This window comes from Clavibacter nebraskensis NCPPB 2581 (genome assembly GCF_000355695.1).
Taxonomy (GTDB): Bacteria; Actinomycetota; Actinomycetes; order Actinomycetales; family Microbacteriaceae; genus Clavibacter; species Clavibacter nebraskensis.
Window position 1 is genome coordinate 1,753,081 of sequence record NC_020891.1, and the last position, 56,518, is coordinate 1,809,598.

Genomic DNA, 56,518 nt, shown 5'->3' on the forward strand with positions numbered 1-56,518 from the left:
GTGGAGCGGATGGTGTCCTGGAAGAGGTAGCCCGCGATGCCGATCGGGATGGTGCCGATGATGACCAGCCAGCCCATGCGCACGTCCGGGTCGCCCTTCGACATGCCGCCGCGGAGCGAGCGGGACCACGCCGCGAGGACCTTGCCGATGCGCTTCCGGAAGAACACCACGACCGCGAGCTCGGTGCCGAGCTGCGTGATGGCGGTGAACGTGGCGCCCGGGTCGCCGCCCATGAAGAGCCCGGCGATGCGGAGGTGCGCGCTCGAGGAGATGGGCAGGAATTCGGTCAGACCCTGGACGAGGCCCAGGATGATCGCCTCGAGATAGCTCAAGCGTGCGCTCCACGTGTCGGGGGGCCCACCTGGGGCTCGGATCTAGTAGTTCAGGAGGAGGTCGCGGAGGACCTGCCTCCCGAAGACTAGTGCGTCGAGCGGGACCCGCTCGTCGACGCCGTGGAACATCGACGGGAAGTCCATGGAGGCCGGGAGCTTGAGCGGCGCGAAGCCGTAGCCGGTGATCCCGAGGAGGCTGAGCGCCTTGTTGTCGGTGCCGCCGGAGAGCATGTACGGCAGCACCTCGGCCTCGGGGTCGTGGGCGCCGAGCGTGGCGACCATGGCGTCGACCAGCGGTCCCTGGAACGGGTTCTCGAGGCCGACATCCTGATGCACGATGCGCACCTCGACGCCGTCGCCCGCGAGCTCGGCGACCCGCGCGAGCACCGCGTCCTCCTCGCCCGGGAGGACGCGGATGTCGATGAGCGCCTCGGCCGTGTCGGGGATCACGTTGTGCTTGTAGCCGGCGTGCAGGAGGGTCGGGTTGGTGGTGGTGCGCAGCGTCGCGGCGATGAACTTCGACGCCGTGCCCGTGGCGATCGCGAGGTCGTCCGGCGTCACCTGCTTCGGGTCGGCCCCGACGATGCGGGCGATCTCGTCGAGCAGCTGGCGCGTGGTGTCGGTGAGGTGGACGGGCCACTCCTCCATGCCGATGCGGGCCACCGCGCCCGCGAGCCGGGTGACGGCGTTGTCGCGGTTGACCTGCGAGCCGTGGCCGGCGGTGCCGGTGGCGACCAGGCGGATCCAGATGAGGGCCTTCTCGCCCGTCTGCAGCAAGTAGGCGCGCTTCCCGGCGAGGTCGATGGAGTAGCCGCCGACCTCGCTGATGGCCTCGGTGGCGCCCTCGAACCAGTCGGGGCGGTTCTCGACGACGTAGGCGGAGCCGAGCACGCCGCCCGCCTCCTCGTCGGAGAAGAAGCCCATGATGAGGTCGCGCTCGGGCGCGCGGCCGGAGGTGATGATCTCCTGCAGCGCGGTGATCATCATCGCATCCATGTTCTTCATGTCCACGGCGCCGCGGCCCCAGAGCATGCCGTCCTTGATGACGCCGCCGAACGGGTCCACCGACCAGTTGGCCGGGTCGGCGGGCACGACGTCGAGGTGGCCGTGGACGACGAGGGCGGGCTTGTCGCGGTTGCGGCCGGGGATGCGCGCGAGGACGCTCGTGCGGCCTGGCGCGGCGTCGATGAGCTCCGGCGTGAGGCCCAGGTCCACGAGGCACTGCTCGACGTACTCGGCCGCCTCCGTCTCCCCCTCCGACCGGCCCTCGCCGTGGTTGGTCGTGTCGAACCGGATGAGGTCGCGGGCGATCCGGGCGGTCGCGTCGAGGTCGTCGGGGAGCGTGTCGGTCATGGGTCCACGCTATCGAGGCCGGACGCGGGCGTCCTGCCGCCGGGTGGTCGGAGAGCGTCCCGGGCCGTGCTAATGTCGTCTCTCGGCAGCCGGAGACGGCGGGCCGCACATCCTGTCCGGATGGCGGAATTGGTAGACGCGCTAGCTTGAGGTGCTAGTGCCCGTATTAGGGCGTGGGGGTTCAAGTCCCCCTTCGGACACACACGAGAGCCGGTCGGATCCACGAGGATCCGGCCGGCTCTTCCTCGTTCCCGGCCGGCGCGTCCACGGCACGGCTACAGTCGCAATCGGCCCGCGCGACGGGTCTCCCGACCCGAGAGCGAGATCGCATGACCGTCGTCGACAGCGCCGTGTACGTCCAGGGGGTCCGCACCGCGGACCCGGAGAGCCTCGACGAGACGTTCGAGGTGATGCGGGCGCGCCAGGGCCTCGCGTGGATCGGCCTGTACCGGCCGGACCCGGAGGAGCTGCACCGCGTCGCCGACGAGTTCGGCCTGCACCCGCTCGCCGTCGAGGACGCCCTCAGCGGCCACCAGCGCTCGAAGACGGAGCGCTACGGCGACACGTGGTTCGTGGTGCTGCGCCCCGCGCGCTACCTCGACGCCGACGAGCGCGTGGAGTTCGGGGAGCTGCACGTCTTCCTCGGGCCCGACTTCGCGGTCACCATCCGCCACGCGGAGTCCCCCGACCTCGCCGCGGTCCGCCACCGGCTCGAGGAGGACCCCGAGCTCCTCGCGCTCGGGCCGCGCGCCGTCATGTACGCGATCCTCGACCAGGTCGTCGACGAGTACGGCCCCGTCGCCGCCGGCCTCGAGGACGACGTCGACGAGATCGAGGACCAGGTCTTCGGCGCCGACCCCGACGTCTCCCGCCGCATCTACGCGCTGATGCGCGAGGTCACGGCCTTCCAGCGGGCGACGGCGCCCCTCGGCTCGATCCTCGACGACCTGCGGAAGCACGCCGAGGAGCACGAGGTGGACCTCGAGCTCCGCCGCGGCTTCCGCGACGTGCACGACCACGTCATCCGGGTCGCCGAGCGCGCGGACGCCTTCCGCACGCTGCTGCAGAACGCGCTCACGGTGCACACGACGCTCGTCGGACAGCGGCAGAACGACGAGATGAAGAAGCTCACCGAGACGAGCCTCGCCCAGAACGACCAGGTCAAGCGCATCTCCTCGTGGGCCGCGATCCTCTTCGCGCCCACGCTCGTCGGCACGATCTACGGCATGAACTTCGTGAACATGCCGGAGCTGAAGTGGACCTACGGGTACCCGCTCGCGCTGGGCCTCATGGTCGTGATGGGCGTCATCCTCTACGCGGCCTTCCGGAAGCGCGGCTGGATCTGATGCCCGGGCCGGTCGCCCGCCCGTCGCGCCGCTAGGGTGACGGAATGCGCGTCGTCGTCATCGGAGCCACCGGCCACATCGGGACCTTCCTCGTCCCCCGTCTCGTCGATTCCGGGCACGACGTCGTGGCCGTCAGCCGCGGCACGCGCGACCCCTACCGCGAGTCGCCCCTCTGGGATCGCGTCGAGCGCGTCCGCGTCGACCGCGGCGCCGAGGACGCGGCAGGCACATTCGCCGACCGGATCGCCGCGCTCGCCCCCGAGGTCGTCGTCGACCTGGTCTGCTTCACGCCGGAGTCGGCGCGCCACCTCGTCGAGGGGCTGCGCGGCCGCGTGCGGCACCTCGTCCACATCGGCAGCATCTGGACCCACGGCCTCAGCACCTCCCTGCCGCTGCGCGAGGACGACCCGAAGGAGCCGTTCGGCGAGTACGGCGTGCAGAAGGCCGAGATCGAGCGCTACCTGATCGCGGAGTCGCGGTCGGGCGGCCTCCCGTGCACGGTGGTCCACCCCGGCCACATCAGCGGCGGCGGCTGGCCCGTGATCACCCCGGTCGGCAATCTGGACCCCGCCGTGTGGACGGCGCTCGCCACCGGCGGCCCGCTCGCCGTGCCCGGATCGGGCAGCGAGACCATACACCACGTGCACGCCGACGACGTCGCGCAGGTCGTGCAGCTGGCCATCGTCAACCGCGAGACCAGCGTCGGCGAGAGCTTCCACGCCGTGTCCGAGCGCGCGCTCTCCGTCCGCGGGTTCGCCCGGGCGGCGGCCGCGTGGTTCGGCCGCGAGCCCGAGCTGGAGCACCTCGACTGGGACGGGTTCCGCGCCCGCACCGAGCCGGATCACGCCGACGCCAGCTGGCAGCACCTCAGCCGGAGCCACGTCGCGAGCATCGACAAGGCCCGGGACGTCCTCGGCTACGCACCGCGGTTCACGAGCGAGGAGGCCGCCCGCGAGGCGGTCGAGTGGATGGTGCGCGCGGGCGAGCTGGACGTGCCGCTCCCCCGCTGACCGGCGCGCGTCCCCGGTCGCGGCCTCAGACGAAGCGCGCGTCGAGCACCAGCCGCGTGCGGACGGCGAGCAGGCGCTCCGGATTCATCGCGTGGAGGCCCGGCAGCCCGGCGGCGACGTGGTCGGCGAGCAGCGTGCGGGCGACCGCGTAGGCCGGGAGCGCGTGCGGGTCGTCGGCCGTGTGGAGGACCACGGGCGCGGCGCCGAGGACCCCGGGCGGCAGCGAGAGCACGAGGCCGACGACGGGCACCTCCATCTCGCGGGCGAGCGCACGGGCACGGGCGCCGAGGCTCCGCAGCGCGGTCTCACGGGCGGACGGCTCCGTGGCGGCCGCGGATCCCCCGGGCACCGACTCGACCGCGACGAGCCCCTGCGGCCCGAGCACGAGGTGGTCGATCGCGTCGCCGGAGCGCGGCACGGCGACGCCGTTCCAGAACGCGTACGACGGCCCGAGCTCCATCAGCTCGCGCGCGGTCTCCTCCTGCGCCACGGCGGCCCGGAGCGCCGCGGACGCCGCCGCGGGCACCTCGGCGACGAGGTCGGGCGCGTAGGCGTCGGCCTCGAAGCGCCGGCGCAGACCCTCGAGGCGGGCGAGGCGCGCGCTGTACGCGGCCATGAGGTCGGGGTACGCGCGGAGGGCGCGCTCGTGCGCGATGGCCGCCTCCTGCAGCCGCTCCGCCGCCCGGCGACGCGGCTCCTCCGCGCGGTGCCAGGCGCGGCCGAGCGGCCCCGCGGCGGCGAGGCCCGCCGCCGCGCCCACGACGAGGCCGACGACGGCCGCGATCGCGCCGAGCCCCGAGACGAGGAGGACGAGGGCGAGGAGGACGCCGAGCGCGGGCGGCGCGACGGCGCGCGCACGTCGGACGTAGGGCTCGGGCCGGTCCGACAGCGCGGTGCCGCCGCGCGGCGGGACGTAGGCGGCGGGCACCGTCGGCTCGGCGGGATCCGCCAGCCACTCGCGCACGAGGGACAGGTAGCGGAGCCGGGCGAAGCCGCCGGGGTGGCCGAAGCTGCGGGTGCGCGCGGCGGGACGCTCGCGCGGGGCGCCGGGACGACCGCGCCGGGACGCCGGGTCCCAGGCGCCGCCCGCCGACGTGGAGCCGGGCGACGCCGGGTGGGCGCGGCCGACGGGATCCTCGGGGGCCGGCGCGTCGCGGAGCGTGCGCTCGTAGCGGGCGCGGCTCTCGGGATCGCCCACGGCCTCGAACGCGTCGCGCACGGCCTGGAACGCGTCGGCGCTGCCGCCCATGTCGGGGTGGGCGTCGCGCACGCGGCGGCGGTAGGCACGGCGGATCTCGTCCTGCGACGCGGACGGCTCGACGCCGAGCACGGCGTATGCGTCGGCATCGCGCGACGGGACGGGCATCGGTGGCTCCTCGCGGGAACCGGTCGGGCGGCTCCCAGGATCACGAGCGTAGGCGAGCGCGCCTGGACGGCGCCCGAGCGCGCCTCCGCACCGCCCGGTACCGCGTGACTGCGCGCACGCCCGCTCGCGCCGCGCGCGTGATACCACCGGCGCGCGTCCGACGGCGAACTTCGCACATCCGGGTCGACTGCGTAGGGTGAGCCACCGCCGACGCCCCTCCCGGTGACCGCCCCATCCTGAGGAGACCGACATGTGGGACTTCCTGCGCGACCGCGCGGACCAGATCGCGTTCTCCGCGTGGCAGCACCTCAGCCTCGTGGTGCAGTGCCTCGTGCTCGCGACCGTGATCGCCGTGGGGATCGCGGCGCTCGTCTACCGCAGCCGTCCGCTCAGCTCGCTGGCCAACAGCGTCTCCGCGATCGGGCTGACGCTCCCCGCCTTCGCGCTCGTCGGGCTGCTCATCGCCCCCCTCGGGTTCGGCGTCGCGCCGGCCGTCGCGGTCGTCACGTTCTTCGCCGTGCTGCCCATCCTCCGAAACGCGGTGGTGGGGCTCACGGGCATCGACCCCGCCATCGTGGAGTCCGCGCGCGGCATCGGCATGGGCCGCGTCCGCACGCTGCTGCGCGTCGAGCTGCCGCTGGCCTGGCCCGTCATCCTCGGCGGGATCCGCGTGTCCGCGCAGATGGTCATGGGCATCGCCTCGGTCGCCGCGTACGTGCTCGGCCCCGGGCTCGGCGGTTTCATCTTCTCCGGGCTCTCCCGCCTCGGGGGCGCGAACTCGACCGAGTCCGTCCTCACCGGCGTCATCGGCGTCGTCCTGCTCGCCCTCCTGCTCGACCTCGTCCTCGTCGGCATCGGCCGGCTCACCACTCCGAGAGGCATCCGTGTCTGAGACCACCACCACCCCCGAGATCAGCGGCCGCTCGATCCTGCTCGACGGCGTCACCAAGCGGTACCCGGGACAGGCGAAGCCCGCCGTCGACGGGATCACGCTGGAGATCCCCGCCGGCAACATCGTCATGCTCGTCGGCCCCTCCGGCTGCGGCAAGACCACGACGCTGAAGATGATCAACCGGCTCATCGAGCCCACCGAGGGCCGCGTCGTCCTCGGCGACGAGGACGTGACGGGCATCGACGGCGACGAGCTGCGGCGCCGCATCGGCTACGTGATCCAGGCCGGCGGGCTCTTCCCGCACATGACCGTGGCCGCGAACATCGCCGTGGTGCCGAAGATGCTCGGCTGGGACGCCGCCCGCATCCGCGCCCGCGTGGACGAGCTGCTCGATCTGGTCTCGCTCGACCCCGAGCAGTACCGCGACCGCTACCCGAAGGAGCTCTCCGGCGGCCAGCAGCAGCGCGTCGGCGTCGCCCGGGCGCTCGCCGCCGACCCGCCCGTGCTGCTCATGGACGAGCCGTTCGGGGCGGTGGACCCGATCACGCGCCAGCGCCTGCAGGACGAGCTGATCCGCATCCAGGCCGAGCTGCAGAAGACCATCGTCATCGTCACGCACGACTTCGACGAGGCCGTGAAGCTCGGCGACTGGATCGTCGTCTTCGCCGAGGGCGCCCGCATCGTGCAGTACGACACCCCGGAGCGGATCCTCGCCGAACCCGCCGACGCGTTCGTCGAGGAGTTCATCGGCTCGGGCGCCGGCCTCAAGCAGCTCACGCTCCGCCGCGTGGACGAGGTGCCGCTCGCGGACGCCGTCGTCGCGCACCCCGGCGACGCCGCGCGCGACGTGCTCGCCCGCATGGACGAGGTCGGCCACCAGCACGCGGTGGTCGTCGACGCCCGCCAGCGGCCGATCCAGTGGCCCTCGCGCCGCCAGCTCGGCCGGCTCGACGTCGTCGGCGCCGTCCCGGAGCCGCGCCTCCCGGTGATCGGCTCCCGCGCGACGCTCAACGACGCGCTCGACACCATGCTCGTCTCCAGCGCGGGCGCCGCGCTGGTCACGGGCCGCGGCGGCGCCTTCCTCGGCGTGATCGACGTGGAGACCGTCATGGACGCGATCACGAGCGCCCGAGCCCAGGTGGCGAGCGGCGTCGAGGACGCGCCCGTCGGCACGAACACCGGCATGATCGGCACCGTGGGCGCCGACGCCGCGCGGGCCGAGCAGGCCTCGTCCGACGCGTCGCCCGCCGTGCGCGACGGGCAGGACGGATGAGCGCCGTGACCGACGCCCGCACGGACGCGGTCGGCGGCGCGCAGGGCTGGCGCGGCCTCATCGCGCAGCCCGTCGCGATCGCGGCGGTGCTCGCCGCGTACCTCGTCGGGCTCGCGGTGGCGCCGCTCACCGCCGAGGCGCGCACCACGCTCGCGCCGGGCGCGCTCGGGAAGGCGACCCTGGAGCACCTCGGCCTCACCTTCTCCGCGGCCGTCATCGTGCTGGTCGTCGCGGTGCCGCTGGGCATCCTGCTCACCCGCGGGCGCTTCCGCCGCTACTCCGCGCCCGTGCTCGCGGTCGCGAACTTCGGCCAGGCGGCACCCGCGATCGGGCTCGTCGTGCTGCTGAGCATGGTGATGACGGGCAGCGGGTTCGCCGCCAGCCTCGTCGCCCTCGTGCTCTACGCCGCGCTCCCCGTGCTGCGGAACACCATGATCGGGATCCGCGGCGTCGACGAGCGCCTCGTCGAGGCGGGACGCGGCATGGGCATGAGCCGCGCGTCCGTGCTCTTCCGCATCGAGCTGCCGCTCGCCGTGCCGGTGATGCTCGCGGGCATCCGGACCGCGCTCGTGCTCCTCGTCGGGACGGCGGCGCTCGCCGCGTTCGTCAACGGGGGCGGGCTCGGCGTGCTCATCACCACGGGCGTCAGCCTCTACCTCTACCCCGTGCTCGTCTCGGGTGCCCTGCTCATCTCGCTGCTCGCGCTCGCCGTCGACTGGCTCGGCCGCGTCGTCGAGCACGTCGCCCGCCCGAAGGGACTCTGACCGTGACGCCCCTCCCCCGCTCGACGCGCCTCCGCCGCGCGCTCGGCGTGCCCGCCCTCGTGGCCGCGGCCCTCGCGACCCTCACCGGCTGCGGCCTGCAGCCCGCGACGGCGTACGTGCCCGACACGGCGCCCGGATCCATCCAGCCCCTCGACCTGCCGGCCGGCGCGCACCTCACGGTCACGTCGAAGAACTTCACCGAGCAGCTGATCCTCGGCAAGATCGCCGTGATCGCGGCGAAGGCGGCCGGCTTCCAGGTCACCGACCAGACGAACGTGCCCGGCAGCGTGCCCGCTCGCGAGCTCATGACGAGCCACGGCGCCGACATGACGTGGGAGTACACGGGCACCGCCTGGCTCAGCTACCTGGGCGAGCCGAAGGGCATCCCCGACCAGCGCGCCCAGTACGAGGCCGTGCGTGACGCCGACGCGGCCAACGGGCTCACCTGGCTGACCCCCGCGCCGCTGAACAACACCTACGCGCTCGCCATCCGCAGCGAGGAGGCGGACAAGCTCGGCATCACGAAGCTGTCGCAGATCGCGGAGCTCCCCGTCGACCAGCGCACGTTCTGCGTGGAGGCGGAGTTCAACTCGCGCTCCGACGGCCTGTCGCCGCTGCTCGAGACGTACGGCATCCCCCGCGGGTCCGCGGACGGCGTGCCCGACGGCAACATCTCGATCTTCGACACGGGCGCGGTCTACACGGCGACCGATCGCGGCACGTGCGAGTTCGGCGAGGTCTTCACGACCGACGGCCGCATCGACAAGCTCGGCCTCACGATCCTCCAGGACGACCTCGGCTTCTTCCCGGCCTACAACGTCGCGCCGGTGCTCGACTCGGCGACGCTGGCCGAGTACCCCGGGCTCCAGGACGTCTTCGACCGGATCTCCCCCGCCATCACCGACGACGCCCTCCGCGAGATGAACCTCCGCGTCGACGACCAGGGCGAGGAGCCCGCGGACGTCGCCTACGACTTCATGGTCGACCACGGGTTCGTCACGGCGCCGTGACCTCGACCGCGTCGTCCCGGGCGAGGGCCTGCAGCTCGTCGCGGATCCGCGCGCGCAGCTCGTCGTGCTCGTGGCCGAGCGCGGTCGCGGGGTCGTGCCACCGCTCGGCGGGGTGCAGCCAGACCGGGCGCGCGAAGAGATCCGGCGGCTCCCACGCGCACCGCGGCCAGACGTGCGCGTGGACGAAGGCGTCGGCGTTGCCCAGCACCTCGATGTTGACGCGCCGGAAGCCGGGCACGAGATCGCGGCAGGCCCGCTCGACGGCGGTGGCGAGGAGGTCGGCGTCCGCCAGGAAGCGCACCCGCTCGATCCTCGGCATCTCCGCGAGGGCGGTCGCGGCCGGGTCCGTGCCGAGCAGCACGCAGTAGCCCGGGAGGAACTGCACGTCGCCGATGACGGCGTACCCCGCCCCCAACTCGGCGAGGACGGTGGGGTTCTCGCTCCTCCTGGCCGATCCGATCCGGTCCCCGCGCCAGTCCATGCGCCACACCGTAGCCGCGCTAGCTGCGCTAGCTGCGCATCCACCTGCGGAGCTGGTCGATGCGCTGCTGCAGCTGCGTCACGCTGCACTGGCCGACCGCAGGCCCGCCGCACACGCGCCTGAGCTCCGCGTGCACGAGCCCGTGCGGCTCGCCGTGCAGCTTCGCGCGCATCCCGACGAGGCTGTTCAGCAGCTGCCGCTGCTCCTTGAGCGTGCGGTACAGCGGGATGTCGTCCGGGTCCTTGGGCGCGCCGCTCTCGGCCTGCTTCCGCTCGCGCTCGCTCGCGTGCTTCGACTGCCGGTGCTGCCGCTGGGCGAGGAGCTCGCGCACCTGCTCGGGCTCGAGGATGCCGGGGAGCCCGATGAACTCCTCCTCCTCGAGGCTGCCGACGTCGGCCATCTGCCCGAACTCGGCGCCGTCGAAGAGCACCTTGTCGAACGTGGCCTCGGATCCCATCGCCTCGAACGAGAACTCGCTGAGGAGGGAGTCGGACCCCTTCTCGCTGCGGTTCGCCTCGCCCATCATGGCGTCCTCGGGGTTGTAGAGGTCGCCCTCCTTCGAGGAGTCGCGGTCGAGCGCGTGGTCGCGCTGGCGCTCGAGCTCGTTGGCGAGCACGAGGAGGTTCGGCACGCTCGGCAGGAAGATCGACGCCGTCTCGCCGCGGCGCCTGGCCCGCACGAAGCGGCCGATGGCCTGCGCGAAGAACAGCGGGGTGGACGCGCTCGTGGCGTACACGCCGACCGCGAGGCGCGGGACGTCGACGCCCTCGGACACCATGCGCACCGCGACCATCCAGCGCGACGTGCCGGCGGAGAAGCGGTCGATGTTCGCGCTCGCCTCGACGTCGTCCGAGAGCACGAGCGTGACCGGCTGCCCGCTGATCCGCTGCAGGATCGCGGCATAGGCGCGCGCGGTCGTGTGGTCGGTCGCGATGACGAGGCCGCCGGCGTCGGGGATGGACTGCCGCACCTCGCTGAGGCGCCGGTCGGCCGCGGCGAGCACCTGCGGGATCCACTCGCCGTCCGGGGCGAGCGCCGTGCGCCACGCCTGCGACGTGATGTCCTTGGTGTTGCCCTCGGCGAGCTGGGCCTCCATCTCGTCGCCCATCTTGTTGCGCCAGCGCATGCTGCCGGCGTAGGCGAGGAAGATGACGGGCCGCACGACGCCGTCGGCGAGCGCGCGCGCGTAGCCGTAGTCGTAGTCGGTCTGGGAGAGGCGGACGCCGCGGTGGTCGCGGAGGTAGCTCACGAACGGGATGGGCGCGGTGTCGGAGCGGAACGGCGTCCCCGTGAGCGACAGCCGGCGCGTCGCGCGCTCGAACGCCTCGCGGATCGCGTCGCCCCAGCTGAGCGCGTCGCCGCCGTGGTGGACCTCGTCGAGGATGACGAGGGTGCGGCTCGACTCGGTCATGGTCTTGTGCAGGTAGGGGTTCGCGGCGACCTGCGCGTACGTCACGGCGGCCCCGTGGTAGTGCCGGCCGAGCGCGCCGGAGGCGTTGCTGTACATGGGGTCGAGGCGGACGCCCGCGCGCGCGCCGGCGTCGGCCCACTGCTTCTTGAGGTGCTCGGTGGGCGCGACGACGGTGATCCGGTCGATGGTCTTGCGGTGCAGCAGCTCGGAGGCGAGGCGGAGGGCGAACGTGGTCTTGCCGGCGCCCGGCGTCGCGTTGGCGAGGAAGTCGCGCGGCTCCTTCTCGAAGTACGCGGTGAGGGCCTCCTCCTGCCAGGCCCGCAGCTTGCTGACGGTGCCCCAGGCGGCGCGCTCCGGGAAGGCCGGCGAGAGGTGCTCGGCCGCGGCGGATCCGACGTGCGGTGGAGGGGTCGGCAGGGTGCTCACTCGACCTCACGATACCCGCACCCGGGGACGCTCCCGTCGATCGCGGGGCGCCAGGACGGCGCGCGCCGGGCGGATCCGCGTCGTCCACGGCCTCGGGTCGGCGGCGCGGGACGCGGGTGGATCCGGGCCTCCGCGACGGTCCGGGCGCGTCGCCGCGACGAGGGCGCGCTGGGCTCCCACCGGCCGTCCGGGCGGCGCTCAGGACGCGCGCGGCACGGGTCCGAGGAGCGTGGTCGCGATGGTCTCCGCGGCCTGCCGGTCGCTCGACGGGTGGAAGCCGCCGGCCAGCACGTCGCGGTACAAGCGGCCGAGCTCGTCGCCCGTGCGGAGGGAGGCGCCGCCGGCGACCTCGATCGCCCGCCGCACGACCTCGGCCGCCGTGCGGGTCGCGCGGACCTTGGCGCCGACGAGGAGGGACGCCCAGCGGTCGCCGTGGTCGACGCCGCGGTCGACGTCGTCGGCGAGCGCCGTGAGCTGCGGGAGGAGCGCGTCCTGCGCGAGGGCGGCCTCGGCGACGAGGTGCCGGATGCCGGGGTCCGCGGCGAGCGCGGCGCCGCCGGCCGCGCGCGAGGTGCGGCGGAGCGCGGATGCCACGGCGAGGTCGAGCGCGCGCTGCCCGATCCCGGCGTACACGGCGGCGATGAGCAGCTCGAAGGCCTGCAGCACGGCGAGGACGAACGGGTCGTCGCGACGGCCGTGCTCGCGGCGGCGGACCACGTCGGCGGGCTGCGCGCGCACGTCGCGCAGGATCACCGTGTGGCTCTGCGTCGCCCGCATGCCGAGCGTGTCCCAGTCGGGCACGATCTCGAGGCCCGGGGCGTCGCGCGGTACGAAGGCGTGCACGAGGAGCGGCCGCTCCGGATCCCGGTCGTCGCGTCCGAAGAGGCCGAGCCGAGTCCAGGCGGGCGCCATGCTCGACGTCGACTTCGTGCCCGTGAAGCGGTACCCGCCGTCGGGGTCGGGCTCGGCCCGCGTGAGCGCGTCGGCGAGCGCCTGGTCGTTGCCGGGCTCGCTGATCGCGAAGGCCAGCAGCTCGTCGCGTCCCGCGTCCTCGAGGACGCCGCGGAGGGAGTCGTCGCCGCGGCCGGCGAGGATCCGGGCGACCGCCGTCCAGACGAGGTGCATCCCGACGCCAAGCGCCGTGGCGGGCGCCGCCTGCGCGAGGAGGTGCTGCGCGCGCACCGCGTCCGCGAGAGAGGCTCCGGATCCGCCGAGCTCCCGAGGCACGAGCAGGCGCAGGTGCCCGGCGTCGCGCAGCTCGTCGAGGTCCTCGGCGAAGAACGCATTGCGGGCGTCGTACCCGGGGGCGCGGGAGCGGATCCGGTCGAGGAGCGCCCCGTCGAGGTGCGCGAGCGGATCGAGCGGGGCGGCGGGCGTCATGCGCCCATCCTCCCCGACCGCGTCGCCCGGACCCCGGGGCTCAGGCGGCGGACAGCACCAGCGCGTTGCCCCACGGGTCCTCGAAGGCGAGGGACCTGCCGTCGTCGCGCGTGGCGACGCCGGCGGCCCGGAGGCGCGCGTCCACCGCCACGACCTCGTCGCGCGTGGGCACCTCGATGCGCACGGTGCCGAGCCCGAGCGTCGCGGGGCGGCGGCCGGCGCCGCGGCTGTTCCAGGTGTTCATGGCCATGTGGTGGTGGTAGCCGCCCGCGGAGACGAAGATCGCGGATCCGTGCCAGCCCGCGACCAGCTCGAAGCCGAGCGTGTCGACGTAGAACGCGCCCGCGGTCGCGGTGTCGCCCACCTGGAGGTGCACGTGGCCGATGCCCGCCGCGTCGGACGCGGCGTCGGCGACCGGCGCGAGCTCGTCGCGGAGGAACGCGTTCGGGTCGAGCCGGAGCGAGTCCATGACCACCCGCCCGTCCTGCCAGGTCCACTCGTCGCGGGGGCGGTCGGTGTAGAGCTCGACGCCGTTGCCCTCGGGGTCGGTGAAATAGAAGGCGCGACTGACGAGGTGGTCGGCGCTGCCCGTGAAGGTGCCGGGCGCGCGCCGCGCGAGCGACGCGACGGAGCGGGCGAGCGCGGCGGGCTCGTCGAAGAGCACCGCGGTGTGGAAGAGGCCGGCGTCCCCCGGGCGCGGCAGGTCGAGGCCGCGAGCGGGCTCGAGGACCACCGCGGGCGCTCCCCCGCGCCCGAGCGTCGTGGACTCCGTCCCCTCGTCGAGCTGCTCGAGGCCGACGGCGTCGCGGTAGTAGGCGGTCATGCGGTCGAGGTCGCCGACGAGCAGGGTCACGGGACCCATGGTCGTGTCGGCGGAGAGCCGGTCGGGCATGGGTCCTCGTTCCTCGGGTGGTGCATCCAGTTGCTTGAAGGCTCAACCAACGGGTGCAGGCCGGCATTCCCGGATGCAGCGCGAGAGCGTTCCTATGATGGGAGCGACCCACCCGGAAGGACCCGCATGACCCAGCCCCACCCCTGGCGCCGCTACGTCGCCCTCGGCGACTCCTTCACGGAGGGCATCGGCGACCCCGAGCCGGGCAGTCCCGGCGGGCACCGCGGGTGGGCCGACCGGGTGGCCGAGGTGCTGGCCGACCAGGTCGAGGGCTTCTCCTACGCGAACCTCGCGATCCGCGGGCGGCTCCTCGGGCAGATCGCGGACGAGCAGGTGGAGCCGGCGCTCGCGCTGCACCCCGACCTCGTCTCCCTCTCGGCGGGCGGCAACGACATCCTCCGGCCCGGCGCGGATCCCGACCGCCTCGCGGAGCGCCTCGACGGCATGGTCGCGCGGCTCTCCTCCGAGGGCGCGACCGTGGTCCTGTTCACGGGCACCGACGTCAAGTTCTCCCCCGTCTTCGGGCGCCTCCGCGGCAAGGTCGCGATCTACAACGAGGACATCCGGGCGGTCGCCGCCCGGCACGACTGCATCGTGGCCGACCAGTGGTCGCTCACCGAGATCCAGGACCCGCGCATGTGGGACGTCGACCGGCTGCATCTCGCACCGCTCGGGCACCACACCGTCGCCCGGATGGTGCTGCAGGCGCTCGCCGTGGAGAACGACCTCGAGCCGTTGAAGCCCGAGCCGCTGCCGCCGCGCACCTGGAGCCAGGCGCGCGCCGGCGACATCGACTGGGCGCGCTCGTACTTCGTGCCGTGGGTGCTGCGGCGCCTGCGCCACCAGTCCTCGGGCGACGGGCGCACGGCCAAGCGGCCCGACGCGTCGCCGTGGACGCGCGTCGACGCCGGGAGCTGACCGGCCGGCGGATCCTCAGCCGAGCAGCTCGCCCGGGTTGCCGAGGCGCCACCAGCCGTCGGGGCCCGGGATGTCGCGGTCGAGCGCGAGAGGGACCCGCACGGTCTGCTGCCCGGCCGTGACCGTGGCCGTGCCGACCCCGGTACCCGCGGTGGCCTCGCCGGATCCGGACGCCTCCACGGTCGTCGTGACGGGCGTGTCCCCCCACACGAGCAGCGACTCGTCCGCGGCGGCGACGGCGTGCGCGGTCGCGCCCCACGCGGTCGTGTAGTCGGCGAACGGCTCCCCCGCGGCGGCCACCTGCACGACGTGCAGGTTCGCCGAGACCGTCGGCAGCAGCGCGGTCACCTGCCGGGCCAGCTCAGCGTGGTCCTTCGCGCCGAGCGTCACGCCGACGAGCGTCACGTCGCGGTCGCCCACCTTCGTGTCCACCGCCCAGAGCAGGCACTTCCCGGCCTGCTCGAGCGTCCCCGTCTTGATCCCGCGGAACCCCGGGACGCCCGCCAGCAGGTTGCGGTTCACCACGGTCCCGACGCCCGCCACGTCGGCGCTGCGCTGGTCGACGATGCCCGAGAGCACGGGGTCGGCCAGCACCATCTCCCCGATGCGGACGAGGTCGGCCGTGGTGCTCACGGTCTCGGGCGAGAGCCCCATCGCGTCGGCGACGTGCGTACCCGTGAGCCCCTGCTCGGCGAGCCAGGCGTTCGCGGCCGCGACGAAGGCGTCGTTCGACCCGTACGCCCACACCCCGAGCGCCGCCGCGTAGTTGTTGGCGCTCGCGAGCAGCGCGCCCTCCAGGAGGTCGCGCTGCGAGAGGCTCGTGCCGGGGACCGCGGGCTCGACGATGCCGTCCTGCTGGAGGATCTCGCCGCGGAGCGCCTCGTCCTCGGCCGTGAAGGTGACCTGCGGCCCGTCCTCCCCGGCCGCGAGGGGCTTGGCCTTCAGCACGACGAGCGCGGTCACGGTCTTGGTGATGCTGGCCATCGGCCGGGGCGTCGGATCCTGGTCGTCCGTCGCGAGCACGCCGTCGAACCCGATGGCGCCGACGGCGGAGACCCCCTCGGCGGGCCACGTCTCGGGCGTCGGGACGTTGACGACGGGCGACGGCGCGTCCACCTGCGCGACCGCGGCGGGCGGATCCGCCGTGAGGGTGACGGGGACGTAGACGCCCGCCGAGACGAGGAGCGCCGCGACGACCGAGGTGACCGTGAGGCGGCGGGCCCGGCTCACGCGGGCACCCGCAGGGCGTAGAGGGCGACGGCGCTCGCCGCGGCCACGTTGAGCGAGTCGACGCCGTGCAGCATGGGGATCACGACCGTGGAGTCCGCGTGGCGGAGCGCGTGCCGGCTGAGGCCGTCGCCCTCGGTGCCGAGGACGAGCGCGATCCGCTCGGGCGGATCCGCCGCGAAGGCGTCGAGGGTGACCGCGTCGTCCTCGAGGGCGAGCGCCGCGAGGTGGAAGTCGGCCTCGTGCAGGAGCGGCGCGGCCTCGGGCCACTCGGGCAGCCGGGTCCACGGCACCTGCAGCACGGTGCCCATGCTGACGCGCACGCTCCGCCGGTAGAGCGGGTCGGCGCAGCGCGGGGTGATCAGCACGGCGTCCGCGCCGATCCCCGCGACCGCGCGGAAGATCGCGCCGACGTTCGTGTGGTCGACGATGTCCTCCAGCACGACGACCCGGCGCGCATCCCGCAGGACGTCGGCGACCGCGGGCAGGGGCGGGCGGTGCATCGCGGCGAGCGCCCCGCGGTGCAGGTTGTAGCCCGTGAGCCGCTCGAGCACCGCGGCCGCGCCCACGAAGACGGGCACGTCGGGGAAGCCCGCGAGGAGCGGGGCGACGTCGTCGAGCCACTGCTCCTGCACGAGGACCGAGCGCGGCACGTGCCCGGCGGCGAGCGCGCGGCCCATGACCTTGGTCGACTCGGCGATGTAGAGGCCGCCCGCGGGCTCGCTGACGCGGCGGAGGGCCACGTCGGTGAGCCGCGAGTAGTCCTCGAGGCCCGGGGAGGAGAGGTCCTCGATGCGGTGGATGTGCACGCCGGTCCTCTCTCGGTCCGCCCTCGAGGGATAGCGGAGCCACTTCGCGCGGAGCCGTCGCGGGGGTGCGCTGTCTAGACTCGACAGGACAATGATGCCCTGCCCCGTCGCCGCCCGCCGACAGGCCGGGGCGCCAGCTCGGCACCGGGAGGCCCCATGAGCACCGCTCTCCGTGACGATCCGCGACCCCCCGCGGGGTCCACGATCGCCGAGGCGGTCGAGCTGATGCGCGGCCGCCGCACCGCCGTCCTCACGGGCGCCGGCCTCAGCACCGACTCGGGCATCCCCGACTACCGGGGCGAGGGCGCCCCGAAGCGGAATCCCATGACGTTCCAGCAGTTCCGCAGCGAGGGCGACGACTTCCGCCGCCGCTACTGGGCGGGCGGGCACCTCGGCTGGAAGGCCTTCAGCGCCGCGCGCCCCAACGACGGCCACGCGGCGCTCGCCGACCTCGAGGCGGCCGGCGTCGTCGGCGGCCTGGTCACGCAGAACGTGGACGGCCTGCACGAGCGCGCCGGATCCCGCCGCGTCGTCGACCTGCACGGCTCGCTCGACCGCGTCCTCTGCCTCGACTGCGGCCAGACCTACGCGCGGTCCGCGATCGCCGACCGCATCAGCGCCGAGAACCCGTGGCTCGACCAGCCCGAGGCGGTCGAGCTCAACCCGGACGGCGATGCGCAGGTGCACGACGTCGACCGCTTCCGGATCCCCGTGTGCAGCGTCTGCGGCGGCATGCTCAAGCCCGACGTGGTCTTCTTCGGCGAGCTCGTGCCCACGGAGCGCTTCCGCGACGCGGGCGCCATCGTCTCGGACGCCGACGTGCTGCTCATCGCCGGATCGTCCCTCGCGGTCAACTCCGGCATCCGCCTGCTCGAGATCGCCCGGAGGAGCCGCATGCCGATCGTGATCCTCAACCGCGGCACCACCAAGGGCGACACCCGCGCCACCGTGCGCCTCGAGGGCGGCACGAGCGAGACCCTCCGGGCCATCGCGACGGAGCTCGCGTCGTGACGCGGATCGTCCTCGTCCGCCACGGCCGCACCGCGTGGAACGTGGAGCGGCGCGTGCAGGGATCCAGCGACATCCCGCTCGACGACACCGGCCGCGCGCAGGCCGCCACCGCGGGCGCGCTGCTCGCCGCGGCGGTCGCGGGCGGCGCCGGCTGGGATGCGGTGCACGCGAGCCCGCTGAGCCGCGCCTTCGAGACCGCGTCGATCATCGCGGAGCACCTCGCGCTCGGCGGCGCGCCCGCGTCGGGTCCGCTGCCGGAGCCCGCGCTCGCCGAGCGCCGCTACGGCCTCGCGGAGGGGCTCACGCACAGCGAGATCGAGGCGCGCTTCCCCGACGGCGACGTCCCCGGCCGCGAGACCGTCGAGTCCGTCACCGAGCGGGCGGGCGCGGCGCTCCTGCGGCTCGCGGAACGGCACCCCGGCGGGTCGATCATCGCGGTCTCGCACGGCGGCGTCATCGCGGCGCTCGCCCGCAGCCTCGACGCGTCGCTCGGCACGCGCCCGGGGCCCATGATCGAGAACGGCTCGGCCCACACGTTCGGCGTGGTCGACGGCGAGCTGTCGCTGCTGCGCTTCGGCGGCATCGCGGACCTCGCCGGCATCGCCGACCTCGACCCGGCCCGCCGGGCCTGACCCGCCGCTCCCCCGCGTCCGACGCCGGGCGCGCCCGGCTCAGACCCCGCGGCGCCCCGTCCGCGCGACCTGCTCGAGGAGGTCGCCGAGCGCCTCGGCCGAGCGGTCCCAGTCGTACTCGGCCGCGCGCGCGATGCACGCGGCGGAGCGTCGCCGCCACTCGTCCGGTTCCTCGAGCGCGCGCACGGCCGCGGCGAACCCCTCGGCGTCGTCCGGATCCACGTACACGGCCGCGTCGCCCCCGATCTCGCGGAAGATCGGGATGTCGCTGACCACCACGGGCAGGCCGACGCTCATGGCCTCGATCACGGGGATCCCGAACCCCTCGTCGCGCGACGCCGTCAGCAACGCGGTCGCGCGCCGGAGCGTCCGCGCGTACTCCTCGTCGCTCGCGCCGTCGCGGAACACGAGACGCGCCCCGTCCGCGATCGACTCCAGCCGCTCGCGCTCCGGGGCGGGGATGCGGCTCATGAGGTGCAGCTCGTGGTCGGGCAGGTCGTCGGCCGCGTGCACGAGCGTCTCGACGTTCTTGTAGGGCATGTACGAGCCCATGTAGACGAGCGTGCGCTCGGCTGGCGCGTCGCGCGGTCCGTCCGGGCTGCCGTCGGGCGCGGGCGTCAGCTCGGCCGCGTTCGGCACGACGACCACGGGCTTCGTGGTCAGCCGGTGCGCGCGGATGAGGCCGCGCGTCGTCTCGCTGACCGTCACGATCGCGTCGGCGCGGTCGAGCAGCAGCCGCTGCGGCCACCACGCGAGGTGGAAGGCGCGCCAGAGCGCGCGCACGGGCGCGGGCAGGTCGCGCGGCGGGCGCCGGTGCCGGTAGTAGATGAGGTCGTGCAGCGTGAGCACGAGCGGGTAGGTGCGCCCGCGCGATCCCATCGTCTGCATCGGGCTGTAGACGACGTCGGGCCGCATGCGCGAGACGCGTCGGGCGAGCCACGGCTCCCGCGGACCGGTGGGCGAGCTGACCAGCTGCCAGGGCAGGTCGGGCAGGAGCGCGAGCTGGCGGTGGTCGCTGATGAGCATGGTCACGTCGAACCGCGCGCCGAGCCGGGCGACGAGCTCGGCGCCGTAGCGGCTGATCCCGTCGTGCCGGCCGATGCGCGTGTACCGGCAGTCGAACACGAGCCTCATGACGCGCTCCCCTCGTCCAGGAACGCGCGGATGGAACCGGCCGCCTCCCGGGGCGTCTCGTAGTGGATGAGGTGCCCGACCCGCGGGATCACCTCGAGCCGCGCGTCCGCGAACAGGCGCTGCAGCCGGTGCTGCGCGGCGACGGGCGTGATGTCGTCGCGCTCGGCGGCGACGAGCAGCACGGGCACGGCGACGCGCGCGGCGTACGTGCTCACGTCCGACGACACCGACGCGCGGAACGCCTCGAGCACGACGCGGCGGTCGCTGAACGCGCTGAAGAAGCGGTCGTGCTGGTCGTTGATCCACCGGCGGAGCGACCGGTCGCGCGTCTTCGCCATGGCCTCGCTCATCACACGCACGATGGCGCGGTTGCGCAGCAGGCCGAAGCCCGCGCGCTCGGGCAGCACGGCGGCGGCGCGGTAGTAGAGCACGGCGAGCCGCGTGAGGATCCCCCGCGGCCCCTCGAGCGCGGGCGCCGCGATCGGGTTCACGAGGACCGCGCGCGGGCTCGGCAGGCCGTCCGCGAGCGCCGCCGCGACCACGATGGACCCGAAGGAGTGGCCGAGCGCGGTCGCGTCCCGCGTGCCCGTCGCGTCGACGAACGCGCGCAGCCACGCGGAGTAGCCGGCGATGTCGTGCCGCGCGTCGACGAGCGGCGTCGAGTCCCCGAAGCCGGGCAGGTCGGGCGAGAGGATCCGCACGCCCGGCAGCTGCGCGACGACCGGCTCGAGCCCGTGGTGGTCCCCGCGGAAGCCGTGCACGACGACGACCACCTGGGGCGCGTCAGCGGGCCCGTACTCCCACCAGGCGGTGCGGCTCCCGAGGAGGTCGACGGTGCGGCGGACCACGGGGATCCGGTCGAGCTGGGCGGCGTAGGGCGAGGGGACGGTCATCGGGGACGAGTCTACGAGCGGGGGCCGCCCGCGCCCCTGGGCGCGCCGGGGCCGGCCACCGGCGCGCCCCGCCTAGAGTGGCGATCGGCCTTCCCGCCCCGAGTCGACGCCCCCGTCGCGCCCATGAGGAGAACCGTGAGCTTCACCGCCCCCATCACCCTGCCCGGCCTCACCCTCGACAAGCAGTGGTACAAGCGCTCGGTCTTCTACGAGGTGATGATCCGCTCCTTCGTCGACTCCAACGGCGACGGCACCGGCGACATCCAGGGCCTCATCTCGAAGCTCGACTACCTGCAGTGGCTGGGCATCGACGGCCTGTGGCTCCCGCCCTTCTTCCAGTCGCCCCTCCGCGACGGCGGCTACGACATCAGCGACTACATGGCCGTCCTCCCCGAGTTCGGCACGCTCGACGACTTCAAGGAGCTCGTCACCAAGTCGCACGAGCGCAACATGCGCATCGTCATCGACCTCGTGATGAACCACACCTCCGACCAGCACGAGTGGTTCCAGCAGTCCCGGTCCGACCCCGACGGCCCCTACGGCGACTTCTACGTCTGGAGCGACACCGACGAGAAGTACGAGGACATCCGCGTCATCTTCGTCGACACCGAGGAGTCCAACTGGACCTTCGACCCGGTGCGCCGCCAGTTCTTCTTCCACCGCTTCTTCTCGCACCAGCCCGACCTCAACTTCGACAACCCGAAGGTGCACGAGGCCATCTACGGCGTCATCCGCCACTGGCTCGACATGGGCGTCGACGGCCTGCGCCTCGACGCGATCCCGTACCTCTACGAGACCGAGGAGGGCAACGGCGAGGGCGAGCCCGCCACGCACGAGTTCCTCAAGCGCCTCCGCGCCATGGTCGACGAGGAGTACCCGGGCCGGATCCTCATCGCCGAGGCCAACCAGTGGCCGCGCGAGGTCTCCGCGTTCCTCGGCACCGAGGAGGAGCCCGAGTGCCACATGGCGTTCGACTTCCCGATCATGCCGCGCATCTTCTACTCCCTCCGCTCGCAGACGGCGGACGAGCTGAAGCGGATCATGGGCGAGACGTTCGAGATCCCCGAGGCCGCCGCGTGGGGCGTCTTCCTCCGCAACCACGACGAGCTCACGCTCGAGATGGTGAGCGAGGAGTACCGCCAGGCGATGTACGGCTGGTACGCGTACGACCCCCGCATGCGCGTCAACATCGGCATCCGCCGCCGCCTGGCGCCGCTGCTCGACAACTCACGCGCCGAGCTCGAGCTCGTGCACGCGCTCCTGTTCTCCCTCCCCGGCAGCCCGTTCCTCTACTACGGCGACGAGATCGGCATGGGCGACAACATCTGGCTGCCGGACCGCGACGCGTCTCGCACGCCCATGCAGTGGACCCCGGACCGCAACGCCGGCTTCTCCACGGCCGACCCGGGCAAGCTCTACCTGCCCGTCGTGCAGTCGCTCGTGTACAACTACGCGCAGATCAACGTGGAGTCGCAGCTGGCGCAGTCGCGCTCGCTCCTGCACTGGGTCCGCAACGTCATCCACGTGCGGAAGGCACACCCGGTCTTCGGCCAGGGCACCATCCGCGTCCTCCCGACCGACCACGAGAGCGTCCTCGCGTTCGTGCGCTCCTACGAGGGCAGCGGCACGCACTTCGGCGACCGCGCGGAGGACGTGCTCTGCGTCTTCTCGTTCGCGCACAACCCGGTGTCCGTCACCATCGACGCCTCCGACTTCGCGGGCTCGCAGCTCTACGACCTCTTCGGCGGCGGCGTCTTCCCGACGGTCGGCGACGACGGCCGCCTCACGCTCACGCTCGCCACGCAGAGCTTCTACTGGCTGCACATGGGTGCGCCCGCCATCGGCGGTCGCCCGTAGCATCTACAGGATGAGCACCCGCTGGCACCACTCCCTGGCCTCGTTCGACCTCGAGACGACGGGGGTGGACGTCGAGACCGCCCGCATCGTCACCGCGTGCATCGTCGTGCTCGACGCAGACGGGCAGGTCACCGAACGCCACGACTGGCTCGCGGATCCGGGGGTCGAGATCCCCGCGGGCGCGGCGGCCATCCACGGCGTCACCACGGAGCGCGCGCGGGCCGAGGGGCGCGACGCCGGCGCGGTCGTGCTCGAGATCGTCACGACCATCCGCGAGATGTTCGCCCGGGGCCTCGCCCTCGTGGTCTACAACGCGCCCTACGACCTCACGCTGCTCAACCGCGAGGCCGTGCGGCACGGGGTGGAGCCGCTGCGCGACACCGGCCCCGTCATCGACCCGCTCGTCATCGACAAGGCCGTGGACACCTACCGCCGCGGCAAGCGCACCCTGTCCGTCGCGGCCGAGCACTACGGCGTGCGCCTCGACGATGCGCACGACGCGGGCGCGGACGCCATCGCCGCGGGCCGCGTCGCCCAGGCCATCGCCGGCCGCTACGCCGACCAGCTCGACATCCCGGTGCTGGACCTGCACGACCGCCAGGTCGACTGGTCGCGCGTGCAGGCGGAGAGCTTCCAGGACTACATGCGGCGCACGCGGGATCCCGCGTTCACGACCTCCGGCGCCTGGCCCGAGCGGCACGCCGGATCCTGACCCGCTCCCCCGCCCGCGGACGACGAAGGGCGCCCGGCCGGAGCCGGGCGCCCTTCGTGGTGCAGCGGGTGGGCTGCTACTTCTTGCCGAAGCCCGCGTAGCGCGAGTTGAACTTCTCGACGCGGCCGGCGGAGTCCATGATGCGCTGCTTGCCCGTGTAGAACGGGTGCGACTCGCTCGAGATCTCGACGTCGATGACGGGGTACGTGTTGCCGTCCTCCCACTCGATGGTCTTGGAGCTGCCGACGGTGGAGCGCGTGAGGAACGTCGCACCGGAGGCGAGGTCGCGGAAGACGACGGGGGCGTACTGGGGGTGGATGTCGGTCTTCATCGGGGAGTGTCCTTCGTCGGTTCGATTTCGTGCGCGGGAAGCGTGGGTGCCCGGGATGATCACCGGACCAGTGGACGAGCCTACCAGACGAGTGCCGCGAACGGGCCGGCGCGCCGGTGCGGGTGCAGCGGACGTCAGGACCGGACGGCGCGGGCCGTGAAGCGCCCGTCGTCGTGCGTGACCTCGAGGGCGAGGCCGAAGGTCCGGCTGAGCGCGTCGGCGGTGATGACGTCCGCGAGCGGACCGGCCGCGACGACCGCCCCCTCGCGCAGCAGCAGCGCATGCGTGAAGCCGCGCGGGATCTCCTCGACGTGGTGCGTGACCATGACGATGCCGGGGGCCTCGGGCGCCGACGCGTAGCCGCCGAGGAGCTGCAGCAGCTCCTCGCGCGCGCCGAGGTCGAGGCTCGCGGCCGGCTCGTCGAGCAGGAGCAGCTCGGGGTCGGTCATGATCGAGCGGGCGATCTGCACGCGCTTCTGCTCGCCGTCGCTCAGCGTGCCGAAGCGGCGCTGCTCGAGGTGGCCGAGGCGCCACTCGGCGAGCACGCGCTGGGCGCGGCGCACGTCGATGTCCTCGTAGTCCTCGTTCCACCGCCCGGTGACGGAGTACGCGGCGGTGAGCACGACGTCGAGCACGGTCTCGTCGGCGGGGATGCGCCGGGCCATCGCGGTGGAGGCGAACCCGATGCGCGACCGCAGCTCGAACACGTCGACGCGGCCGAGCTCGTGGTCGAGGACCGTCGCGGTGCCCGAGGACGGGTGCTGCATAGCGGAGGCGATCTGCAGGAGGCTCGTCTTCCCGGCGCCGTTCGGCCCGAGGACGACCCAGCGCTCGTCGCCGTCCACCGTCCACTCCACCTGGTCGAGGATGGGCGTCCCGTTCCGGACGAAGGACACTCCGGACAGGGAGAGGACGTGGCTCATGGGGACGAGTCTACCGGCCCGGGCTGCCCGCCCCTCCCGGCTGCGGGGTGCGCCGGACGGCCGCGCGGCGTCGGCCCCTCAGCGCAGGATCGACGCGTAGATCGCCTCGGTCTGGCGGGCGATGCGGTCCCAGCCGAACTCGCGCTCGGCGCGCACCCGGCCGGCCTCGCCCATGCGCCGAGCGGCGTCGGGATCCGCGACGACCTCCGTCAGCGCGGCCGCGAGGTCGCGGACGAAGCGCTCGGGGTCGGTGGGCGTGCCCGTGCCGTCCGTGGCCTGGTCGATGGGGACGAGGCGGCCGGTGACGCCGTCGTCGACGACCTCGGGGATCCCGCCCGTGGCGGTGCCGACGACGGGGGCGCCGCATGCCATGGCCTCGAGGTTCACGATGCCGAGCGGCTCGTAGACCGACGGGCAGACGAAGACGGTGCCCGCGGTGAGCACGGCGGAGAGCTCGCGGCGCGGCAGGAGGCGGTCGATCCAGACGACGCCCGAGCGCTCCTCCTGGAGGCCGCGGACGAGGGCCGTGACCTCCTCCATGATCTGCGGGGTGTCGGGCGCGCCCGCGCACAGCACCATCTGCACGTCGGTCGGCAGCAGCGCGGCGGCGCGCAGGAGATAGGGCAGCCCCTTCTGGCGCGTGATCCGGCCGACGAACACGACCGAGGGCCGCGAGGGGTCGATGCCGAGCGAGCGCACCAGCTCGTCGTCGTGCACGGGCGCCCACGACTCGAGGTCGATGCCGTTGTAGACCGTGTGCACCCGGGCCTCGTCGAGCGCGGGGTACGAGCGGAGGATGTCGCGCTTCATCCCGTCGCTCACGGCGATGACGGCGTCGGCCGCCTGGTAGGCGGTGCGCTCGATCCAGCTGGAGACGCGGTACCCGCCGCCCAGCTGCTCGGCCTTCCAGGGGCGGAGCGGCTCGAGGCTGTGCGCGGTGACGACGTGCGGGATCCCGTGCAGCATCGACGCCACGTGGCCCGCGTGGTTCGCGTACCAGGTGTGCGAGTGGACGACGTCGGCGCCCACGACGTCGCTCGCGATCGCCAGGTCGACGCCCATCGTCTGCAGCGTCGCGTTGGCCGCGCGGAGCTCCGACGGGACGGGATAGGAGAAGACGCCGGGCTCGTCGCGCGGCGCGCCGAAGGCACGGACGACGACCTCCGTCCGCTTCCGCATGGCCTTGACGAGCTCGGTGACGTGCACGCCGGCACCCCCGTAGACCTCGGGCGGGTACTCCTTGGTGATCACGTCTGCTCGCATTGGTCGAACGCTAGTACATGCCCCGACGTGCATCTACGCTGGAGCAATGGCATCGAAGAAGATCTTTGGAATCGTGCTCGCCGGCGGCGAGGGCAAGCGCCTCATGCCGCTCACCGCGGACCGGGCGAAGCCTGCGGTGCCGTTCGGCGGGCAGTACCGGCTCATCGACTTCGCGCTCTCCAACCTCATCAACTCGGGCCTCACGCAGATCGTCGTGCTGACGCAGTACAAGTCGCACTCGCTCGACCGGCACGTGTCGCAGACCTGGCGCCTCAACCAGATGCTCAACTCCTACATCGCATCGGTGCCCGCGCAGCAGCGCCTCGGCAAGCGGTGGTTCAGCGGCTCGGCCGACGCGATCCTGCAGAGCCTCAACCTCATCAACGACGAGAAGCCCGACATCGTCGTCGTGGTCGGCGCCGACCACGTGTACCGCATGGACTTCAGCCAGATGATCGAGGCGCACATCGCGTCCGGCCACGGCGCCACGGTCGCGGCGATCCGCCAGCCCATCGAGCTCGCCGACCAGTTCGGCGTCATCGACGTGGATCCCGCGAACCCGTACCAGATCCGCGCCTTCCTCGAGAAGCCGAAGGACCCGCAGGGCCTCGACGACTCCCCGGGCGAGGTGCTCGCCTCCATGGGCAACTACGTCTTCGACACCGACCAGCTCATCGACGCGGTGCGCCGCGACGGCGAGAACGCGGAGTCCGCGCACGACATGGGCGGCGACATCGTGCCGTGGTTCGTCGAGCAGGGCAACGCCGGCGTCTACGACCTCAACCGCAACGAGGTGCCCGGCGCCAACGACCGCGACCGCTACTACTGGCGCGACGTCGGCACGATCGAGTCCTTCTTCGACGCGCACCAGGACCTCATCTCGGCCCTGCCCGTGTTCAACCTCTACAACAAGGACTGGCCGATCTTCAGCCAGCAGCTCAACAGCCCGCCGGCCAAGTTCGTCCGGGACGCGCAGGGCAACACGGGCACGATGATCGACTCGATCACCTCGCTCGGCGGCGTCATCAGCGGCGCCCACGTGGAGCGCAGCGTGCTGGGCCCGTGGGTCATCGCGGAGTCGGGTGCCCGCATCGTCGACAGCATCGTGTTCGACAAGGTGCACATCGGGGCGGGCGCGGTCATCACCCGTGCGATCCTCGACAAGGACGTCGAGGTCGAGCCCGGCGCCACGGTCGGCGTCGACCACGACCGCGACCGGGCGCGCGGCTTCACCGTCACCGACGGCGGCATCACCGTCGTGGGCAAGGGCGTGCGCGTCACCCCGTGAGCGACGTCCTGCCGCTGGCGCCGGCCGCACCGACGGCGTCGCCCGTCCCCCGCGCCCTCCCGCGCATGCTCGTGGTGCTCGACGTCGACTCGACCCTCATCGAGGACGAGGCGATCGAGCTGCTCGCCGCGGAGGCGGGTTCGCTCGACGAGGTCGCCGCCGTCACCGAGCGCGCGATGCGCGGGGAGCTGGACTTCGCGGAGAGCCTGAGCTCGCGGGTCGCGACGCTGGCCGGGCTGCCGTCGTCGGTGCACGCCGCCGTCGGGGCGCGCATCCGCGTCACCCCCGGCGCGGAGCGCATGATCGCCGGCCTCCACGACGCCGGCCACATCGTGGCGGTCGTGTCGGGCGGCTTCCACGAGCTGCTGGATCCGCTGGCCGAGCGCCTCGGGCTCGACCTCTGGCGCGCGAACCGGCTGGAGACGGCCGACGGGCGGCTCACGGGTCGCGTCACGGGTCCCGTCATCGACGCCGCCGCCAAGCGCGCCGCCGTCGAGGAGTGGAGCGCCGGGCTCGGCATCCCGCTCGCCCGCGTCGTGGCGATCGGCGACGGCGCCAACGACCTCGAGATGATGGCCGTGGCCGGGCTCTCCGTCGCCTTCGACGCGAAGCCCGCCGTCCGACGGCGCGCCGACGTGTGCGTCGACCGCCGAGACCTCGCGCAGGTGCTCGCGCTCCTGGGCCTCCCCCGCTGATCCGGTCGCCCGGGCCCGCGCGGGTCAGCCGGTGACGACAGCCCGCGCGATCGCCGCGAGCTGGGCGATGTTGGCGGGCATCCGCTCCCGCTCGGACGGCAGGCTCGCGAGGTGCGTGACGTTGTCGAGGTAGGCCAGGAAGATGAACGCGCCGAAGCGCTCGTCGGGGACGCCCGTGCTGCCGCCGGCCGCCGTGTAGGCGCGGTGGAACTGCGCGCGCTGCCGGGGCGCCAGGAACATGATCGCCGCGGCGACGTCGAGGCCGGCGGGGCCCAGACCGCAGCGGTCGAAGTCGATGACGGAGACGCCGGCGGGCCCCTGGATCAGGTTGCCCGGGTGGTAGTCGCCGTGCACCATGATCGGCGGCCCGGCCTCCGCCAGGGTGGCGCGGAGCTCCTCGATCGCGCCGGCCAGCGCGTCGGCGGTGGAGCCGTCGGCCATGATGCCCGGATAGCCCTCGACGAGGCGCTCCAGCCGCGTGGTCGCGTAGTCCGCGTCGTAGCGGCGCCGCTCCCCCGCGAGGGCGACGGCCGCCGGATCCGCGCCGGCCGCGTGCAGGGCGGCCAGCGTCTCGGCGAACGGCCCCGCGTCCGACGAGGCGGGGAGGCTGCTCAGCATGTCGCCGTCGTGCCAGGTGAGCAGGCTCGCGAGGCGACGCTCGACGCGCTCGCCCGACGCGCTGGCCACCGCCCGGCGGAGGCCGACCTCGTCGTGGTCGGGGACGGGGACCTCCACGGTCGCCGTCCAGGATCCGTGGCGCGTGCGCTGCGGATCCGGCACGGACGGCCCGCCGCGCGCCGCCAGCGCGTCGAGCCAGTCGAGCTCCAGGTCGATCTCGCGCTGCTTCCGACGCGCGACGTGCAGGCGGAGCAGGTAGCGGGATCCGTCCTCGACGTCGACCCGGTAGGCGTGGTTGTGCGTGGCCCCCAGCTCGGTGAGCGCGACGGGACCGGTGTCCCAGGCCGCCAGGAGGTCGGACACGGCGCTCTCCCCGACGGTCGGGGTCAGTGGCCCATGCCGAGGCCGCCGTCGACCGGGATCACGGCGCCCGAGATGTACGCGGCCTCGTCCGAGGACACCCACGCCACGACGCCGGCGACCTCGGCGGCGGTGCCGTAGCGTCCGGCCGGGATGGACTTCTTGTACTCGGCCGCCGTCGCCTCGGGGAGCTCGGCGGTCATGTCGGTCTCGATGAAGCCGGGCGCGACGACGTTCGCGGTGATGCCGCGGGCGCCGAGCTCACGGGTGACGGATCGGGCGAGACCGACGAGCCCGCTCTTGGACGCCGCGTAGTTGACCTGGCCACCCGAGCCGTAGAGCCCGACGACGCTGGAGATGAGGACGATGCGGCCGAAGCGCGCCTTGAGCATGCCCTTGGACGCGCGCTTGACGACGCGGAACGCGCCGCCCAGGTTCGTGTCGACGACCTCGGTGAAGTCGTCGTCGCTCATGCGCATCATGAGGGTGTCGCGCGTGATGCCCGCGTTGGCGACGACGACCTCGACGGGTCCGTACGCGGCCTCGACCTCGGTGAACGCGGCGTCGACGGACGCGGCGTCGGTCACGTCCGCGCGCACCGTGAGGCTGCCGTCGGGGCCCTGGCCGGAGCGCGCGGTGACGGCGACGCGGTGGCCCCGACGCAGCATCTCGTCGGCGATCGCGTATCCGATCCCCCTGTTGCCTCCGGTGACGACGACGGTGCGTGAGGTGCTCATGGGGGACCTTCCATTACGGCTTGGAGGGGGCTTGCGGACGCGGACGAGCCTATCGGTGGCCGGGCGTACCCTGGTCTCGATGGGGAGCGCGTCGCTCCCTGCGAAGGACGCCATCCACGCATGCCAGCCCCGCAGCAGTCGGTCACCAGCCTCCCCCGGTCCCCGCAGGAGGACCGCCATGCCCGCATGGTCAAGTACACCATCGCGATGAGCATCCGCATGGTCTGCATCCTGTCCTGCCTCTTCCTCCAGGGCTGGTGGCTGGCCGTCGCCGCCATCGGCGCCGTCGTCCTCCCGTACTTCGCGGTCATCCTCGCGAACGTCGGCGGCAACCAGGGCACCGCGGTCGAGCGCCCCGGCGGCGTGGTCGTCGTCTCCGCCCGCCACTCCGGCTTCCCGCCGCCCGCCGAGCCGTACGTGCCGTCGGAGCCGTTCCGCGCGTCGGAGCCCTTCACCACGCCCGAGCCCTTCACGGCCTACGAGACCGGTCGCGCGCCCGAGGCGGCCCCCGGCTCGTCGGCCGCCCGTCCGACGAGCGCGGGAGGACCGACCGCGCCCGACACCCCGACCGTCGCGTGAGCGGGCTCGCCTTCTGGGGCCTCGGATCCGCCGGGCCGTCCTCCGACGGCGTCGAGTGCTCGCGTGCGGGCTGCCGCGCCGACGCCGCCTGGCGCGTCGAGTGGCGGAACCCGCGCATCCACACGCCCGATCGGGTCAAGACCTGGACCGCGTGCGACGAGCACGTGGGCTTCCTGCGCGACTTCCTCGCCGGTCGCGACTTCCCCGTGCGCGTCGCCGCGATCGACGCGCCCGCCGCGGGGGCGATCGCGTGAGCCGCTGGCGCTTCGTCCTCAACCGCAGGTGGGCCGGCTACCTCGCGGTCGCCGTGGTCTTCGCCATCGCCTGCGTCCTCCTCAGCCACTGGCAGTTCGCGCGCCGCGACGAGGCCCTCGCCGAGATCGCCAAGGTGGAGGACAACTGGGACCGTGCCGCGCAGCCGGTCGACCAGGTGCTCGCCGACACGTCGGCGTATGTCGACACGCAGAAGTGGACCCCGGTCACGATGACCGGCACCTACCTGGTGGACGAGCAGCTGCTCGCCCGCAACCGGCCGTTCAACGGGCAGCCGGGCTTCGAGGTGCTCACTCCGCTGCGCCTCGACGACGGCCGCGTGTTCGTCGTCGACCGCGGCTGGGTGCCCAGCGGCAACTCGCAGGACTCCCCCGACTCGGTCCCCACCCCGCCCGCCGGCGAGGTCACGGTGACGGCGCGCCTCAAGGCGGGCGAGCCGGAGCTGCCGGGTCGATCCGCTCCCGAGGGCCAGATCGCGACCGTCAACCTGCCCGACATCGCCGAGCGCGTGGGGTCGCCGACGTTCACGGGCGCGTACGGCCTGCTGATCTCCGAGGATCCCGCCCCGGCCGACGCCGCGCCGTTCGCGACGCCGCGTCCCGAGGAGGACGAGGGCCCGCACCTGTCCTACGCGTTCCAGTGGCTGGTGTTCGCGATCATCGCGTTCGTCGGCCTCGGCGTCGCCGTCCGCAACGAGTACCGCATCATCAACGCGGACGATCCCGAGGAGCAGGACCGCGAGCGCGCCCGTCAGGCGAAGCGCGCCCGGAGGCAGCCCTCCGACGCCGACGTCGAGGACCGCATCCTCGACGAGGCCCGCTGACCCGACGACCCGGCCGGTCGGCCGCGCCGGTCAACGCGCCCGACCCGATCAGGCCAGCTCGATGAGGTCCATGTAGTCGGGGCTCCAGTGGTCCTCGGTGCCCTCCGGCATGATCAGGACGCGCTCCGGGTTCAGCGCCTCGACCGCACCCGAGTCGTGGCTCACGAGCACCACGGCGCCTGAGTACGTGTTGAGCGCGCCGAGGATCTCCTCGCGGCTCGCGGGGTCGAGGTTGTTGGTGGGCTCGTCGAGCAGCAGCACGTTCGCGCCGGACACGACGATCATCGCGAGCGCGAGCCGCGTCTTCTCGCCGCCGGACAGGACACCGGCGGGCTTCGCCGAGTCGTCGCCCGTGAAGAGGAACGAGCCCAGCACGCGACGCGCCTCCATCTCGGAGATGTCGGGCGAGGAGGAGACCATGTTCTCCAGCACGCTGCGCTTCACGTCGATGGTCTCGTGCTCCTGCGCGTAGTAGCCGACGCGGAGGCCGTGGCCGGGCTCGAGCTTCCCGGTGTCGGGCTGGTCGACGCCCGCGAGGATCCGCAGGAGCGTCGTCTTGCCCGCGCCGTTGAGGCCGAGGATGACGACCTTGCTGCCGCGGTCGATCGCGAGGTCGACGGCGGTGAAGATCTCGAGCGAGCCGTAGTTCTTGCTGAGGTCGCTCGCCATGAGCGGCGTGCGGCCGCACGCCACGGGCTCGGGGAAGCGCAGCTTGGCGACGCGGTCGACGGCCCGCACCTCCTCGAGGCCGGAGAGCATCTTCTCGGCGCGGCGCACCATCTGGTGGGCGGCGGCGGCCTTCGACGCCTTGGCGCCGAACTTCGCGGCCTGCAGCTGGAGGACGCCCGCCTTCTTCTCGACGTTGGCGCGCTCCTTCTTGCGGCGCTCCTCGTCGGCGGCGCGCTGGCGCTGGTAGTGCTTCCAGCCCATGTTGTAGATGTCGATGACCATGCGGTTGGCGTCGAGGTAGAAGACGCGGTTCACGGTCTCGCCGACGAGCTCCACGTCGTGGCTGATCACGATGAGCCCGCCCTGGTAGCCCTTCAGGAACTCGCGCAGCCAGGTGACGGAGTCGGCGTCGAGGTGGTTGGTGGGCTCGTCGAGCAGCATGGTGTCGGCGCCGGAGAAGAGGATGCGCGCGAGCTCGATGCGGCGGCGCTGGCCGCCGGAGAGGGTGCTGAGCGGCTGGTCGAGGATCCGGTCGGGCAGGCTCAGGTTGCTCGCGATCGAGGCGGCCTCGGCCTCGGCCGCGTATCCGCCCAGCGCGACGAAGCGCTCCTCGAGTCGGCCGTAGTCCTTCATCGCCTTCGCCGAGACCTTGTCGTCCGTGGACGCCATGTCGAGCATCGCGCGCTGCATGTCGAGCGACAGCGTGCCGAGGCCGCGGGCGTCGAGGATGCGGGTGCGCGCCAGGTCCTCCGGGTTGCCGGAGCGCGGGTCCTGCGGGAGGTAGCCGATCTCGCCGGAGCGGTCGATGCGGCCGCCGGTGGGCTGGCCCTCCCCCGCGAGGATCTTCGTGAGCGTCGTCTTGCCGGCGCCGTTGCGGCCGACGAGGCCGATCTTGTCCCCCGGGCTCACCCGGAACGAGACGTCCTCCATGAGGACGCGGGCGCCGACGCGCAGCTCCAGGTCGTGTACAGCGAGCACGGTGAGGGGTCCTTCTGTTGAGCGGATGTCCCACGGTCCGTGGGAGAGGGGCGACCCGCAGCAGAGGGGGTCGAGCCCGGTCGGTCGAGGGCGTCCATCGGACCCGACCGGTCCAGTGTACGAGACGACGGCGCCGCGGGCCTCCCCGGGCGGGCGACGCGACGACGGCCCCACCCGGGAGCGGGTGGGGCCGTCGTGGACGAGCGGGTGGAGCGGGGATCACATGGAGAAGCCGAGGGCCCGCATCATGTCGCGGCCGTCGTCGGTGATCCGGTCGGGACCCCACGGCGGCATCCACACCCAGTTGATGCGGAACGCGGCCACGACGCCGTCGAGCGCCTCGGCCGTCTGCTCCTCGAGCACGTCGGTGAGGGGGCAGCCCGCCGACGTCAGCGTCATGTGGATGATGAGGGCGTCGTTCTCGTCGTCCCACGCGAGGTCGTAGATGAGGCCCAGGTCGACCACGTTGATCCCGAGCTCGGGATCCATGACGTCCTTGAGCGCCTCCTCGACCTCGTCGAACTTCTGCGGGGTCAGCGTGCTCTGCGTGCTCACGCGTCCACCGTGGTCGAGGGCGTCAGGAAGCGGTCGTAGCCCTCCTCCTCGAGGCGGTCGGCCAGCTCGCGGCCGCCCTGCTCGGCGACCCGGCCCGCGACGAACACGTGCACGAAGTCGGGCTGGATGTAGCGGAGGATGCGCGTGTAGTGCGTGATGAGCAGGAGCCCGAGGCCCGTGTTCGCCTTCGCGCGGTTGACGCCCTCCGAGACGATCTTGAGCGCGTCGACGTCGAGGCCGGAGTCGGTCTCGTCGAGGACCGCGAACTTCGGCTTCAGCAGCTCGAGCTGCAGCACCTCGTTGCGCTTCTTCTCGCCGCCGGAGAAGCCCTCGTTGACGTTGCGCTCCGCGAACGCGGGGTCCATCTTGAGCGCCGCCATGGAGGTGCGGACGTCCTTGATCCAGCCGCGGATTGCCGGTGCCTCGCCGTCGATCGCGGTCTTCGCGGTGCGGAGGAAGTTGGTGGTGGTGACGCCCGGGATCTCGACCGGGTACTGCATGGCGAGGAACAGGCCCGCACGGGCGCGCTCGTCCACGGTCATGTCGAGGACCTCGACGCCGTCGAGCGTGATGGAGCCGGAGTCGACGTGGTACTTGGGGTGACCCGAGATCGTGTACGCCAGCGTGGACTTGCCGGAGCCGTTCGGGCCCATGATCGCGTGGATCTCGCCCTCGTTGATCGTGAGGTCGACGCCCTTGAGGATCTGCTTGCGACCCTGCTCGGTGTCGACGCTGACGTGCAGGTCGGTGATGGTGAGAGTTGACATGCGTGCGGTTCCTCTAGCTCTTCGGGGTGGTGTCGATGTGGATGTCGCCGTCCACGATCGTCACCGGGTAGACGGGGACGGGCTCGTAGGCCGGCAGCGTGCGCGGCTTGCCCGTCTCGAGGGAGAACTTGGAGCCGTGGGCCCAGCACTCCAGGGTGTCGCCCTCGACGAAGCCCTCGGCCAGCGAGATGTCGCCGTGCGTGCAGGTGTCGCCGATGGCGTGCACCGTGCCCGAGGAGTCCTTCACGAGCGCGATGGCGAGTCCCTCGATCTCGATGCGGAGCGCCTCGTTCTCGCCGAGCTCGTCGACGGCGCAGATGCGGACGGCGGTCATCGGGCGACCGTCCCGGTAGCCGGGGCGGACAGCTCGGCCTCGATGGCGGACTGCAGCCGCTCCTCGAGGTCGGGGACGCCGATCTGCTGCACGATCTCGCTGAGGAAGCCGCGGACGACGAGGCGCCTGGCCTCCTCCTCCGTGATCCCGCGGGCCTGCAGGTAGAACAGCTGCTCGTCGTCGAAGCGGCCCGTGGCGCTCGCGTGACCGGCGCCGACGATGTCGCCGGTCTCGATCTCGAGGTTCGGGACCGAGTCGGCGCGCGTGCCGTCCGTGAGGACGAGGTTGCGGTTCTGCTCGTAGCTGTCGGTGCCGGGCGCGGAGCGGCGGATGAGGACGTCGCCGATCCAGACCGTGCGCGCGCCCTTCCCCTGCAGCGCGCCCTTGTAGGTCACACGGCTGCGGGTGTTCGGGGCGTCGTGGTCGACGTACACCTGCTGCTCGAGGTGCTGGCCCGCGTCGGCGAAGTAGACGCCGAGGAGCTCGCCGTCGGCGCCCTCGTTGGTGAGGTGGGCGGAGGGGTTGACCCGGACGATGGATCCGCCGAGCGTCACCACCACGTGCTTGAGCTTCGCGTCGCGGCCGACGACGGCCTGGTGCGCCGCGAGGTGGCGCGCCTCGTCGTCCCACTGCTGCACGGTGACGACCGTGAGCTCGGCCTGATCGCCGACGACGATCTCGACGTTCTCCGCGAGGGACGCCGACCCGGCGTTGTCGAGGATGACGACGCCGCGGCTGAAGGGCGCGGCCGTGATGACGGTGTGCGCGGCGCGCGGCGCGGTCCCGAGCTCGGAGCGGCCGACCGTCACGGTGACGCGCTCCTCCCCCGTGACGTCGATGGCGAGGGCCTCGCCGAATGACGACCAGGCGTTGGCCTGGGCGCGGTCCTCGGGGGCTCCCGCGGTGCCGACGCGCGCGTCGTCCCGGGGGATCCAGGAGACGGACGTGCCCGCGGACTCGGAGCTGGTGACCGGGTAGCGCGACCCGTCGAGCTGACCGGAGATGAGGTCGTCGAGCCGGCGGACGGGCGTCAGCTTCCAGACGGCCTCACGGCCGGTCACGGCCTCGAACGCCTCGACGTCCGTGGACGTGAAGCGCTCGGAGCGCGTCTGGATGGGGACGTTCGCCCACCCTCCGTCGGTGTGCGCTCGGGCGCCGTGCTGGTCGGCGGGGACGGGGGCTTCTGTGGTGGCGAGTGGGGTCGTCATCTAGCCGACGGATCCTTCCATGCCCATCTCGATGAGCTTGTTGAGTTCGAGCGCGTACTCCATGGGCAGCTCTCGGGCGATGGGCTCGATGAAGCCGCGGACGATCATGGCCATGGCCTCGTCCTCGGGCATGCCCCGGCTCATCAGGTAGAACAGCTGCTCCTCGCTGACGCGCGAGACCGTGGCCTCGTGCCCGAGCTGGACGTCGTCGACGCGGATGTCGATCGTGGGGTACGTGTCGGAGCGGGAGATGGTGTCGACCAGCAGGGCGTCGCAGCGGACGGTGTTGGCGGAGTGGTGCGCCGCCGCGTCCACGCGGATCTCGCCGCGGTAGCCGGCCCGGCCGCCGCCGCGCGCGATCGACTTCGAGACGATCGACGACTGCGTGTACGGCGCCATGTGCACCATCTTCGCGCCGGCGTCCTGGTGCTGGCCGGGGCCCGCGAAGGCGACCGAGAGGGTCTCGCCCTTGGCGCGCTCGCCCATGAGGTAGATGGAGGGGTACTTCATCGTGACCTTGGAGCCGATGTTGCCGTCGATCCACTCCATGGTCGCGCCCTCGGCCGCAGTGGCGCGCTTGGTGACGAGGTTGTAGACGTTGTTCGACCAGTTCTGGATGGTCGTGTAGCGGACGCGGGCGTCCTTCTTCACGATGATCTCGACGACCGCGGAGTGCAGCGAGTCGGACTTGTAGATGGGCGCGGTGCAGCCCTCGATGTAGTGGACGTAGCTGCCCTCGTCCGCGATGATCAGCGTCCGCTCGAACTGGCCCATGTTCTCGGTGTTGATGCGGAAGTACGCCTGCAGCGGGATCTCGACATGCACGCCCTTGGGCACGTACACGAACGATCCGCCGGACCAGACGGCCGTGTTCAGCGCCGCGAACTTGTTGTCGCCCGCGGGGATGACGGTGCCGAAGTACTCCTTGAACAGCTCCGGGTGCTCGCGCAGCGCCGTGTCGGTGTCCATGAAGATGACGCCCTGGTCCTCGAGCTCCTTCTGGATGGAGTGGAACACGACCTCGGACTCGTACTGGGCGGCGACGCCGGAGACGAGGCGCTGGCGCTCCGCCTCGGGGATGCCGAGCCGCTCGTACGTGTTCTTGATGTCGTCGGGCAGGTCCTCCCACGTCTGGGCCTGCTTCTCGGTGGAGCGCACGAAGTACTTGATGTTGTCGAAGTCGATGCCGGAGAGATCGGCGCCCCATGTCGGCATGGGCTTCTTGCCGAAGAGCTCGTAGCCCTTCATGCGGTTGGCGAGCATCCACTCGGGCTCTTCCTTGCGGCGCGAGATGTCCGCGACGACCTGCGGGGAGATGCCGCGCTTGGCCGAGGCGCCGGCGACGTCCGAGTCGGACCAGCCGAACTCGTACTGCCCCAGGCTCTCGAGCTCCGGTCGGTCGATGAGCACATCTGACATGGCTACCTGCTTTCCTGGCGATCTGGGCGTATCAGCGCCGTATCGGCATGTGCCTCCCGCACGGCGACGCCGCTTCGGTGACGAGAGGAAGACTGTGGGTGTCCGGGATGGGGCGGCTTGACGCCCCGGGCCCCTCTTAGGATGAACAGGAACGCGGGTGGACTTGTTCCCGCCGTCCTCGATGACGTGCCGGATGCTGCAAGACCCGACGTGTTCCACGAACGACCCGATTCTACGGGCAATCCAGCGGGCACGGAAGGCAGGCAGTGACTCACGGCACCGATGCGGGGCAGTCTCCCAGTGGGAGCGTGCTAGGTCAGACCCTCCTGGTCACGAGGCGGCTGCGGGAGCGGCTGCCTGACGGGATCACGCGGGCCACGCGCGTCCTGGTCTGGACCACGCTCGTCGTGCAGACGCTCGTGGTCGGCACGGGCGGGCTCGTCCGGCTCACAGGCTCCGGGCTCGGCTGCCCCACCTGGCCGAGGTGCACCGCCGACTCCTTCGTCTCGACGCCCGAGATGGGCGTGCACGGGATCATCGAGTTCGGCAACCGCCTGCTCACCTTCGTGCTGGTGATCGTGGCGATCGCCACGTTCCTCGCCGTGCTCCGGCTCCGGAACCGCGGACGCGGGCTCTTCTCGATCGCGCTCGCCATCGGCCTCGGCATCCCCGCGCAGGGCGTCATCGGCGGCATCACGGTGCTCACGGGGCTGAACCCGTACATCGTGGGCCTGCACTTCGTCGTGTCGGTGGTCCTCGTCGTGCTGTCCACCGTGCTGGTGTGGCGCACCTACCACCCGCTCGACGAGGCCGAGCGCTCGGTCCCGTCCTCCTTCCTGGTCCTCGCTCGGATCACCGCCGTGGTCGTGGGCGTCACGATCCTGGTCGGCATCGTCGTCACCGGATCCGGCCCCCACGCCGGCGACCAGGGGGCGGCGCGCAACGGGCTCGACCCGGAGCTGCTGCAGCACGTCCACAGCTGGCCGGCCTACACAACCTTCGGCCTCACGATCGCCCTCGTGGTCATCGCGGCGCGCAACAGGTGGACGGCCCTCTCGCGCTGGACCCGGGTGCTGCTCGCGGTCGAGCTCGTGCAGATCGCCGTCGGCCTCATCCAGGCGCGGACGGGACTCCCCGAGTTCCTCGTGGGGCTGCACATGGTCCTGGCCTGCCTGCTGGCGTCCGCGATGACCGCCACGCTGCTGAGCACGACGCGACGCGCGGACGTGATCCGTCTCACGCCCGCGGAGGTGCGGCGCTCCGCCCACGTGGGGTGATCCCCCGACCGTGACGCCGACGCCCGCCCGAGCACCGCTCGCGGCGGGCGTCGTCGCGTCCGGCGCCGGCGCGCGGTCGGCGCATCCGACCCGCCCGCCCGCCGCGTCGGGATCCCGGTCCGCCGCCGCCGGTCACGGGCAGGCATGTCCCCCGTCGGCCGCGGGCAGCGCCGTCGCCGGCCGGTCGGGTCGCCAGGGCGCGGAGGCCGGCACCGGGTCTTTCCGGCGCGGGCGCGCGGGCGCGCGCGGGGGCGCGCCCCACCGCCGCGATCAGAAGGGCAGCAGCGGGTCGATGCCGACCGCGAGGAACAGCAGCGAGAGGTACGAGATGGACGCGTGGAACACGCGCATCGGCTTGATGGGCTCGTGGCGCACCGCGAGGTCGTACAGGCGGTGCGTCTCGTAGACGAACCAGCCGCCGCCCGCCAGCGCGGCGAGCGTGTACACGAGGCCCATGCCGGCGACCGGGATGAGCAGCAGCGAGCAGGCGAGCGTGGCCCACGCGTAGAGGATGGTCTGCAGGCCCACGGCGGCGCGGCCGCGGACGACGGCGAGCATGGGGACGTTGACCGAGGCGTAGTCGTCGCGGTACTTCATGGACAGCGGCCAGTAGTGCGGCGGCGTCCAGAGGAACACGATCATGAAGAGGATCACGGGCGCCCAGGAGATGTCGCCCGTGACGGCGGCCCAGCCGATCAGCACGGGCATGCATCCGGCGGCCCCGCCCCAGACGATGTTCTGCGGGGTGCGGCGCTTGAGCCACAGCGTGTAGACGAAGACGTAGAAGAGGATGGCGGCGAGCGAGAGCGCCGCGGCCAGCCAGTTGGAGATGACGCCGAGCCACAGGATGCTCGCGACGCCGATTATCCAGGCGAAGACGAGGGCCTCGCGGTCCGACAGCTCCCCCGTCACGAGGGGACGGCGCTGCGTGCGCTTCATGACGCGGTCGATGTCGCGGTCGATGTAGCAGTTGAACGCGTTGGCGCTGCCCGCGCTGAGCGTGCCGCCGACGAGGACGCCGAGGATAAGCCAGGGGTTCGGCCACCCGCCCTGCGCGAGGATCATGACGGGCGCCGTGGTCACGAGCAGGAGCTCGATCACCCGCGGCTTCGTCAGTGCGACGTACGCCTTGGTCTTCCTCGCCACGCCGATCGTCTCCCGATCGACCCGACTCTGCACCGCAACGTTCATCGCACCTCTAACTCGCCGGACATTCCCTCCCCATGGTAGGCCACGGCCCCTGCGAGCCGAGCCGCGTCGGGCCCGTCGCGACGGGCTCGGAACACCTGAGGCCAGGTGGGTGTTCCCTATACTGATAGGCGGTCCGGCTGGGCCTCCCCCCATCTTCAGAAGGGCTAGAACCAAGTGGCAGCATTGCAATGGGACCCCATCGACAGCAAGGCGGTCGACACCGCACGAATGCTCGCCGCGGACGCGGTGGAGAAGGTCGGAAACGGTCACCCCGGCACCGCCATGAGCCTGGCCCCGGCGGCCTACCTCCTGTTCCAGAAGGTCATGCGCCGCGACCCGTCCGACAGCACCTGGATCGGTCGTGACCGGTTCATCCTCTCGGTGGGCCACAGCTCGCTCACGCAGTACACGCAGTTCTTCCTCGGCGGCTACGGCCTCGAGATCGAGGACCTCCAGGCCCTCCGCACGTGGGACTCCAAGACCCCGGGTCACCCCGAGTACGGCCACACCGACGGCGTCGAGATCACCACCGGCCCCCTCGGCCAGGGCCTCGCCTCGTCCGTCGGCTTCGCCTACGCCGCCCGCTACGAGCGCGGCCTGTTCGACCCGGAGACGCCCGCGGGCGAGAGCCCCTTCGACCACTTCGTGTACGTGATCGCCGGCGACGGCGACATGCAGGAGGGCATCACCTCCGAGGCCTCCTCCCTCGCGGGGCACCAGGAGCTCGGCAACCTCATCGCGATCTACGACAGCAACCAGATCTCGATCGAGGACGACACCGACATCGCCTTCACCGAGGACGTCGCCGCGCGCTACGAGGCCTACGGCTGGCACGTGCAGCACGTCGACTGGAAGAAGACCGGCGAGTACGTCGAGGACGTCCAGGAGCTGTTCGACGCCGTCGAGGCCGCCAAGGCCGAGACGCGCAAGCCGTCGCTCATCATCCTCAAGACGATCATCGGCTGGCCGTCTCCGAAGAAGCAGAACTCGGGCAAGATCCACGGCTCGGCGCTCGGCGCCGAGGAGCTCGCGGCCGTCAAGCAGGTCGTCGGCTTCGATCCCGAGAAGAGCTTCGAGGTGCCGGACGGCGTCCTCGAGCACACCCGCCAGGCCGTCGAGCGCGGCCAGCAGCAGCACCGCGAGTGGGACGAGAAGCTCGCTGCGTGGGCCGAGGCGAACCCCGAGCGCAAGACGCTGCTCGACCGCGTCCTCGCCGGCGACGCCCCCGAGGGCCTCGAGGAGGGGCTCCCCGTGTTCCCCGCGGGCAAGGACGTCTCGACGCGCGCCGCGTCCGGCAAGGTCATCAACGCCATCGCCGAGGTCATGCCCGAGCTGTGGGGCGGCTCCGCCGACCTCGCCGAGTCGAACAACACGACCATCGAGTCGGCGCCGTCCTTCGTGCCCGCCGAGCGCTCCACCGACATGTGGAAGGGCGACCCGTACGGCCGCGTCCTCCACTTCGGCATCCGCGAGCACGCCATGGGCGCGATCCTCAACGGCATCGTCCTGCACGGCAACACGCGCCCCTTCGGCGGCACGTTCCTCATCTTCAGCGACTACATGCGCCCGGCGGTCCGTCTCGCCGCGCTCATGAAGGCGCCGTCGATCTTCGTCTGGACGCACGACTCCGTCGCCCTCGGCGGCGACGGCCCGACGCACCAGCCGGTGGAGCAGCTCGCCAGCCTCCGCGCCATCCCGGGCCTCGACGTCATCCGCCCCGCGGACGCCAACGAGACCGCGCAGGCGTGGAAGACGATCCTCACGCGTCGCATGGGCCCCGCGGGCCTGGCGCTCTCGCGCCAGAACCTCCCGGTCCTGGAGCGCGGCGCGGGCGACGCGACGGCCACCGAGTTCGCCTCGGCCGCCGGAGTGGCCAAGGGCGCGTACATTCTGGCCGACACCGAGGGCACGCCCGACGTGATCCTCATCGCCACGGGCTCCGAGGTCCAGTTCGCCGTCGAGGCGCGCGAGGCCCTCGCCGCGGACGGCGTGAAGGCGCGCGTCGTCAGCGCCCCGAGCCTCGAGTGGTTCGAGGAGCAGGACGCCGAGTACAAGGAGCACGTGCTCCCCGAGGCGGTCGCCGCGCGCGTCTCCGTCGAGGCGGGCATCTCGCTCTCCTGGAAGCAGTACGTCGGGCACCACGGCCGCAGCATCTCGATCGAGCACTTCGGCGCCAGCGCCGAGTACGAGGTCCTGTACCGCGAGTTCGGCATCACCACGGAGGCCGTCGTGAAGGCGGCCAAGGAGTCCATCGCCTCCCTCTAGAAGCTGACGAGGAGCGGGGCGGCCGAGCTGCTCCGCCCCCGCCGGCCCGGCCCGTCCGACCCGCCATCACGGCGCCTCGGTCGGGCCCCCGGAGGGGCGCACACGTGCGCCCCTCCCCCGAACCTCACAACCAGCGAGAAGAAGGCAACATGACCGACACCACTTCCCCCACCGCGCAGCTCTCCGCCGCGGGCGTCAGCATCTGGCTCGACGACCTCTCCCGCGAGCGCATCGATGCCAAGGGCATCGAGAAGGTGATCGCCGAGCGCGACGTCGTCGGCATCACGACGAACCCCACCATCTTCGCGTCGGCCCTCGCCAAGGGCGAGGCGTACGACGCCCAGGTCCGCAAGCTCGCGGCCGACGGCGCCGACGTCGACCGCGCGGTCTTCGAGATCACCACCCGCGACGTCGGCGAGGCCGCGCGCATCTTCCGCCCCGTGTACGACCGCACCGCCGGCTTCGACGGGCGTGTCTCCATCGAGGTCTCCCCCGACTTCGCGAACGACACGCAGGCGACCATCGACGAGGCCCACAAGCTGTGGGACAAGATTGCCGAGCCCAACGTCATGATCAAGATCCCCGCGACCCGCGAGGGCCTCGAGGCCATCACCGAGGTCATCGGCGCCGGCATCAGCGTCAACGTCACCCTGATCTTCTCGCTCGAGCGCTACCGCGAGGTCATCAACGCGTACCTCACCGGCCTCGAGAAGGCCAAGGCGGCGGGCATCGATCTGTCGACCATCCACTCGGTCGCGTCCTTCTTCGTGTCGCGCGTCGACACCGAGATCGACAAGCGCCTCGACGCCGTCGGCACCGACGAGGCCACCGCGCTCAAGAGCAAGGCCGGCGTCGCCAACGCGCAGCTCGCCTACCAGGCCTTCGAGCAGTCCTTCGCCTCCGAGCGGGCCCAGGGCCTCCTCGGCGCCGGCGCCAACAAGCAGCGTCCCCTCTGGGCCTCGACCGGCGTCAAGAGCCCCGACCTGCCCGACACGCTCTACGTGACGCAGCTCGTCGCCGCGGACGTCGTCAACACGATGCCGGAGAAGACGCTGGACGCGACGTTCGACCACGGCGTCATCGAGGGCGACACCATCACGGGCTCGTACGACGCCGCGAACGAGGTCCTCAACCAGGTCGACGCGCTCGGCATCTCCTACAAGGAGGTCACCGAGCTCCTCGAGAAGGAGGGCGTCGAGAAGTTCAAGGTGTCGTGGAGCGAGCTCATCGAGACCGTCACGACCGCCCTGGACGGCGCCAAGTGAGCGTCCGCATCGCGCTGAGCGGCGCGGCGGCCACGGCCGTCGAGACCCACGTCCCCGCGCTCGTCGAGGCGCACGTCGCCTCGGGGATCACCGGGCTCGACGGCACCCTGTGGGGGCCCGACGCCGAGTCCGAGGCCACCAAGCGCCTCGGCTGGACGCAGGCGGTCTCCGTCTCGCGTCCCCTCGTCGCCGAGATCACCGCGCTCCGCGAGGAGCTCCGCGGCCAGGGCGTCGACCACATCGTCCTCGGCGGCATGGGCGGATCCTCGCTCGCGCCCGAGGTCATCACGCGCACCGCGGGCGTCGAGCTCACGGTCCTCGATTCGACCGACCCGGGCCAGGTGCTCGCCGCGCTCGGCGACCGCCTCGCCACCACCGCGGTCGTCATCTCCTCGAAGTCCGGATCCACGCTCGAGACGGACAGCCAGAAGCGCGTATACGAGAAGTCGTTCCGCGAGGCGGGCATCGACCCGACCGCGCGCATCGTCATCGTGACCGACCCGGGCTCCCCGCTCGACGAGTCGGCCCGCGCCGACGGGTACCGCGTCTTCAATGCCGACCCCGACGTGGGCGGCCGCTACAGCGCCCTCACCGCGTTCGGCCTCGTGCCGTCCGGCCTCGCGGGCGCCGACATCGACGGTCTGCTCGACGAGGCGGAGGCCGCGTGCGCGCAGCTCGCCGTCGACGACGTCTCGAACCCGGGCCTCGTGCTCGGCGCCGCGATCGCCGGCACCTCGCCGCTGAAGGACAAGCTCGGCATCGTCTCCGACGGCACGCACATCGTGGGCTTCGGCGACTGGGTCGAGCAGCTCATCGCGGAGTCCACCGGCAAGCTCGGCACGGGCCTCCTGCCCGTCGTGCTGCCGACCGACGCCCCCGAGCTGGGCCTGGGCCTCGCCGACCTGCAGATCGCGCGGCTCGTCGCCGACGTCGACGCGCACGACGCGGCCGAGGGCGAGATCGTGATCAGCGGCACGCTCGGCGCGCAGATCCTCACGTGGGAGTACGCCGTCGCCGTGGCGGGACGCCTGCTCGAGATCAACCCCTTCGACCAGCCCGACGTGGAGGCCGCCAAGGTCGCCGCGCGCGGTCTGCTCGACGACCGTCCCGCCCCCGAGGCCCCCGTCGTCACGACGGACGGCATCGAGGTGCGCGGCACGAGCGAGGTCACCGAGGGCGCGACCGACGTGTCCTCCGCGATCGACGCCCTGCTCGCGCAGGTCGGCCCCACGGGCTACGTCGCCGTGCAGGCCTTCGTCGACCGCCTGGCCCTCCCCGAGCTCGAGCGCCTGCGCGACGCGGTGGCCCGCAAGGTCGGCCGTCCCGTCACGTTCGGCTGGGGCCCCCGCTTCCTCCACTCCACGGGGCAGTTCCACAAGGGCGGCACCCCCGTCGGCGTGTTCCTGCAGATCACCGCGGACGCGGCCGAGGATCTCGAGATCCCCGACCGCCCCTTCACCTTCGGGCAGCTCATCCAGGCGCAGGCCGCCGGCGACGCCACCGTGCTCGCCGAGCACGGTCGTCCCGTCCTGCGACTGAACCTGACCGATCCCACCACGGACGCCCGGGCCCTGCTCTCGACGCTCGAATGACCGCATCGCCGGATCCGTCCGGCAGATCGAGGAGTTACATGTCGCCGGTGGATATCACCCCGGAATTCAATCCACTGCGGATCCCGTCGGACAGACGGCTGAACCGCATCGCGGGGCCGAGCAGCCTCATCATCTTCGGCGTGACGGGTGACCTGTCGCGCAAGAAGCTGATGCCGGCCGTCTACGACCTCGCCAACCGGGGGCTCCTGCCCCCCGGCTTCGCGCTCATCGGCTTCGCCCGGAGGGACTGGGAGGACCAGGACTTCGAGCAGGTCGTGTACGAGGCCGTCAAGCAGTACTCGCGCACCAAGTTCGACGAGGACGTCTGGCGCCAGCTGGCGCAGGGCATCCGCTTCGTGCAAGGCACCTTCGACGACGACGAGGCGTTCCAGACGCTGAAGGACATCACGGAGGAGCTCGACCGCGAGCGGGGCACGATGGGGAACCACGCGTTCTACCTGTCGATCCCGCCGAAGTCCTTCCCGCTGGTCACCGAGCAGCTCCGCCGCTCGGGCCTCGCAGACCAGAAGGAGGGCCACTGGCGCCGCGTCGTCATCGAGAAGCCCTTCGGGAGCGACCTCACGACGGCCCGCGAGCTCAACGCCGTCGTCGAGTCGGTCTTCCCGCCGGACTCGGTGTTCCGCATCGACCACTACCTGGGCAAGGAGACGGTCCAGAACATCCTGGCGCTGCGCTTCGCGAACCAGCTCTACGAGCCCCTGTGGAACGCCAACTACGTGGACCACGTGCAGATCACCATGGCCGAGGACATCGGCGTGGGCGGCCGTGCCGGCTACTACGACGGCATCGGCGCGGCGCGCGACGTGATCCAGAACCACCTCCTGCAGCTCCTCGCCCTCACTGCCATGGAGGAACCCGTCGCGTTCGACGCGTCGAGCCTCCGGGACGAGAAGGAGAAGGTGCTGTCCGCGGTCCGCCTGCCGAAGGACCTGTCCACCGCCACGGCGCGCGGGCAGTACGCCGGCGGCTGGCAGGGCGGCGAGGAGGTCGTGGGCTTCCTCGACGAGGACGGCATGGACCCCGAGTCCCTGACGGAGACCTACGCCGCCATGCGCCTCGACATCAACACGCGCCGCTGGTCGGGCGTGCCGTTCTACCTGCGGGCGGGCAAGCGCCTCGGTCGCCGCGTGACGGAGATCGCGGTCGTGTTCAAGCGCGCTCCGCAGAACCTGTTCGCGGAGGACCAGACGTCGGCCCTCGGCCAGAACGCGCTCGTGATCCGGGTGCAGCCCGACGAGGGCGTCACCATCCGCTTCGGCTCGAAGGTGCCGGGCGCGGGGATGCAGGTGCGCGACGTCACCATGGACTTCGGCTACGGCCACGCCTTCACGGAGGCGAGCCCGGAGGCGTACGAGCGGCTCATCCTCGATGTGCTGCTCGGCGACCCGCCGCTCTTCCCCCGTCACCAGGAGGTCGAGCTCAGCTGGAAGATCCTGGACCCCATCGAAGAATTCTGGCGCACGCAGGGCCAGCCCGAGCAGTACCGTCCGGGCACCTGGGGGCCGGCCTCGGCCGACGAGCTCCTCGCCCGCGACGGACGGACCTGGAGGCGGCCATGAGAGTCGATCTGCCGAACACCACCACCGCCAAGATCTCGAAGGCGCTCGTCAAGATCCGCGAGGAGGGCGGCGCCGTCGCCCTCGGCCGCGTCCTGACGCTCGTGATCTCCACCTCGCTCGGCAGCGAGGAGGAGGCCATCGAGGCCGCCAACGACGCGTCGCGCGAGCACCCCATGCGCGTCATCGTGATCTCCACCGAGCGCGGTGCTGCCGCGGAGACGACCACGGAGAAGGCGCGCGTCGACGCCGAGATCCGCGTGGGCGGCGACGCCGGCGCGAGCGAGGTCGTCGTGCTCCGCGTGTACGGCGCCGCCGCCGAGGACGAGGAGAGCCTGGTCACGGGCCTCCTCCTCCCCGACGCGCCCGTCGTCGCCTGGTGGCCGCACGACGCCCCCGCGGTCGTCAGCCAGTCGCCGCTCGGCCGCATCGCGCAGCGCCGCATCACGGACTCGTCCACGAGCAGCAACCCGCGCGTGGCCCTGCAGCACCTGGCCGCGACGTACGCCCCCGGCGACACGGACTTCGCCTGGACGCGCCTCACGCTCTGGCGCGCGCTGCTCGCCGCGGTGCTCGACCAGCCGCCGTACGAGCCCGTCACGCAGGTGGAGGTGTCCGGCGCCGCCGACTCCCCCTCCACGGTGCTGCTCGCCGCATGGCTCGGTCTGCAGCTGCAGGTGCCCGTGCTGCACGAGGTCACCACCCGGGCGACCGGCTCGAGCGGGATCCACGGCGTGCGACTCCACCGCGCGTCCGGCGTCATCGACCTCGACCGGCCCATCGCCAACGTGGCGACGCTCAAGCAGCCGAACCAGCCGACGCACGATGTGAGCCTCCCCCGCCGGAGCCTCCGCGACTGCCTGGCCGAGGAGCTGCGGCGCCTCGACCCCGACGCGCTCTACGGCGACGTGATCCGTCACGGCCTCGAGCGCTCGACCGCGGGCCAGGGCTACATCACCGCGTCCACCACCGCACGGAAGGACTCGGGAGACCGTTGACGAACGACCGCAGGGTGCTCGTGCACCCCGACAAGAAGGCCATGACCGGCTCCGTCGCCGCGCGCTTCCTCACGAAGCTCGTCGACATCCTGGACGAGGAGGAGACCGCCAACGTCGTCCTCACCGGGGGGACGGTCGGCCCGAGCATCCTCGCGGCCGTCAACGAGTCCGCGGCGCGCGACAGCGTCGACTGGACCCGCGTCCACTTCTGGTTCGGCGACGAGCGGTGGCTGCCCCAGGACGACCCCGAGCGCAACGACATCACGGTGCGCGCGGCGCTGCTCGACCACATCGACCTGCCCGCGGAGAACGTCCACGCCATGGGCGCGAGCGATGCGGGTCTCAGCCTCGACGAGGCCGTGGCGGCGTACACGGCGGAGCTCGCCGCGCACGCGAACGGCGACACCTCGCTCCCCCGGTTCGACATCACCTTCCTGGGTGTCGGGCCGGACGGCCACGTCGCGTCGCTCTTCCCGGACAGCGAGGGCATCCGCACCATGGACGCCGCCGTGATCCCGGTGCGCAACTCGCCGAAGCCGCCGGCGGAGCGCATCTCGCTCACGCTGCCGGTGCTCAACTCGTCGCTGCGCATCTGGATGGTGCTCGCGGGTCCCGACAAGGCGTTCGCCCTGGGTCTCGCGCTCGCGGGCGCCGACCGGACCGAGGTGCCCGTCGCGGGCATCAAGGGCCGCAAGCGCACGGTGTTCTTCATCGACCGCGAGGCCGCGGCGGACGTGCCGGAGAACCTCAGGCTCTCCTCGTACTGACGCCGGCGCCGGTGCCGACCGGCGCTCGACACGAAGGGCGGGTCCTCCAGGACCCGCCCTTCGTCGTCCCCGGGGGACGCCTTCCGGTGCGAGCCGCTCCACCCGGAGCGGGCGGACACGCAGAACGCCCCCGTCCTGAGGACGGGGGCGTTCGGGGTGCTCGATCGACGCGGTGGGGACCTACTTGGTGGCCTTCACCGTGCCGCGGCGGGCGCGGAGCTGGTCGAGCGCCTCCTCGAGGAGCTGGCTCGCCTCCTCCTCGCTGCGACGCTCCTTCACGTACGCGAGGTGCGTCTTGTACGGCTCGAGCTTGGCGACCGACGGCGGGTTCGCCTTGTCGCGCCCGGCGGGGAGTCCCGACTGCGGCGAGTCGATCGTGACGGGGATCTCCTCCTCGGGCAGGTTCGCCGCGAAGTGACGGACGGTCTCGTTGCCGAGGGCGTCCCAGTACGAGATCGAGATGCGCTCCGCGTGGAAGCCGCGGTCCTGCTCGCCCATGGGGCCCGCGCCGACGCGCGAACCGCGAATGGCGCTTCCTCCTGATGCCATGTGGCTGCTCCCTATAATCCGGTGTCGAACTTGGTGATGAGCCCCAGGACCACGATGCACGTGACCCAGACGAGGCCGAGGATGACGGTGATGCGGTTCAGGTTCCGCTCGGCCACGCCGGACGAGCCGAGGCTCGACGTGGTGCCACCCCCGAACATGTCGGACAGACCGCCGCCCCGCCCCTTGTGCAGGAGGATGAGCATGGTCAGCAGGAGGCTGGTGATTCCCAGAACCACCTGCAGGACTACCTGGAGGATTTCCACGTGCGGCCTTTCGGGTGCGGTGCTGTGGCCGAGTCCGACCGGTGAACGGCCGATGGGCCATAGACGATCATAGCGGGCGGCTGAGTGCGACGAGCCGCCCGCGCCCGGACGCGAGCGGCTCGAGGGATGATGCCGGTCAGACGCCGACGTGCGAGCGGAACCGCGCTATCGCGGAGAACTCCTGCACGTCGAGGCTGGCTCCCCCGACGAGGGCTCCGTCGACGTCCGGCTCGCGGAGGAACCCCGCGATGTTGCCGGACTTGACCGAGCCGCCGTAGAGGATGCGCGTGGCCTTCGCCGCCTCGTCGCCGAGCAGCTCGGCGACGACCGCGCGGAGCGGCGCCGCGACCTGCTGCGCCTGCTCCGGCGTCGCGGCCTGGCCGGACCCGATGGCCCAGACGGGCTCGTAGGCGACGACCACGTCGGCGCCCTTCGGCAGGCCCTGGAGCGCGACGCGCAGCTGGGCCACGGGGACGGCGCTGGCGCCGTGCTCCTCGAGGTCGGCCGCGGTCTCCCCGACGCAGATCACCGGGACGATGCCGTGCTTCACGGCGGCCGCGGACTTGGCGGCCACCTGCTCGTCGGTCTCGCCGTGCAGCGTGCGCCGCTCGGAGTGGCCGACGATGACGTAGCGGCAGGCGAGCTGCGCCAGGAACGCCGCGGAGATCTCCCCCGTGTACGCGCCCGACTCGTGCTCGGACACGTCCTGCGCGCCGTAGGCGAGCTCGAGCTTGTCGGCCGAGACGAGCGTCTGCACGCTGCGGATGTCGGTGGCCGGCGGGAAGACGGCGACCTCCGCCTCCGCGTAGTCGTGCTTCGCGTCCTTGAGGCTCCACGCGAGCTTCTGCACGAAGGCGATGGCCTGGAGGTGGTCCAGGTTCATCTTCCAGTTGCCCGCGATGAGGGGCGTGCGCCCCTGCGGGCGATCGGTCACTGCCATCCGAGGACCTCCAGTCCCGGCAGGCGCTTCCCCTCGAGGAACTCGAGGCTCGCGCCGCCTCCGGTCGAGATGTGACCGAAGCGGTCATCATCGAATCCGAGCGCGCGGACGGCCGCGGCGCTGTCGCCGCCGCCGACCACGGAGAGCCCCTCGACGCGCGTGAGCGCGTCGGCGACCGTCCTCGTGCCCGCCGCGAACGGCTCCAGCTCGAAGACGCCCATGGGGCCGTTCCAGAACACCGTCGTGGAACCGCGGATGATCGTCGCGAACGCGTCGGCGGTCTCGGGGCCGATGTCGAGCCCGAGGCCCTTCGCGCCCGCGGGCGTCCCCTCGATGGCGTCGGCGCGCATGACCTCGTGGGCCGCGTCGGCGGAGAACCCGTCGGCGACGACCACGTCGGTGGGGAGCACGATCTTCACGCCACGCTCCTCGGCCTCGGCCAGGTAGCCCTTGACCGTCTCGACCTGGTCCTCCTCGAGGAGGCTCGCGCCCACCTCGTGGCCCTGGGCCTTGAGGAACGTGAAGAGCATCCCGCCGCCGATGAGCAGCGCGTCGACGCGCGGCAGCAGGTGGCCGATGACGCCGAGCTTGTCGGACACCTTGGATCCCCCGAGCACGACCGTGTACGGACGCTCCGGGTTCTCGGTCAGGCGGTCGAGGACCTCGAGCTCGCTCGCGATGAGCGAGCCGGCGGCGCTGGGGAGCGCCGAGGCCAGCTCGAAGACGCTCGCCTGCTTGCGGTGGACGACGCCGAAGCCGTCGGACACGAACGCGTCCCCGAGCTCGGCGATCGACTCCGCGAAGCCGCGGCGGACGGTCTCGTCCTTGCTGGTCTCCTCCGCGTGGAAGCGGAGGTTCTCGAGCACGACGACGTCGCCGTCGCCGAGGGCGCCGACGGCTGCACGGGCGGACTCGCCCACCGTGTCGCTCGCGAACGCGACGTCGGCGCCGAGCAGCTCGCCGAGGCGGGCCGCGACGGGGCGCAGGCTGTACTTCTCATCGGGCGTGCCGTCGGGGCGGCCGAGGTGGGAGATCACGACGACGCGGGCACCGGCCTCGCGGAGACCCGTGAGGGTCCCCAGCGAGGCGCGGATGCGCCCGTCGTCGCCGATCACGCCGCCCTTCAGCGGGACGTTGAGGTCGCAGCGCACGATGACGCGGCGGCCCCGGAGATCCCCCAGGGAATCGATGGTGCGGAGTGCCACGGCCGGTTACAGGCGGTCGGCGACGTACTCGGTGAGGTCGACGAGGCGGTTGGAGTAGCCCCACTCGTTGTCGTACCACGACGCGACCTTGACCTGGTTGCCGATGACCTTGGTGAGGCCGGCGTCGAAGATCGAGGAGTGCGGGTCGTTGACGATGTCGCTCGAGACGATGGGGTCCTCGGTGTACTTGAGGATGCCCTTGAGGGGGCCCTCGGCGGCGGCCTTGTACGCCGCGTTGACCTGCTCGACCGTGACGTTCGCCGTGGTCTCGATGGTGAGGTCGGTGATCGAGCCGGTGGGCACGGGCACGCGGAGCGCGTAGCCGTCGAGCTTGCCGACGAGCTCGGGGATGACCAGGCCGAGCGCCTTCGCGGCACCCGTCGACGTGGGGATGATGTTGACGGCGGCGGCGCGGGCGCGGCGCAGGTCGCTGTGCGGGCCGTCCTGGAGGTTCTGGTCGGCCGTGTAGGCGTGGACCGTCGTCATGAGGCCGCGCTCGATGCCGAACTCGTCGAGGAAGACCTTGGCGAGGGGTGCGAGGCAGTTCGTGGTGCACGACGCGTTGGAGATGACGTCGTGGGTGGCGGGGTCGTAGGTGCCCTCGTTGACGCCGAGGACCAGGGTCGCGACGTTGTCGCCCGTGGCGGGGGCGGAGACGAGGACCTTCTTGGCGCCGGCGGTGATGTGCTTGCGCGCGTCCTCCGCCTTCGTGAAGCGGCCGGTGGACTCGATGACGATCTCGACGCCGAGCTCGCCCCAGGGGAGGTTCGCGGGGTCGCGCTCCTCGAGGACGCGGATGGCCTTGCCGTTCACGATGATGTTGTCGCCGTCGAGCTCGACGGTGGCATCCAGGCGGCCGGTGATGGAGTCGTACTTGAGCAGGTGCGCGAGCGCCTTGTTGTCCGTGAGGTCGTTCACCGCGACGATCTCGATGTCGCTGCCCTTGGCGAGCGCGGCGCGGAAGTAGTTGCGGCCGATGCGGCCGAAGCCGTTGATGCCGATCTTGACGGTCACGTGTTCTCCTGATGTTCTGCGCGCTCGGGGGCGGCGGTGGGTGGTGGAGGTGTCGGGGGTGCGCGGGAGTCCTGGCGTGCGGGGACCGCGGGCGGCCGGGGTCTCCCCGCCGGCCGCCCGCGGCGTCGCCTACGAGAGGAGGAAGAGGCCCTGCGTCTTCGTGCGGGCGTCGTCGAAGCGCGCCTGCACGTCGGCCCAGTTGACGATGTTCCAGAAGGCCTTGACGTAGTCGGCCTTGACGTTGACGTAGTCGAGGTAGAAGGCGTGCTCCCACATGTCGAGCAGCAGGATCGGCACGGTCGCCGCGGCGAGGTTGCCCTGGTGGTCGTACAGCTGCTCGATGATGAGCTTCTGGCCGAGCGAGTCCCACGCGAGGATGCTCCAGCCGGAGCCCTGGATACCGAGAGCCGAGGCGGTGAAGTGCGCCTGGAACTTGTCGTACGAGCCGAAGAACTCGTCGATGGCCGCGGCGAGCTCGCCGGTGGGCTTGTCGCCGCCGTCGGGGCTGAGGTTGTTCCAGAAGACCGTGTGGTTGACGTGACCCGCGAGGTTGAACGCGAGGTCCTTCTGCAGCTTGTTGACGAAGGTCAGGTCGCCGGCATCGCGCGCCTCCTGCAGCTTGACGAGGGCGGTGTTGGCGCCGTCGACGTACGTCTTGTGGTGCTTGTCGTGGTGCAGCTCCATGATGCGGCCGCTGATGCTCGGCTCGAGGGCCGAGTAGTCGTACGGGAGGTCGACGAGAGTGTAGTCAGCCATAGGTGTATCTCCTCTTCATTGCCCGGGGGCTCCCGGCCAGAGGCCGGGGGTGGGTGACGGATCGAGTCTAGTCCGGCGGCCCTCCGCGCCACCTGGCCGGATGACGCCCGGCGTCCGGCGGATCGACGCCCGCCCCGGCGCGTGCGGCACCGACGGACGCCTCGCGGATCAGACGTCGTCGAGGTCGGCGGGGAGGTTCGCGTCGGTGCCGGGCAGGCCCTCGTCGACGGCCTTCTTGTCGGCCATCGCGAGCAGGCGGCGGATGCGGCCGGCCACGGCGTCCTTCGTCATGGGCGGGTCCGCGTGGTGGCCCAGCTCGTCGAGGCTGGAGTCGCGGAAGCGGAGCCGGAGGTCGCCCGCGTACTTGAGGTGCTCGGGGATGTCCGGGCCGAGGATCTCCATGGCCCGCTCCACGCGCGCGCACGCGGCCACGGCGGCCTGCGCCGAGCGGCGGAGGTTGGCGTCGTCGAAGTTGACCAGGCGGTTGGCGGTCGCCCGGACCTCGCGGCGCTGGCGCATCTCCTCCCAGTTGACGACCGTGCCCTGCGCGCCCATGGCGCGCAGCATCTGGCCGATGGCGTCGCCGTCGCGGATGACGACGCGGTGGACGCCCCGGACCTCGCGCGCCTTGGCGCTGACGTCGAGCCGGCCGGCGGCGCCGACGAGCGCCATCGCGGCCTCGTTGCCGGGGCAGGTGACCTCGAGCGCCGCCGAGCGGCCGGGATCCGTGAGCGTGCCCGCGGCGAGGAATGCGCCCCGCCAGACGGCCGCGATCTCCTCGCGGGAACCCGTGGTGAGGCGGTTGGGCAGGCCGCGGATCGGACGGCGGCGCGCGTCGAGCAGGCCGGTCTGGCGGGCGAGCGTCTCGCCCCCCTCCATCACGCGGACCAGGTAGTGCGTGGCACGGCGCATGCCGGACGCGGGGATGACGGAGATGTCGCTGCGGACGCCGTAGAGCTCGGCGAGGTCCTTGCGGACGCGACGGGCGAGCAACGGGGTGTCGAGCTCGGACTCGACCACGATGCGGTTCGAGATGAGGTGCAGCCCGCCGGAGAAGCGCAGGATGGTGGCCAGCTCGGCCGCCCTCACCGTGGTCTTGCTCACCTCGACGCGTGACAGTTCTTCCTTGACGTCCGAGGTCAGAGGCAAATGCTTACTCCCTTGATGAAATGGGTGCCCTACTCCCGGCCGAGGTCGCGGTGCTTGGTGCTGACAGCGACGCCGGGAAGGGCGCGGAGGAGGCTGGAGAGCTCCTCGGCGACGGCCACCGAGCGGTGCTTGCCGCCGGTACAGCCGATAGCGATCGTAGCGTGTCTCTTGTTCTCCCGCTGGTACCCGGCGAGCACCGGGGAGAGCGCCCGGGCGTACGCGTGGACGAACTCCTCGGCGCCCTCCTGGCCCAGCACGTAGTCGCTGACGGCCCTGTCGCGACCGGTGAGCGGACGGAGCTCGGGGGTCCAGAACGGGTTGGGGAGGAAGCGCATGTCGGCCACCATGTCGGCGTCCGCGGGGGTGCCGTACTTGAAGCCGAAGCTCATGACGGTGACGCGGACGCCCGCGTCGTCCGCGCCGCTGAACTGCTCGGTGATGGCGGTGGCGAGCTGGTGGATGTTGAGCTCGGAGGTGTCGATGACGAGGTCGCTGGCCTCGCGGATCTCGATCATGCGCGCCCGCTCCGCCGCGATGCCGTCGAGCAGCGTGCCGTTGCCCTGGAGCGGGTGGGGGCGGCGGACCTGCTCGAAGCGCCGCACGAGCGCCGCGTCGGTGGCCTCGAGGAACAGGACGCGGAGGCGCGGGCCGGTGCCGAACGTCTGCAGGATGTCGCGCAGCTCGGAGAAGAAGTCGCCTCCGCGGACGTCGACCACGGCGGCGATCTTCGGCAGCGACGTGCCCGCGCGGCCGGCGAGCTCCACGAGCGGCTTGAGCATCTGCGGCGGGAGGTTGTCGACCACGTACCAGCCGAGGTCCTCGAGCGCGTTGCCGACGGTGGAGCGGCCCGCGCCGGACATCCCCGTCACGATCATGACGTCCTGCTGGGGGATCTCCACGCTCATGCGGGCATGCACCTCTCGTCGCGCCGGTCGATGGATCCAGTCTAGGCGCGACCCGCGACACGCGACCGGGCGCAGGTCACGAGCGGAGGCGCTCGTAGACGGCCTGCGCCAGCGTCGGCCCGATGGTGCGGACGGCCGCGATCTCCTCGACCTCGGCCTGCTTGAGCTTGGCCACGGATCCGAACTGCTGGAGGAGCCGCTGCACGCGCGACGGCCCGAGCCCCGGGATCTCGTTGAGCACCGACGTGATGTCGCGCTTCCGGCGGGCCCGCTGGTGCGTGATGGCGAAGCGGTGGGCCTCGTCGCGGATGCGCTGGATGAGGAAGAGGGCGTCGCTGTTGCGCGGCAGGATGATCGGGTAGTCGGAGTCCGGCAGCCAGATCTCCTCGAGGCGCTTGGCGATGCCGGCCAGCTGGATCCCGGTGACGCCCGACTCCTCGAGGGCGCGCTGGGCCGCCGCGACCTGCGGCTGGCCGCCGTCGACGATGAGCAGGTTCGGGCTGTACGAGAACTTGTTCACGGCAGGCGCCTCGCCGAGCTCCGGCGGCGCCGCGTCGGCCGGCACCTCCGCCTCCTTGCCCAGGTAGGCGAGCCGGCGCGTGATGACCTGGTGGATGGACTCGGTGTCGTCCGTGGAGTCGGCGATGTTGAAGCGGCGGTACTGGTCCTTGCGCGGCAGGCCGTCCTCGAAGACCACCATGGACGCGACGATGTTGGTGCCGCTCAGGTGCGAGACGTCGTAGCACTCCATCCGCAGCGGCGCGTCGGGCATGCCGAGCGCCTCCTGGATGTCGGCGAGGGCCTTCGACCGGGTGGTGAAGTCGGAGCTGCGGCGCGTCTTGTAGAGCATGAGCGCGTTCTGCGCGTTCGTGGCGGCGGTGTTCGCGAGCGCGGCCTTGTCGCCGCGCTGGGCGACGCGGAGGTCGACCTGCCAGGAGCTCGGGCGACCCCGGCGCACGGTGCCGTCGTCCTCCCCCGCAGCGCGCCGCTGGCTGAGCCACAGCTCGAGCTCGGCGGCGTCGGCGGGCAGCTCGGGGACGAGGACCTCGCGCGGCGGGTGCGCCTCGTCCTCGTAGGCGTTGTGCAGCACGGTCTCGACGAGCTCGCCGATGCCGATGTCGAGCTCCTTGTCGACGACCCACGTGCGGGTGCCCCGGATGCGGCCGCCGCGGACCATGAACTGCTGCACGGCCGCGGCCAGCTCGTCGGCGGCGATGCCGAAGACGTCCGCGTCCACCCGGTCGTCGAACACGACGGCGGTCTTGGAGAGGGCGGCCTCGAGCGCGCCGATGTCGTCCCGGTGGCGGGCGGCCGCCTCGTAGTCCATCTCCGCCGCCGCGTCCTTCATCCGCTGCGTGAGCTGGCCCACGTACTTCGAGTCGTTGCCGGCCATGAAGCTCACGAAGTCGTCCGCGATCTCGCGGTGCTCCTCCTGCGAGACGCGACCGACGCACGGGGCGGCGCACCGGCCGATGTCGCCGAGGAGGCACGGCCGGTTGGTCTGCCGGGCGCGCTTGAACGTGCTCTCCGAGCAGGACCGCATGGGGAAGACCTTGAGGAGGTGGTCGACCGTCTCGCGGATGGCCCAGACCTTCGTGTACGGGCCGAAGTACTTGGCGCCGCGGATCTTCCGGTTCCGGGTGACCATGACCCGGGGGTGCTCCTCCCCCAGGGTGACGGCGAGGTACGGGTACGACTTGTCGTCCCGGAACTTGACGTTGAAGGGCGGGTCGAACTCCTTGATCCACGTGAACTCGAGCTGGAGCGCCTCGAACTCGCTGCCCACCACCGTCCACTCGACGCCGGCCGCGGATGTGACCATGCGCCGCGTGCGCTCGTGCAGGCTCTGTAGGGGC

55 protein-coding genes and 1 tRNA gene (2 of these 56 running past the window's edge) are annotated in these 56,518 nt (G+C 72.2%); 24 read left to right on the forward strand and 32 right to left on the reverse strand.

Going from position 1 to position 56,518, the window contains the following annotated elements; genetic code table 11:
• Positions 1-332 carry the beginning of an undecaprenyl-diphosphate phosphatase gene (locus CMN_RS08250; RefSeq protein ID WP_015490366.1) on the reverse strand. The gene continues 487 nt to the left of window position 1, outside the view, so the window shows 332 of its 819 coding nt (coding positions 1-332); it begins with the start codon at positions 330-332; its stop codon lies beyond the left edge, outside the window.
• A gap of 42 nt (positions 333-374) precedes the next feature.
• On the reverse strand, positions 375-1,685 hold the full coding sequence (locus tag CMN_RS08255; RefSeq protein ID WP_015490367.1) for a M20/M25/M40 family metallo-hydrolase: 1,311 nt from the start codon (positions 1,683-1,685) through the stop codon (positions 375-377).
• 114 nt (positions 1,686-1,799) lie between these two features.
• Between CMN_RS08255 and CMN_RS08260 the strand changes: the two genes are divergently transcribed.
• The 3 genes from CMN_RS08260 (at position 1,800) to CMN_RS08270 (ending at position 4,041) form a co-directional block, all read left to right on the forward strand.
• Positions 1,800-1,885: transfer RNA gene (locus tag CMN_RS08260), tRNA-Leu, on the forward strand.
• Between the two features lie 129 nt (positions 1,886-2,014).
• Entirely contained in the window at positions 2,015-3,031 is a 1,017-nt protein-coding gene (locus CMN_RS08265; protein ID WP_015490368.1) for a magnesium and cobalt transport protein CorA, read from the forward strand.
• Between the two features lie 44 nt (positions 3,032-3,075).
• Complete coding sequence (locus CMN_RS08270; protein ID WP_015490369.1) at positions 3,076-4,041, forward strand: NAD-dependent epimerase/dehydratase family protein; 966 nt, start codon at positions 3,076-3,078, stop codon at positions 4,039-4,041.
• A 25-nt stretch (positions 4,042-4,066) separates the two neighbouring features.
• Here CMN_RS08270 and CMN_RS08275 read toward each other — a convergent pair whose 3' ends face one another.
• Positions 4,067-5,407, reverse strand: a complete 1,341-nt coding sequence (locus CMN_RS08275) for a DnaJ domain-containing protein (RefSeq protein ID WP_015490370.1) — start codon at positions 5,405-5,407, stop codon at positions 4,067-4,069.
• 250 nt (positions 5,408-5,657) lie between these two features.
• On the opposite strand from CMN_RS08275, the gene CMN_RS08280 reads away from it, so the two are divergent.
• From CMN_RS08280 to CMN_RS08295, 4 genes are read left to right on the forward strand one after another with little or no spacing between them, the layout of a single operon-like run.
• Positions 5,658-6,299, forward strand: a complete 642-nt coding sequence (locus CMN_RS08280; protein WP_015490371.1) for an ABC transporter permease — start codon at positions 5,658-5,660, stop codon at positions 6,297-6,299.
• Positions 6,292-7,572, forward strand: a complete 1,281-nt coding sequence (locus CMN_RS08285) for an ABC transporter ATP-binding protein (protein WP_015490372.1) — start codon at positions 6,292-6,294, stop codon at positions 7,570-7,572. Before CMN_RS08280 ends, CMN_RS08285 begins: the two co-directional genes overlap by 8 nt.
• Positions 7,569-8,336: an ABC transporter permease gene (locus CMN_RS08290; RefSeq protein ID WP_015490373.1), complete on the forward strand. Its 768-nt coding sequence runs from the start codon at positions 7,569-7,571 to the stop codon at positions 8,334-8,336. Before CMN_RS08285 ends, CMN_RS08290 begins: the two co-directional genes overlap by 4 nt.
• A gap of 2 nt (positions 8,337-8,338) precedes the next feature.
• A complete protein-coding gene (locus CMN_RS08295; RefSeq protein ID WP_015490374.1) occupies positions 8,339-9,346 on the forward strand; it encodes a glycine betaine ABC transporter substrate-binding protein in 1,008 nt (335 codons plus the stop codon).
• Here the strand turns inward: CMN_RS08295 and CMN_RS08300 are convergent.
• The 4 genes from CMN_RS08300 to CMN_RS08315 form a co-directional block, all read right to left on the reverse strand.
• The gene (locus CMN_RS08300; RefSeq protein WP_015490375.1) at positions 9,333-9,827 is read right to left on the reverse strand and encodes an HIT family protein; all 495 of its coding nucleotides are present in this window, start codon (positions 9,825-9,827) and stop codon (positions 9,333-9,335) included. The two genes, CMN_RS08295 and CMN_RS08300, sit on opposite strands and share 14 nt — an antisense overlap.
• A 28-nt stretch (positions 9,828-9,855) precedes the next feature.
• On the reverse strand, positions 9,856-11,664 hold the full coding sequence (locus CMN_RS08305; protein WP_015490376.1) for a DEAD/DEAH box helicase: 1,809 nt from the start codon (positions 11,662-11,664) through the stop codon (positions 9,856-9,858).
• A gap of 198 nt (positions 11,665-11,862) precedes the next feature.
• Positions 11,863-13,044, reverse strand: a complete 1,182-nt coding sequence (locus CMN_RS08310; RefSeq protein ID WP_015490377.1) for an acyl-CoA dehydrogenase family protein — start codon at positions 13,042-13,044, stop codon at positions 11,863-11,865.
• Positions 13,045-13,084: 40 nt separating this feature from the next.
• Positions 13,085-13,936 (reverse strand): VOC family protein, encoded by an 852-nt coding sequence (locus CMN_RS08315; protein WP_015490378.1) that lies wholly within the window; start codon positions 13,934-13,936, stop codon positions 13,085-13,087.
• A 126-nt stretch (positions 13,937-14,062) separates the two neighbouring features.
• On the opposite strand from CMN_RS08315, the gene CMN_RS08320 reads away from it, so the two are divergent.
• Entirely contained in the window at positions 14,063-14,854 is a 792-nt protein-coding gene (locus CMN_RS08320) for an SGNH/GDSL hydrolase family protein (RefSeq protein ID WP_015490379.1), read from the forward strand.
• A 15-nt stretch (positions 14,855-14,869) separates the two neighbouring features.
• Here CMN_RS08320 and CMN_RS08325 read toward each other — a convergent pair whose 3' ends face one another.
• Together CMN_RS08325 and CMN_RS08330 are read right to left on the reverse strand one after the other, a co-directional pair.
• Positions 14,870-16,084 carry a D-alanyl-D-alanine carboxypeptidase family protein gene (locus tag CMN_RS08325; protein WP_015490380.1) on the reverse strand — a complete coding sequence of 405 codons (1,215 nt, stop codon included), beginning with the start codon at positions 16,082-16,084 and terminating at the stop codon, positions 14,870-14,872.
• Positions 16,081-16,890, reverse strand: a complete 810-nt coding sequence (locus tag CMN_RS08330; protein ID WP_015490381.1) for a TrmH family RNA methyltransferase — start codon at positions 16,888-16,890, stop codon at positions 16,081-16,083. Before CMN_RS08330 ends, CMN_RS08325 begins: the two co-directional genes overlap by 4 nt.
• 156 nt (positions 16,891-17,046) lie before the next feature.
• On the opposite strand from CMN_RS08330, the gene CMN_RS08335 reads away from it, so the two are divergent.
• Positions 17,047-17,901 (forward strand): Sir2 family NAD-dependent protein deacetylase, encoded by an 855-nt coding sequence (locus tag CMN_RS08335; RefSeq protein ID WP_015490382.1) that lies wholly within the window; start codon positions 17,047-17,049, stop codon positions 17,899-17,901.
• Positions 17,898-18,533 carry a histidine phosphatase family protein gene (locus CMN_RS08340; RefSeq protein ID WP_015490383.1) on the forward strand — a complete coding sequence of 212 codons (636 nt, stop codon included), beginning with the start codon at positions 17,898-17,900 and terminating at the stop codon, positions 18,531-18,533. The genes CMN_RS08335 and CMN_RS08340 overlap by 4 nt, the downstream gene beginning before the upstream one ends.
• A gap of 39 nt (positions 18,534-18,572) precedes the next feature.
• Here CMN_RS08340 and CMN_RS08345 read toward each other — a convergent pair whose 3' ends face one another.
• Positions 18,573-19,667: a glycosyltransferase family 4 protein gene (locus tag CMN_RS08345; protein ID WP_015490384.1), complete on the reverse strand. Its 1,095-nt coding sequence runs from the start codon at positions 19,665-19,667 to the stop codon at positions 18,573-18,575.
• Positions 19,664-20,560: an alpha/beta fold hydrolase gene (locus tag CMN_RS08350; RefSeq protein ID WP_015490385.1), complete on the reverse strand. Its 897-nt coding sequence runs from the start codon at positions 20,558-20,560 to the stop codon at positions 19,664-19,666. The genes CMN_RS08345 and CMN_RS08350 overlap by 4 nt, the downstream gene beginning before the upstream one ends.
• Positions 20,561-20,683: 123 nt before the next feature.
• On the opposite strand from CMN_RS08350, the gene treS reads away from it, so the two are divergent.
• Together treS and CMN_RS08360 are read left to right on the forward strand one after the other, a co-directional pair.
• A complete protein-coding gene (gene treS / locus CMN_RS08355; protein WP_045929197.1) occupies positions 20,684-22,417 on the forward strand; it encodes a maltose alpha-D-glucosyltransferase in 1,734 nt (577 codons plus the stop codon).
• A gap of 10 nt (positions 22,418-22,427) precedes the next feature.
• Entirely contained in the window at positions 22,428-23,129 is a 702-nt protein-coding gene (locus CMN_RS08360) for a 3'-5' exonuclease (RefSeq protein WP_015490387.1), read from the forward strand.
• Between the two features lie 76 nt (positions 23,130-23,205).
• On the opposite strand, the gene CMN_RS08365 is transcribed toward CMN_RS08360, so the two are convergent.
• From CMN_RS08365 to glgA, 3 genes are all read right to left on the reverse strand, one after another.
• The gene (locus CMN_RS08365; RefSeq protein WP_015490388.1) at positions 23,206-23,460 is read right to left on the reverse strand and encodes a type B 50S ribosomal protein L31; all 255 of its coding nucleotides are present in this window, start codon (positions 23,458-23,460) and stop codon (positions 23,206-23,208) included.
• Positions 23,461-23,594: 134 nt separating this feature from the next.
• Entirely contained in the window at positions 23,595-24,383 is a 789-nt protein-coding gene (locus CMN_RS08370) for an ABC transporter ATP-binding protein (protein ID WP_015490389.1), read from the reverse strand.
• Between the two features lie 78 nt (positions 24,384-24,461).
• Positions 24,462-25,646, reverse strand: a complete 1,185-nt coding sequence (gene glgA, locus CMN_RS08375; protein ID WP_041465267.1) for a glycogen synthase — start codon at positions 25,644-25,646, stop codon at positions 24,462-24,464.
• A gap of 46 nt (positions 25,647-25,692) precedes the next feature.
• Here glgA and CMN_RS08380 point away from each other — a divergent pair, with 46 nt between their 5' ends.
• The gene (locus tag CMN_RS08380) at positions 25,693-26,934 is read left to right on the forward strand and encodes a glucose-1-phosphate adenylyltransferase (RefSeq protein WP_015490391.1); all 1,242 of its coding nucleotides are present in this window, start codon (positions 25,693-25,695) and stop codon (positions 26,932-26,934) included.
• On the forward strand, positions 26,931-27,629 hold the full coding sequence (gene serB, locus CMN_RS08385; protein ID WP_015490392.1) for a phosphoserine phosphatase SerB: 699 nt from the start codon (positions 26,931-26,933) through the stop codon (positions 27,627-27,629). Before CMN_RS08380 ends, serB begins: the two co-directional genes overlap by 4 nt.
• 24 nt (positions 27,630-27,653) lie before the next feature.
• On the opposite strand, the gene CMN_RS08390 is transcribed toward serB, so the two are convergent.
• Positions 27,654-28,610, reverse strand: coding sequence for a phosphotransferase enzyme family protein (locus CMN_RS08390; protein WP_015490393.1), 957 nt, complete (start codon positions 28,608-28,610; stop codon positions 27,654-27,656).
• 23 nt (positions 28,611-28,633) lie between these two features.
• A complete protein-coding gene (gene fabG / locus CMN_RS08395; RefSeq protein ID WP_015490394.1) occupies positions 28,634-29,344 on the reverse strand; it encodes a 3-oxoacyl-ACP reductase FabG in 711 nt (236 codons plus the stop codon).
• 120 nt (positions 29,345-29,464) lie between these two features.
• Between fabG and CMN_RS14655 the strand changes: the two genes are divergently transcribed.
• From CMN_RS14655 to CMN_RS08410, 3 genes are read left to right on the forward strand one after another with little or no spacing between them, the layout of a single operon-like run.
• Positions 29,465-29,923 (forward strand): DUF3099 domain-containing protein, encoded by a 459-nt coding sequence (locus tag CMN_RS14655; RefSeq protein WP_015490395.1) that lies wholly within the window; start codon positions 29,465-29,467, stop codon positions 29,921-29,923.
• A complete protein-coding gene (locus CMN_RS08405) occupies positions 29,920-30,177 on the forward strand; it encodes a hypothetical protein (RefSeq protein WP_015490396.1) in 258 nt (85 codons plus the stop codon). Before CMN_RS14655 ends, CMN_RS08405 begins: the two co-directional genes overlap by 4 nt.
• Positions 30,174-31,019, forward strand: coding sequence for an SURF1 family cytochrome oxidase biogenesis protein (locus CMN_RS08410; protein ID WP_015490397.1), 846 nt, complete (start codon positions 30,174-30,176; stop codon positions 31,017-31,019). The genes CMN_RS08405 and CMN_RS08410 overlap by 4 nt, the downstream gene beginning before the upstream one ends.
• 48 nt (positions 31,020-31,067) lie before the next feature.
• On the opposite strand, the gene CMN_RS08415 is transcribed toward CMN_RS08410, so the two are convergent.
• From CMN_RS08415 to sufB, 6 genes are all read right to left on the reverse strand, one after another.
• Complete coding sequence (locus tag CMN_RS08415) at positions 31,068-32,666, reverse strand: ABC-F family ATP-binding cassette domain-containing protein (RefSeq protein ID WP_015490398.1); 1,599 nt, start codon at positions 32,664-32,666, stop codon at positions 31,068-31,070.
• A gap of 219 nt (positions 32,667-32,885) precedes the next feature.
• Positions 32,886-33,221 (reverse strand): metal-sulfur cluster assembly factor, encoded by a 336-nt coding sequence (locus CMN_RS08420; protein WP_012299299.1) that lies wholly within the window; start codon positions 33,219-33,221, stop codon positions 32,886-32,888.
• Positions 33,218-33,988, reverse strand: a complete 771-nt coding sequence (gene sufC / locus CMN_RS08425; protein ID WP_015490399.1) for a Fe-S cluster assembly ATPase SufC — start codon at positions 33,986-33,988, stop codon at positions 33,218-33,220. The genes CMN_RS08420 and sufC overlap by 4 nt, the downstream gene beginning before the upstream one ends.
• 13 nt (positions 33,989-34,001) lie before the next feature.
• Complete coding sequence (locus tag CMN_RS08430; protein ID WP_015490400.1) at positions 34,002-34,322, reverse strand: non-heme iron oxygenase ferredoxin subunit; 321 nt, start codon at positions 34,320-34,322, stop codon at positions 34,002-34,004.
• Positions 34,319-35,530 carry a Fe-S cluster assembly protein SufD gene (gene sufD, locus CMN_RS08435; RefSeq protein WP_015490401.1) on the reverse strand — a complete coding sequence of 404 codons (1,212 nt, stop codon included), beginning with the start codon at positions 35,528-35,530 and terminating at the stop codon, positions 34,319-34,321. The genes CMN_RS08430 and sufD overlap by 4 nt, the downstream gene beginning before the upstream one ends.
• Positions 35,531-36,949: a Fe-S cluster assembly protein SufB gene (gene sufB, locus CMN_RS08440; RefSeq protein WP_015490402.1), complete on the reverse strand. Its 1,419-nt coding sequence runs from the start codon at positions 36,947-36,949 to the stop codon at positions 35,531-35,533. It lies immediately after the preceding gene.
• A gap of 308 nt (positions 36,950-37,257) precedes the next feature.
• Between sufB and CMN_RS08445 the strand changes: the two genes are divergently transcribed.
• A complete protein-coding gene (locus tag CMN_RS08445; RefSeq protein ID WP_374058273.1) occupies positions 37,258-38,226 on the forward strand; it encodes a COX15/CtaA family protein in 969 nt (322 codons plus the stop codon).
• 270 nt (positions 38,227-38,496) lie between these two features.
• Here the strand turns inward: CMN_RS08445 and CMN_RS08450 are convergent, their stop codons facing one another.
• On the reverse strand, positions 38,497-39,417 hold the full coding sequence (locus CMN_RS08450) for a heme o synthase (protein WP_015490404.1): 921 nt from the start codon (positions 39,415-39,417) through the stop codon (positions 38,497-38,499).
• Positions 39,418-39,591: 174 nt separating this feature from the next.
• On the opposite strand from CMN_RS08450, the gene tkt reads away from it, so the two are divergent.
• The 6 genes from tkt (at position 39,592) to pgl (ending at position 47,881) form a co-directional block, all read left to right on the forward strand.
• Complete coding sequence (tkt, locus tag CMN_RS08455) at positions 39,592-41,682, forward strand: transketolase (RefSeq protein ID WP_015490405.1); 2,091 nt, start codon at positions 39,592-39,594, stop codon at positions 41,680-41,682.
• Positions 41,683-41,831: 149 nt separating this feature from the next.
• A complete protein-coding gene (tal, locus tag CMN_RS08460) occupies positions 41,832-42,947 on the forward strand; it encodes a transaldolase (RefSeq protein ID WP_015490406.1) in 1,116 nt (371 codons plus the stop codon).
• Positions 42,944-44,539: a hypothetical protein gene (locus CMN_RS08465; RefSeq protein ID WP_015490407.1), complete on the forward strand. Its 1,596-nt coding sequence runs from the start codon at positions 42,944-42,946 to the stop codon at positions 44,537-44,539. The genes tal and CMN_RS08465 overlap by 4 nt, the downstream gene beginning before the upstream one ends.
• Before the next feature lie 38 nt (positions 44,540-44,577).
• Positions 44,578-46,119, forward strand: a complete 1,542-nt coding sequence (gene zwf / locus CMN_RS08470) for a glucose-6-phosphate dehydrogenase (protein ID WP_012299309.1) — start codon at positions 44,578-44,580, stop codon at positions 46,117-46,119.
• Positions 46,116-47,114 carry a glucose-6-phosphate dehydrogenase assembly protein OpcA gene (locus CMN_RS08475; protein ID WP_015490408.1) on the forward strand — a complete coding sequence of 333 codons (999 nt, stop codon included), beginning with the start codon at positions 46,116-46,118 and terminating at the stop codon, positions 47,112-47,114. The genes zwf and CMN_RS08475 overlap by 4 nt, the downstream gene beginning before the upstream one ends.
• Entirely contained in the window at positions 47,111-47,881 is a 771-nt protein-coding gene (gene pgl / locus CMN_RS08480) for a 6-phosphogluconolactonase (protein ID WP_015490409.1), read from the forward strand. Before CMN_RS08475 ends, pgl begins: the two co-directional genes overlap by 4 nt.
• A gap of 180 nt (positions 47,882-48,061) precedes the next feature.
• On the opposite strand, the gene CMN_RS08485 is transcribed toward pgl, so the two are convergent.
• The 9 genes from CMN_RS08485 to uvrC form a co-directional block, all read right to left on the reverse strand.
• Complete coding sequence (locus tag CMN_RS08485) at positions 48,062-48,430, reverse strand: RNA polymerase-binding protein RbpA (RefSeq protein WP_015490410.1); 369 nt, start codon at positions 48,428-48,430, stop codon at positions 48,062-48,064.
• An 11-nt stretch (positions 48,431-48,441) separates the two neighbouring features.
• Positions 48,442-48,693: a preprotein translocase subunit SecG gene (gene secG / locus CMN_RS08490; RefSeq protein ID WP_012038429.1), complete on the reverse strand. Its 252-nt coding sequence runs from the start codon at positions 48,691-48,693 to the stop codon at positions 48,442-48,444.
• Positions 48,694-48,829: 136 nt separating this feature from the next.
• Positions 48,830-49,633, reverse strand: coding sequence for a triose-phosphate isomerase (gene tpiA, locus CMN_RS08495; protein WP_041465268.1), 804 nt, complete (start codon positions 49,631-49,633; stop codon positions 48,830-48,832).
• Positions 49,624-50,838, reverse strand: a complete 1,215-nt coding sequence (locus CMN_RS08500; protein WP_015490412.1) for a phosphoglycerate kinase — start codon at positions 50,836-50,838, stop codon at positions 49,624-49,626. The genes tpiA and CMN_RS08500 overlap by 10 nt, the downstream gene beginning before the upstream one ends.
• Before the next feature lie 6 nt (positions 50,839-50,844).
• Entirely contained in the window at positions 50,845-51,852 is a 1,008-nt protein-coding gene (gene gap / locus CMN_RS08505; protein ID WP_015490413.1) for a type I glyceraldehyde-3-phosphate dehydrogenase, read from the reverse strand.
• A gap of 129 nt (positions 51,853-51,981) precedes the next feature.
• Positions 51,982-52,608 (reverse strand): superoxide dismutase, encoded by a 627-nt coding sequence (locus tag CMN_RS08510; protein WP_015490414.1) that lies wholly within the window; start codon positions 52,606-52,608, stop codon positions 51,982-51,984.
• A gap of 168 nt (positions 52,609-52,776) precedes the next feature.
• Entirely contained in the window at positions 52,777-53,757 is a 981-nt protein-coding gene (gene whiA / locus CMN_RS08515; protein WP_015490415.1) for a DNA-binding protein WhiA, read from the reverse strand.
• A 29-nt stretch (positions 53,758-53,786) separates the two neighbouring features.
• The gene (rapZ, locus tag CMN_RS08520; RefSeq protein ID WP_015490416.1) at positions 53,787-54,662 is read right to left on the reverse strand and encodes an RNase adapter RapZ; all 876 of its coding nucleotides are present in this window, start codon (positions 54,660-54,662) and stop codon (positions 53,787-53,789) included.
• Positions 54,663-54,738: 76 nt separating this feature from the next.
• A protein-coding gene (gene uvrC, locus CMN_RS08525; RefSeq protein ID WP_015490417.1) for an excinuclease ABC subunit UvrC crosses the window boundary here: on the reverse strand, positions 54,739-56,518 show its 3' portion. The gene runs 149 nt beyond the window's last position; 1,780 of the gene's 1,929 nt are visible here — the last part of the coding sequence; the start codon falls outside the window, past its right edge; it ends in the stop codon at positions 54,739-54,741.

Bases quoted from the DNA above. Each gene is read 5' to 3' on its own strand.
- CMN_RS08335 (WP_015490382.1), top strand. From the start codon at position 17,047: ATGAGCACCGCTCTCCGTGACGATCCGCGACCCCCCGCGGGGTCCACG.
- tpiA (WP_041465268.1), bottom strand. From the start codon at position 49,633: ATGGCAGTGACCGATCGCCCGCAGGGGCGCACGCCCCTCATCGCGGGC.
- fabG (WP_015490394.1), bottom strand. From the start codon at position 29,344: ATGAGCACCTCACGCACCGTCGTCGTCACCGGAGGCAACAGGGGGATC.
- CMN_RS08360 (WP_015490387.1), top strand. From the start codon at position 22,428: ATGAGCACCCGCTGGCACCACTCCCTGGCCTCGTTCGACCTCGAGACG.
- CMN_RS08315 (WP_015490378.1), bottom strand. From the start codon at position 13,936: ATGCCCGACCGGCTCTCCGCCGACACGACCATGGGTCCCGTGACCCTG.
- CMN_RS08450 (WP_015490404.1), bottom strand. From the start codon at position 39,417: ATGAACGTTGCGGTGCAGAGTCGGGTCGATCGGGAGACGATCGGCGTG.
- glgA (WP_041465267.1), bottom strand. From the start codon at position 25,646: ATGCGAGCAGACGTGATCACCAAGGAGTACCCGCCCGAGGTCTACGGG.
- CMN_RS08300 (WP_015490375.1), bottom strand. From the start codon at position 9,827: ATGGACTGGCGCGGGGACCGGATCGGATCGGCCAGGAGGAGCGAGAAC.
- CMN_RS08370 (WP_015490389.1), bottom strand. From the start codon at position 24,383: ATGAGCCACGTCCTCTCCCTGTCCGGAGTGTCCTTCGTCCGGAACGGG.
- CMN_RS08290 (WP_015490373.1), top strand. From the start codon at position 7,569: ATGAGCGCCGTGACCGACGCCCGCACGGACGCGGTCGGCGGCGCGCAG.
- sufC (WP_015490399.1), bottom strand. From the start codon at position 33,988: ATGTCAACTCTCACCATCACCGACCTGCACGTCAGCGTCGACACCGAG.
- CMN_RS08510 (WP_015490414.1), bottom strand. From the start codon at position 52,608: ATGGCTGACTACACTCTCGTCGACCTCCCGTACGACTACTCGGCCCTC.
- CMN_RS14655 (WP_015490395.1), top strand. From the start codon at position 29,465: ATGCCAGCCCCGCAGCAGTCGGTCACCAGCCTCCCCCGGTCCCCGCAG.
- CMN_RS08320 (WP_015490379.1), top strand. From the start codon at position 14,063: ATGACCCAGCCCCACCCCTGGCGCCGCTACGTCGCCCTCGGCGACTCC.
- sufB (WP_015490402.1), bottom strand. From the start codon at position 36,949: ATGTCAGATGTGCTCATCGACCGACCGGAGCTCGAGAGCCTGGGGCAG.
- CMN_RS08365 (WP_015490388.1), bottom strand. From the start codon at position 23,460: ATGAAGACCGACATCCACCCCCAGTACGCCCCCGTCGTCTTCCGCGAC.
- CMN_RS08345 (WP_015490384.1), bottom strand. From the start codon at position 19,667: ATGAGGCTCGTGTTCGACTGCCGGTACACGCGCATCGGCCGGCACGAC.
- tal (WP_015490406.1), top strand. From the start codon at position 41,832: ATGACCGACACCACTTCCCCCACCGCGCAGCTCTCCGCCGCGGGCGTC.
- treS (WP_045929197.1), top strand. From the start codon at position 20,684: ATGAGGAGAACCGTGAGCTTCACCGCCCCCATCACCCTGCCCGGCCTC.
- CMN_RS08310 (WP_015490377.1), bottom strand. From the start codon at position 13,044: ATGACGCCCGCCGCCCCGCTCGATCCGCTCGCGCACCTCGACGGGGCG.
- CMN_RS08485 (WP_015490410.1), bottom strand. From the start codon at position 48,430: ATGGCATCAGGAGGAAGCGCCATTCGCGGTTCGCGCGTCGGCGCGGGC.
- zwf (WP_012299309.1), top strand. From the start codon at position 44,578: ATGTCGCCGGTGGATATCACCCCGGAATTCAATCCACTGCGGATCCCG.
- CMN_RS08475 (WP_015490408.1), top strand. From the start codon at position 46,116: ATGAGAGTCGATCTGCCGAACACCACCACCGCCAAGATCTCGAAGGCG.
- rapZ (WP_015490416.1), bottom strand. From the start codon at position 54,662: ATGAGCGTGGAGATCCCCCAGCAGGACGTCATGATCGTGACGGGGATG.
- CMN_RS08275 (WP_015490370.1), bottom strand. From the start codon at position 5,407: ATGCCCGTCCCGTCGCGCGATGCCGACGCATACGCCGTGCTCGGCGTC.
- CMN_RS08265 (WP_015490368.1), top strand. From the start codon at position 2,015: ATGACCGTCGTCGACAGCGCCGTGTACGTCCAGGGGGTCCGCACCGCG.
- CMN_RS08280 (WP_015490371.1), top strand. From the start codon at position 5,658: ATGTGGGACTTCCTGCGCGACCGCGCGGACCAGATCGCGTTCTCCGCG.
- CMN_RS08430 (WP_015490400.1), bottom strand. From the start codon at position 34,322: ATGACCGCCGTCCGCATCTGCGCCGTCGACGAGCTCGGCGAGAACGAG.
- CMN_RS08380 (WP_015490391.1), top strand. From the start codon at position 25,693: ATGGCATCGAAGAAGATCTTTGGAATCGTGCTCGCCGGCGGCGAGGGC.
- CMN_RS08270 (WP_015490369.1), top strand. From the start codon at position 3,076: ATGCGCGTCGTCGTCATCGGAGCCACCGGCCACATCGGGACCTTCCTC.
- CMN_RS08255 (WP_015490367.1), bottom strand. From the start codon at position 1,685: ATGACCGACACGCTCCCCGACGACCTCGACGCGACCGCCCGGATCGCC.
- CMN_RS08350 (WP_015490385.1), bottom strand. From the start codon at position 20,560: ATGACCGTCCCCTCGCCCTACGCCGCCCAGCTCGACCGGATCCCCGTG.
- sufD (WP_015490401.1), bottom strand. From the start codon at position 35,530: ATGACGACCCCACTCGCCACCACAGAAGCCCCCGTCCCCGCCGACCAG.